Raw genomic sequence first — 56,658 nt, forward strand, 5'->3', positions numbered from 1 at the left:
AGATTTCCCATAGCGTAAGCTAGTAAGATCCCTGAAAGATGATCAGGTTGATAGGTTCGAGGTGGAAGCATGGTGACATGTGGAGCTGACGAATACTAATAGATCGAGGACTTAACCATATAATATGTAGCAAATGTTATCTAGTTTTGAAAGAATATAAAAAACTTATTGACTTTCGAGGTCAAATGAGTTAAAATGATTCTTGTCTTAAATGAATACAGTCTGGTAATGATGGCAGAGAGGTCACACCCGTTCCCATACCGAACACGGAAGTTAAGCTCTCTAGCGCCGATGGTAGTTGGGACCTTGTCCCTGTGAGAGTAGGACGTTGCCAGGCAAAATGGAGGATTAGCTCAGCTGGGAGAGCACCTGCCTTACAAGCAGGGGGTCGGCGGTTCGATCCCGTCATCCTCCACCATATATGTCGGAGGGGTAGCGAAGTGGCTAAACGCGGCGGACTGTAAATCCGCTCCTTCGGGTTCGGCAGTTCGAATCTGCCCCCCTCCACCATTCTTAATTAATGGGCTATAGCCAAGCGGTAAGGCAACGGACTTTGACTCCGTCATGCGCTGGTTCGAATCCAGCTAGCCCAGCCATTAAGAGCCATTAGCTCAGTTGGTAGAGCATCTGACTTTTAATCAGAGGGTCGAAGGTTCGAGTCCTTCATGGCTCACCATTTTAATGAAATATGCGGGTGTGGCGGAATTGGCAGACGCACTAGACTTAGGATCTAGCGCCTTTGGCGTGGGGGTTCGACTCCCTTCACCCGCACTTTTAATAAAATAACTCATACATGTCTTGCGGAAGTAGTTCAGTGGTAGAATACAACCTTGCCAAGGTTGGGGTCGCGGGTTCGAATCCCGTCTTCCGCTCCAATTTTCAATATGACATGCCGGGGTGGCGGAACAGGCAGACGCACAGGACTTAAAATCCTGCGGTGGGTGACCACCGTGCGGGTTCGACCCCCGCCCTCGGCACCATATGCGCCCGTAGCTCAATTGGATAGAGCGTTTGACTACGGATCAAGAGGTTAGGGGTTCGACTCCTCTCGGGCGCGCTTTTATTAACGGGAAGTGGCTCAGCTTGGTAGAGCACCTGGTTTGGGACCAGGGGGTCGCAGGTTCAAATCCTGTCTTCCCGATATTCCCAAAAAACATGGGGCCTTAGCTCAGCTGGGAGAGCGCCTGCCTTGCACGCAGGAGGTCAGCGGTTCGATCCCGCTAGGCTCCACTTTATTTAATATATGTCTCGGAGGTATACCCAAGTTCGGCTGAAGGGATCGGTCTTGAAAACCGACAGGCGGTGAGAATCGCGCGGGGGTTCGAATCCCTCTACCTCCTCCATTTTTTCTTTAATGGTTTAGACATATAATAATAAAATATTTATTTTTTTCCTTCATGGAGGTATACCCAAGTTCGGCTGAAGGGATCGGTCTTGAAAACCGACAGGCGGCGAGAGTCGCGCGGGGGTTCGAATCCCTCTACCTCCTCCATTTTTTAAAACTTTATATTGTCGCGGGGTGGAGCAGCACGGTAGCTCGTCGGGCTCATAACCCGAAGGTCGCAGGTTCAAATCCTGTCCCCGCAACCAAATGGTCCCGTGGTGTAGTGGTTAACATGCCTGCCTGTCACGCAGGAGATCGCCGGTTCGACCCCGGTCGGGACCGCCATTTATGTTGGCTCGGTAGCTCAGTCGGTAGAGCAGAGGACTGAAAATCCTCGTGTCGGCGGTTCGATTCCGTCCCGAGCCACCATTTTTTTATGCCGGCTTAGCTCAATTGGTAGAGCAACTGACTTGTAATCAGTAGGTTGGGGGTTCAAGTCCTCTAGCCGGCATCATTTAGGGGCATAGTTTAAAGGTAGAACTGAGGTCTCCAAAACCTCCAGTGTGGGTTCGATTCCTACTGCCCCTGTAAAGTATATGGGCCTATAGCTCAGCTGGTTAGAGCGCACGCCTGATAAGCGTGAGGTCGATGGTTCGAGTCCATTTAGGCCCACCATATATTATTCCGCAGTAGCTCAGTGGTAGAGCTATCGGCTGTTAACCGATCGGTCGTAGGTTCGAGTCCTACCTGCGGAGCCATGGCCCGTTGGTCAAGTGGTTAAGACACCGCCCTTTCACGGCGGTAACACGGGTTCGAATCCCGTACGGGTCATACAAAAAAGAGTCAGCATTATGCTGACTCTTTTTTATTTTGTTAATCCTTTTTATTACGTTACTTTCCAGAAATAAATAAAGGAATTTTGGAAAAGCTATGGTATGTATAAAAAGGAGGAAATCATAATGACACGAGTTAGAGACTTAATGAGTACCCATATTGTACATTGTACACCGCTAGACAATGTATATGAGGCAGCTGTTAAAATGAAGGAAGAATCAGTTGGATTAATTCCTGTTGTTGAAAATGAGCAAGTTGTTGGGCTTGTTACTGATCGTGATTTAGTCGTTCGAGGGATTGCTGAAAAACATCCTGGATCTAATAAAATTACAAATGTAATGACAACAAATATTATCTCAGTTTCTCCAAATGATTCTATTGAAAAAGCTACAGAGCTAATGGCACAGCATCAAATTAGACGATTACCAGTAGTTGATAGTGGTCAACTTATTGGCATGTTAGCACTAGGAGATTTAGCTATAAGGGAATCAGCAGATGATCAAGCTGGATTTGCCTTGAGCGAAATCTCAGAGCATACAGAGTAAATTGAAACTTTAATTAACCGAGAGTCTAATGGTCACTCATAAAGAGCTAAATTATATATAAAGTTCAGATACATTATTCTAGCATATATGGATTAAACTAATATGTTAGCGTGATGTATCTGAGACATTATATAATAAGGATACGGTTAATAATTTCGACAGTTTTTTTTAATTTGTTATTCTTCATTTTTAATAAGAGAAAAGATGATATACTGATAGATATAAGTATTATGAGGGATTTTGAATATAACAATATTAATTTTTAGTGGTGCGATAATAAATTAATATTTCCTACATAGATGAAAAGGGAAGGGGAATTATATGAAGGCTGTACAGGGCGATCCAAATTGGAATTTGGTTACAGATACATATATAGAACCAAATAATTTCGCTGAATTATTTTCTTTGCTTGTACCTTGTCACCCAAAAGGTGAGGGGAAAGAACGAACTATATTAGTATGGAAAGAAAAAGAATTTTATAAAGAAGAAAATTTAGCGGCATTTATCGTATATGGCATGAATAAAGCAAAGAAATTACCGCAGTTTCATAAAGATGAAATTCCAACTTTAGTGCGTATTCTTCGCTTATGCCAAGAGATTGGTTGGTATGAAGAGGCAAATGATTTTATGATAGCGCAAGGATTAGCTGAGTTTGTTCATACTTCATTGGAATATGAAACATGGGATCTTTTGACACAATCAGTTGCTTTAAATTATTTAATTATTAAATATCGTATAGGTGAATTGATAGATAGGGATATTGAAATTTGGGATAGAGTTAAATTTAATGAGAAGTGTATAACCGATTGTAAACATTTATTATCTCATAAAGAAGTATTGGAATTTACATTCTTTTATATGTGCAAGAGAGCGAAATCATTATCAAAAGAGCAATTAAATAGTGATATGATGAGTTTAGCAATGTATTGTAATACTTTTGTATATGATTTGTATACACATGATTTATTACGGAAATATCGTAAGTGTACAGATTTCCTATCATATTATGGACCTAGTCAGGCAGTTTTAGCATGTCAAAGAGCTGTATTATCTCAAATTTCCGATCGCTTAGACCCATTAAAGACAACGCATGTAGATGATTATTTATATGTGATGAAAGAAATGATGGAGCATATGACGATAGGAGTAATGGATCGATACGGTCATTTTATTGGAAAGCTACTATCTTATGTGCCATTTTTCGAAATGATACAAGTTCCACAGCATGCATATTATTGTGAAGAATTACTGTATATTTGTAAGGGCATTGAATATAAAGAAGAAATACTACGCAATTATATATTTATACAATTACATGATTGTTTACCATCATTCTTTAGGCTATTTCTTAAAAATAAGCGTTACGCAACGATTCATGATATTCTTTTCTATTGGTGCGATGACGAACAAAGAATGAGCTTAGAGAAAAAATATAATCTGAGCTTTATTTATGAAAAATATGCTTGTGGATAAACAATATTTCCGATATGAAAAATTAATATAAATTAAAAAGGATCTCCAGTTTATGTGAGATCCTTTTTTGTTAGTAAAACAAGGAGAAAGTGATTAAGACAAGAAACAACATTCCATATAGGAGAAGTTGTTCAGTATAACTTCCTTGTATACCAAAAAAAGTATTGGCTTTCTTATACAAATTCAATATGTATTTTATTGGAGTATCTTTGAAAGATTGGTACACAGTGTCTCCTCTTTCTAAGCTTCTTGTTCTTGTTTTTGTTTATAAGGGACATTAATATATCTAGCTACAAATAATAAAACAGCCATAAAGAATACTGGAAATACAGTAGATAAATAAAAGCCATTACTAATTATATTTGTTATGAGAGCACTCAAAAGAAAAATAGCATTATAAATATGGGCAATTTTTTGTTTTAGTTGCACTTGAAATGATTCCATCATAATTTCTAATGCAACAAAAGCAATAATAATAGATAAAAATACAATGTTTGTATTGTAAATGATTAAACAGCAGATTAAACCTAAAAAGGCTACGTATTCAATTATAAGAGGTATATTGCGTGGCATACAATTTACCTAACTAAATATGGCAGTGGATTTACTGCATTTGTTTTTTCAAAATTCCATTCTCCATTATGTAATTCAAAATGAAGATGTTGCCCGTATGAATGACCTGTGTTTCCCATATGACCTATTAATTGTCCAGTTTGTACTTGATCACCAGCTTGTACAGTGCGATCCTTCATATGAGCATAAACAGTTGTATATAATTTCCCATTGATTTGATGCGCAATGAAAACAACATTGCCATAGCTAGCTGAATAATAAGATTTCACAACTTTACCTGCAGCAGCAGCTTGGATAGAGACGTTTCCTGGAGCGGCAATATCTATACCATAATGCATTTGTTCCCAGCGTATATCAAAGGTTGAGCTAATTCTTCCTTGAGCAGGGAATTTGAAAGCAGCTGGAATTGATGAAGGTTGATCTGTTTTAGCTTGTGGTTGATTTTGTACTACATAGTGTTTTGCTACATATCCGTATCCTGTGCCAAAACGAATTTTATACCAAGTTCCTACAGTTTCTACTACTTGTACTTGTGTACCGTTTTGTAATGAACCGAGTAGAGCGCTACTTGTACTAGCGTTGCTACGTACATTTAGATTAGGTGTTGCAACAGTATATTTTGTATTATTTTGAACGGTGATTCCTTTTACTAAGGGTTGTGAACCATTAGAGATGAATGCTTTTTGTACGTAACCTGTTTGGCCATTATGCGATATTTTATACCATTCGCCTTGATCTTCTTGAACGGTAATAAACTTGCCATTTGGTAATACATCTAAAATGGAAGATTCTAAATTAGGTTCAGAGCGAACGTTTAATGCATTAGCATTAACGATGTATTGATCATTAGAATGAAGTTTGCTTTTTAGTAAAATAGCATCTTTTTGTACATAACCTACTTTATTATGAACAGATACTTTATACCACTCATTAGTTGTTTCAAGGATGTTCACTTTTGTATTAAAGCGAATTGTATCAATTGATGTGCTTTTTACGTTATCTTCTGTATGTAATGCTACTTGATCGACTTTGACATACCCAGTTTTAATATTAGATAATTGTTCAGCGTTTGCTTTTTGTACATTTGTTTCACCCATAGAAGGAAGTAAAGAAGCAATCGCTACAGTAGTTGCTGTTAAAGCAGCAGCTTTCATATTCATGGAATAGAGACCTCCTCTAGTTGTATAGTTGTAATTTTATTATAGTATAAAGATATAATATAGTGGGTGTATTCACATAAATGTAATATGAAATCAATATAAAAATAAATTTTTTGAGGATAATGATTCCTTTTTATACAATTAATTGGGGTTTTATTTTCTAAAATAGAATGTATGTATTGTATAACTTTGATATTTTGTTAATAATTAAGAAAATTAAAAAAGTTGATGATGTCTTATTAGGGTGTTATACTGACAGTGATAATTTTATAGTTTGCTAGGAGAGCTGGTGTTGCCAGCTGAGAGTAGGCCGTAAGCCTTTGATCCTTTTTATTACCTGATCTAGATTATGCTAGCGTAGGGAAGCAATTCGGACACTAACAATGAGTCCCCGTTTCTTTGCGTATAGAAACGGGGCTTTTTTATTTGAAAATTTCATATTGAAACCACTAGGGGTGCTTGATTTGCTGAGAGAGGAATAATCCTTAACCCTTACAACACCTGATCTAGGTAATACTAGCGAAGGGAAGTGGAACATCGAATAAATGTATAACTTTATTTGCTGTAACCACTTCTTATATATAGAAGTGGTTTTTTATTTAGATACATATATTGAAAGGGGATAGAGAAATGAAATTTTGCGATAGATTATTAGAAACTGTGCAACCGGTTTGGGAGATGAGTCATAATCATCCGTTTGTAGTGGGTATGGGAGATGGCACGTTAGAAAAAGATAAATTCCAGTATTATATTATTCAAGATTATTTATATCTGCTAGATTATGCAAAGTTATATGCGATTGGAGTTGTAAAAGCAACGAATCCACAAGTAATGGGAAAGTTCGCTGAACAAATTGATGGAATATTAAATGGCGAAATGACAATCCATAAACAATATGCAAAAAGACTTGGAATTTCTATAGAGGAGATAGAGTCTGCGAAACCATCTGCTAAAAATTTAGCTTATACAAATTACATGATGTCTGTATCTCAAAATGGCACACTTGCGGAATTAATAGCAGCGCTTCTTCCATGTATGTGGAGCTATTGGGAAATTGGAAAGCGTTTAAATGATATTCCTGGAGCAAGAGATCATGAGTTTTTTGGTGAGTGGATTCAAGGATATAGTTCGGAAGAATACGGTAATCTTTGTATTTGGTTAATAGATTTATTAAATAAAATGGCAGTTGGAAAGTCTGAGACAGAACTAGAAAGATTAGAGGAGATTTTCTTATATTCCAGTCGATTTGAATATTTATTCTGGGATATGTCCTATCGTAAGGAGATGTGGGGATTTGAGGAGCAAGAACATACTACAGTTTCATAATGTTTCTTTTCATTACGATGAGAAACCAATCATCCATGAATTAAATGCTTCTATACATGAGAAAGAGTTTGTCAGTATTATCGGACCGAGTGGATGTGGGAAAAGTACTTTATTTCGCCTTATTACAGGTCTAGAAAAGGTAAGTACTGGACAGATAGAACTGACAGAAACAAAGCACCATCCTGTAGGATATATGCCGCAAAAAGATATGCTTTTGCCGTGGAGAACAATTATTGAGAATGCTGCCCTGCCGCTAGAGTGCCAAGGTGTACAGAAGAAAGAAGCACAAGTAAAGGCAAAGGAACTGTTACATAAATTTGGTTTGCAAGGGTATGAGAAAAAATATCCGAAAGATTTATCTGGTGGTATGAGACAACGTGTATCTTTTATTCGAACTTTATTAACAGGCGGGGAAATATTGCTGTTAGATGAACCATTTAGTGCGTTGGATGCTTTAACGAAGACCTCTTTGCAAGAATGGTTGTTTGAACAATGGCAAGAGTGGGAAAAAACAATTTTATTCATTACTCATGATGTTGAAGAAGCGTTATTTCTTTCAAACCGAGTTTTAGTAGTGGAACAGCAGCCGATAACGACTTTGACTGAGCGGACTGTACCGCTTGATCATAACAGAACACGAAAAGATTTATATAAACCGGAAGTATTAGCGCTGAAAGATGAGCTTCTTAGTATGTTACAAAGGCAGGTACTTGTGTGATGAACCGATTGAAAGAATTAGTTCCTGCTATTACACTTTCTAGTATTTTACTAGCTGTGTGGGAAATAGGAGCAAGAATTGTAGATGAGATGTACATTTTACCGTCACCTTCTGCGATTGTAATGAAGATATGGAAACTAAAAGACATATTATTTACAGTTCATTTACCTGCAACGTTATACGTCGTTTTAATAGGTGTTGTTATCTCTATCGTATTAGGTGTAGGGCTAGCGATGTTAATGAATGCGAGTACATGGATGGAGAGAGCATTTTATCCATTATTAGTTGCTTCACAAACGATTCCGATTACTGCGCTTGCTCCGCTATTTGTTTTATGGTTTGGATACACAATTTGGAGTAAGGTTGTTGTCACAGTTTTAATTACGTTTTTCCCAATTGCGGTCAATACGTATGATGGACTGCGTAGTACGAAAAAAGAATGGGAGGAGCTCTTAGTTACATATGGAGCAACAAAAAGAGATATTTTTCTTAAATTAAAGTTGCCGTCTGCTCTTCCTTATTTTTTCTCAGCTTTAAAAATTGCAGTTCCGCTTAGTGTTATCGGAGCAGCAATTGGAGAATGGCTCGGTGCACAAGCTGGGCTTGGATATTTCAGTAAGAGAATGATGACGCAGTTAGATGGAGCTGGCGTATTTGCACCTATTGTATTGTTATCATTATTAGCTATTTTCTTCGTCGTAATTATTTCCATATTAGAAAAGAAATTCATTAGTTGGAGGAAGTATTCATGAAATTTTTAAAGCGCATCTTTGTGTTTACATTATTAATTGCAATAATTGCAGGATGTTCGAGTAATTCAGCATCAGACAAAAGTAAAAAAGAGAAAGAAATAACAGTCATGTTAGATTGGTATCCAAATGCGGTACATAGCTTTATCTATGCAGCAATTGAAAAAGGATACTTTAAAGAAGAAGGTGTAAAGGTAAATATTAAATTCCCTTCTAATCCGACTGATCCATTAACGCTGGCAGCAGCAGGGAAGGTGACAGTTGGCTTGTATTATCAGCCAGATGTTGTTATGGCGAGAGCGAATGAGCAAATTCCAGTGAAATCAATTGGAGCTGTCGTACGTTCACCATTAAATCATGTTGTATCACTGAAATCAGCGGGCATTCAATCACCGAAAGATTTAGAAGGAAAAACAGTAGGATACTCTGGAACACCTTTAAGTGAGATGTATTTAAAAACGATGGTAAAAGAAGCTGGTGGTAATCCTGATACAGTGAAAGTAGTTGATGTTGGCTTTGATTTAGTACCAGCATTAATTACGAAGAAAGTAGATGCGGTGACAGGGGCATATATTAACCATGAAGTACCTGTTATGCGTCATGAAGGCCATGAACCAGCGTACTTTAATCCAGCTGATTACGGAGTACCAAACTACCATGAGCTTGTGTTTGTAACAGGTGATAAAACGTTGAAAAAAGATAAAGAAGCGTTGCAAGCTTTCTTACGTGGTACGAAAAAAGGCTATGATTTCATGAAGAAAAACCCAGATGAAGCATTGAATATTTTATTAAATCATCAAGAAAAAGAAAACTTCCCACTTGTGCCAGAAGTTGAAAAGGAAAGTATGAAAATTTTATTAGAGAAGATGGAAACGAAAGATGAGCCATTTTTATCAGATTCAAAAGAATCTTGGGAGAAACAAAATAAGTGGCTGAAGGACAAAGGAATGACGAAAGAAACCGTCCCAGCCGATGAACTATTCGAAAATATTTTAAAGTAGGCGAATGAATATGAAAAATGAGCTCCACGTAATCTCAAATGGCCATATGCCATTCGAAGAGTTAGTGAATGTAGCGATGCAAATTGAGAGTGAGATTGATTATTTGCATATTCGTGAGCGTGAGAAGAGTACGAAGGAATTATATGAAGGTGTGGAAAGTCTATTAATGGAGGGCTTTCCGGCTTCTAAAATTGTCATAAACGATCGAATTGATATTGCAATTTTATTAAATATTCCTCGTGTTCAACTAGGATATCGAAGTACAGATGTAAAGTCAGTGAAAGAAAAGTTTTCGTATTTGCATGTCGGTTATTCTGTGCATTCGCTAGATGAAGCAATAGTAGCTTTTAAAAATGGAGCGGATTCACTCGTTTATGGCCATGTATTTCCGACAGATTGTAAAAAAGGTGTGCCAGCGAGAGGGCTTGAAGAAATTTCAGACATTGCAAGGTGTTTATCTATACCGATTACAGCAATTGGAGGAATTACCCCAGAAAACACAGTGGATGTTCTTACTAACGGTGTAAGCGGTATAGCAGTTATGTCTGGAATTGTAAGTAGTAGTAACCCGTATAGCAAAGCGAAATCTTATAAGGAATCAATAAGAAAGTGGGCGGAAAAACATGTGTGAGAAGTATGATGTAGCGATTATTGGTGGTGGTGTAATTGGTAGTTCAATTGCACATTTTCTAGCAGAAAGAGGACATAAAGTAGCGATTGTGGAGAAGCAAAGTATTGCATCGGAAGCTTCAAAAGCAGCTGCTGGTTTACTTGGTGTTCAGGCAGAATGGGATGCGTATGATCCGCTATTTGAACTTGCTAGAGAAAGCCGAGCTATATTTCCACAACTTGCAGCAGTTTTACGTGAAAAGACGGGTGTTGATATTGGATATGAAGAAAAAGGAATTTATCGTATTGCTCAAAATGAAGATGAGAAGGAAAGAATTCTTCACATTATGGATTGGCAGCAGAAAACAGGTGAAGATTCTTATTTTCTAACGGGAGACCATGTGCGGGAAAAAGAGCCATATCTATCCGAATCTATTATAGGAGCAGTATATTATCCGAAAGACGGTCATGTTATTGCACCAGAGCTTACGAAAGCATTCGCACATTCTGCAGCGATTTCCGGTGCTGATATATATGAACAGACAGAAGTATTTGATATCCGTATTGAAAATAATAAAGTGACTGGAGTTATTACAAGTGAAGGTATTGTCACATGTGAGAAAGTCGTTATTGCAGGAGGTTCATGGAGCACGAAGTTACTCAGTTATTTTCACCGCGATTGGGGTACATATCCAGTTAAAGGAGAAGTGGTTGCGGTAAGAAGTAGAAAACAACTTTTAAAAGCACCTATTTTTCAAGAAAGATTTTACATTACTCCAAAGCGCGGTGGACGTTACGTAATTGGGGCAACAATGAAGCCACATACGTTCAATAAAACTGTGCAGCCAGAAAGTATAACTTCTATATTAGAGCGTGCTTATACAATATTGCCAGCTTTAAAAGAAGCAGAATGGGAAAGCACGTGGGCAGGATTAAGACCACAATCGAATCATGAAGCTCCTTATATGGGAGAGCATGAAGAAATAAAAGGTTTATATGCTTGCACGGGCCATTATCGAAACGGTATTTTATTAAGTCCTATTTCTGGCCAATATATGGCTGATTTAATAGAAGGAAAGCAAGAGAATCATTTGCTAGATTCATTGCTTTCTAGAAGAGTTTAGAAAGGGGATGGAAGTTTGAATTTAAAAATTAATGGTAACCAAATTGAAGTGCCAGCGAGTGTAAAAACAGTAGCTGAGCTACTTACACATTTAGAGCTAGATAACAGAATTGTTGTAGTAGAGCGTAATAAAGATATTTTACAAAAAGATGATCATACAGATACATCTGTTTTTGATGGAGACCAAATTGAGATTGTAACTTTCGTAGGAGGCGGTTGATTATGTTAAACATTGGACCATTTTCATTTCATTCTAGACTTTTATTAGGAACAGGTAAATTCCCTGATTTTGACGTACAGCAAAAGGCAATTGACGTTTCTGAAGCTGAAATTTTAACGTTTGCAGTACGTCGTATGGATATCTTTGATGCAAAGCAACCTAATTTATTAGAGAAACTTGATGTGAAAAAATATACGTTATTACCAAATACAGCAGGAGCAAAAAACGCTGAAGAGGCTGTTCGTATTGCAAAATTAGCAAAAGCTTCTGGGCTTTGTGACATGATAAAGGTAGAAGTTATTGGTGATGATAGAACGTTATTACCTGATCCGGTAGAAACATTAAAGGCATCTGAAATGTTACTGGAAGAAGGATTTATCGTACTTCCGTATACATCTGATGATGTTGTATTAGCACGTAAATTACAAGAGCTTGGCGTGCATGCGATTATGCCAGGATCATCTCCAATCGGATCAGGACTTGGTATTGTAAATCCATTAAATTTGAGCTTCATTATTGAACAAGCGACAGTACCAGTTATCGTTGATGCCGGTATTGGTAGCCCAGCTGATGCGGCATTTGCAATGGAATTAGGAGCAGATGGCGTGTTATTAAATACAGCTGTATCAGGAGCAAAAGATCCTATTAAAATGGCACAAGCAATGAAATTAAGTATTGAAGCAGGCCGTTTAGGATTTGAAGCAGGTCGCATTGCACGTAAGCGTTGTGCAACTGCAAGTAGTCCTTTAGAAGGAATGAGCGTAGTTGAATAATCGATATTCTCGCCAAGAACTATTTTCTCCAATTGGAGAAGAAGGACAGCAAAAGATAAGAGAAAAGCATGTGCTTATTATCGGTGCAGGTGCATTAGGTAGTGCAAATGCAGAGATGTTTGTAAGAGCAGGTGTTGGCAAGATAACAATTGTTGACCGTGATTATGTAGATTGGAGTAATTTACAAAGACAACAATTGTATGCAGAGAGCGACGTAAAGAATAATCTTCCAAAAGCTATAGCGGCTAAAAAACGTTTAGAAGAGATTAATAGTGATGTAACAATAGAAGCTCTCGTTCAAGATGTAACAGCTGAAGAGCTAGAAGAACTTGTTATAAATGTTGATGTAATTATTGATGCGACTGATAATTTCGAAACGCGCTTTATTGTAAATGATATATCACAAAAATATTCTATTCCATGGATTTACGGTGCATGTGTAGGTAGTTACGGTCTTTCTTACACAATCCTTCCTAGTAAAACACCATGTTTATCATGTTTATTACAGTCGATTCCGCTTGGCGGGGCAACATGTGATACAGCGGGTATTATATCACCTGCTGTATCTCTTGTCGTTTCTCATCAAGTAACAGAAGCTCTTAAACTGTTAGTAGAAGATTACGAATCACTTCGAGATGGGCTTGTATCGTTTGATATGTGGAAGAATGAGTATTCATGTATGAATGTGCAAAAACTTCGCCAGCATAATTGTCCTTCATGCGGAGAGAATGCATTATATCCGTATTTAAATAAAGAAAACACATCAAAAACAGCAGTTTTATGCGGGCGAAATACAGTTCAAATTAGACCACCTCATAAAGATGAAATGAATTTTGAACAATATAAAGAGTTGTTGGAAGGTCGTGTAAATGATTTAAATATAAATCCATATTTACTATCATTTTCTGTTGAAGACAAGAGGTTAGTAGCCTTTAAAGATGGCCGTGTGCTCGTACATGGAACGAAAGATATAAGCGAAGCAAAAACGATTTATCATCGCTATTTTGGATAGAAAAGGATGAGTGGGATGAAAGTGAATAAAGCTTTAACAATTGCAGGGTCTGATAGCGGCGGCGGTGCTGGAATTCAGGCAGATTTAAAAACATTCCAAGAGCTTGGTGTATACGGAATGACGGCTATTACGGCAATTACTGCTCAAAACACGCTTGGCGTTCAAGGGGTATATCCTGTTCCATTAGAAGGTATTACAGAACAGCTGAATTCAATTGGTACGGATGTAACACCAGATGCAGTGAAACTAGGAATGTTATTTAGTAGTGAAATAATTCAAATTGTTGCAGAACAAATTAAAAAGTTTGGCTGGAATAATATTGTGCTAGATCCCGTTATGATTGCAAAAGGCGGTGCATCATTATTACAGCAAGAAGCAGTTCAAGCATTAAAAGAATATTTATTACCAGTAGCAACTGTTATAACACCGAATGTCCCAGAAGCAGAAGTGTTAACTGGGATGGAGATTCATAATGTTGAAGATAGTAAGGAAGCTGCAAAAATATTGCATGAATTAGGTGCTAAATATGTGCTTATGAAGGGCGGACATGCAGAATATCAAGGGAATGAAGTAATTGATTTCCTCTTTGATGGAGAAAAATTTATTGAGTTTAGAAGCGAGCGAATTCCTTCAAAGCAAACGCATGGAAGTGGGTGTACATTTGCTTCAGCGGTTACAGCAGGACTTGCGAAAGGATACTCAATTGAAGATGCTGTTCAAGAAGCAAAACGATTTATTAGTATAGCAATTGAAGAGCCATTGAATATTGGTAGTGGTCATGGACCGACGAATCATTTTGCGTATAAAGTGAATAGAACGCGTGTATAGATAAGTGAAAAGCCAGTTTTATAACTGGCTTTTTTTCTGTTTACTTTTTCAAAATACAGGAGTAATATATCAGCCAGAATACATTTTTTTGTAAACGCTGAGTCCAATTATATGGAGCGGAGGAACCAATTTGTGCAGTGTCACTAGGGGTGAATCTTTCAAGTTTGAAAGTAGGGCTACTCTCAAAGTCCGAATCCGACAGCTAACTTCGTAAGCGTCTTGAGAGAGGACGGTGCCATGATGGATACATCACTTCATCGATCTGATTAGTATAGGGGAATATCAATCTATGTTTGATTTCTTTTATACTAAGGAGGATGAGGTACATGGAACTAACACTTATTTGTGTTGGAGAAGAAAGTAAGGTAAATAGTTTAAGAGATTTAGTATCATTTCAACATGAGTTAATTATTTTTACAGCAAATGAAGAGATAGCGGCTGAAGTTAGGAATTGTGGGTTTGATTGGACTTATAGCTGCAGTAAGGAGCAGGACTTTACTAGTATTTGTGAGTGTATTAAGAAGGTGATTCTACTAGGGGATGAGCTTCCAATCGTTAGTTTTTTCACAGAACACATTCGCTTTTCTTTTCAAGCACCTATTACTGTTGTTACAAGGAATAAACGATATCCAGCGAGGCTCTATGAAACAATTGGAGCTAAGTTTGTCGTGTTTACAAATTGTGATAATATTTCTTTTTTATTTTTTGAATAGGGCGGGGGAAGAAATGATGAAGGTACTATTACTTGGAGATATAGCAAATCGTTGGGCAGTATCGGTAGAGCGAGTTCAAGAATTGGTTCAGATCGATCCCCTTTTTCCAGGGCCGTATATTATATTACCATCAAAAGATGCTTTGTATTTAGAGGTAGATATTACCGAGTATGAGCAGCTACATGCAGAATTGACACAAGTTTATATTCGCGGGAGAAATTTACGTGCATTTTTACGAGGAGAATAAAGGTTGAATAAAAAAGAGCGAATGCTGAGTGCAACAAGCTATGCACTTCATGTCATTCGCTCTTTTTATTTCATATTTAAAAGGTCATTTTTAAGAAAAGAGAAGAGAAATAAAGAAAATAGATGAAATAATAGTAATAATCTTCAATGTAAGCGTTTAAATGAATGTAAATATTATTATTTTCAGTAATTTACTCCTTTACAAGTGAAATATAGAGGAGTATATTTACTCTCATAAATCATTCATAAAATTTCCAAAAAAACCTAAAATCGCTGAGTTCCAGAAATGGAGCGGGGGAACCAATTTTGTGCATCGTCACTTGGGGTGAATCTTTCAGTTTTGAAAGTAGGGCTACTCTTTAGGCCCGAATCCGACAGCTAACCTCGTAAGCGTTTAGAGAGGAGGTTTACTTTTTGTTGTTCATTTTTTGAACACTGAGTAGAGCTCAGTGTTCTTTTTTAATATTTAAATGGTAAATTTTAACAAAAATCAAAGCGAGGGATAGCTATGTTAGATGTTGTAATGGTCGGGATTTTTATTTTATTAGTTGCATCAATGGCAAGTCTTGCAAGTTGGTCAGATAAAGTTGTGAAAGAAGGAAAGCAATCATGATGATTGTCTTATCGGTTATTGTCGCAGCAATTACAGTGTATTTAGTGTATGCATTATTAAATCCAGAGAAGTTTTAATTAGGGGGAATCATTCATTATGATTTGGGTTGCAGTCATTATTACAATGCTCTTGTTTATTTTAGTAGCAAAGCCAACGGGGGTTTATTTAGAAAAAGCTTTTCAAGGTAGCAAAACGCTAGATAAAGTATTTGGGCCTTTTGAAAAACTTATTTTTAAAATTACGGGTGTAAAAGAATACAATCAAACGTGGAAACAGTACGCATTATCATTAGTTTTACTCAACGGATTTATGATTGTTGTTGTATATTTCATTTTCAGATTACAAGGTGTGCTGCCGCTAAATCCAGCGCATATTGAAGGGATGGAGCCTACGCTCGCTTTTAATACAGCGATTAGTTTTATGGCTGATACAAATTTACAGCATTATAGCGGTGAAAATGGTTTATCCTATTTATCACAATTAATCGGGATTACATTTTTAATGTTTGCGGCACCAGCAACGACATTAGCGCTCGTTATGGCTTTTATAAGAGGACTTGCTGGAAAAGAACTTGGTAACTTTTTCGTTGATTTTACGAGAGCGTTAACGAGAGTGTTTCTTCCTATTGCATTTATTGCGGCACTAGTTTTTGTCGCACTTGGCGTACCGCAAACGTTAGATGGGGCGGTTACAGCACAAACGATTGATGGGGCAAAGCAAAGTATATTACGTGGACCTGTTGCATCATTTGTTTCCATAAAGGAACTTGGAAATAACGGCGGTGGATTTTTCGGAGCGAACTCTACGCATCCTTTTGAAAATCCAGGACAAATGAGTAATATTTTGCAAATGATGCTTATGATGTTATTACCAACAGCACTTCCATTTACGTACGGACGAATGGTAGGAAATAAAAAACAAGGTCGCATCCTTTTCGTATCACTTTTTATGGTGTTTTTACTAGGATTTATAACGATTACGACATCTGAACTAAATGGGAATCCGGCATTAAATGGAATGGGTATCGAACATGTACAAGGAAGTACAGAAGGGAAAGAAGTACGATTTGGAACAGTATTTTCTTCACTATACGCAACGGTAACGACAGCTGCTGAAACAGGCGCTGTTAATACGATGCATGATACGTTAACACCAATTGGCGGTTTAGTTCCGCTTGTAAATATGATGTTAAATACTGTGTATGGCGGCGTTGGAGCAGGTTTTGTAAACATTATTATGTATGCAATTATCGCGGTGTTTATATCTGGGTTAATGGTTGGACGGACACCAGAGTTTTTAGGTAAAAAGATTGAAGGTAAGGAAATGAAATTAATCGCGGTCACGATTTTATTTCATCCATTGCTCATTTTAGGATTTTCGGCATTAGCTCTTTCAACAAATTTAGGGACGGATGCTATTTCTCATTCCGGTTTCCACGGTTTGACGCAAGTGGTATATGAATATACATCGTCAGCTGCGAATAACGGATCTGGATTTGAAGGATTAGGAGATAATACACCGTTTTGGAATATTACGACTGGTTTAGTTATGTTTTTAGGACGTTACTTCAGTTTAATTACGATGCTAGCTGTGGCAGCTTCATTGAAAGAAAAAACGGTAGTGCCAGAAACAGTCGGAACGTTCCGTACAGATAATAGTTTATTTGGTGGCATCTTCATCGGAACAATTGTAATTGTCGGTGCATTAACATTCTTCCCAATGTTAGTACTCGGTCCAATTGCAGAATTTCTTACATTGAAGTAATGGAGGGTAAATGATGAGACCGGTAGTAGTAAAAGAAAAACAATTAAATGAGTCCCAAATACATGCTGTAGAAGATGAAGTTAGACAAGCGAAAACGATGGATCGTGATATCGTAACACATGCGATGAAGCAATCCGTTGCGAAATTGAATCCGAAGGTCATGATAAAGAATCCGATTATGTTCGTTGTGGAAATTGGATTTATCATTACGTTCATTTTATCTTTTCTTCCAAGCAGTTCTAGTAGTATACCAGGATGGTTTAATATAACAGTTTCTCTCATTCTATTATTTACAGTTTTATTTGCGAATTTTGCAGAAGCATTAGCAGAAGGTCGTGGTAAAGCGCAAGCCGATTCTTTAAAGCAGTCGAAGAAAGATGTGTTTGCAAATGTAGTAAAAGAAAATGGAGACATTGTCCAAGTTTCAGCAACTGATCTTAGAAAAGGTGACGTTGTTATCGTAAAACAAGGAGAAATGATTCCAAGTGATGGCGAAGTAATCAAAGGATTAGCATCTGTAGATGAATCTGCAATTACAGGTGAATCAGCTCCTGTTATAAAAGAAGCAGGCGGTGATTTTTGTTCCGTAACAGGTGGAACGATGGTCGTAAGTGATGAAATTACAATTGTCATTACGAGTAATCCTGGTGAATCATTTATCGATAAAATGATTTCTTTAGTAGAAGGAGCTGCTCGTCAAAAAACGCCGAATGAGATTGCTTTAAATACAGTATTAACGAGCTTAACTCTTATTTTCTTGATCGTCGTTGTGACGTTGCCGATTTTTACAAATTATTTAGGTTTTCAAATTGATACTGCTGTACTTGTAGCGTTGTTAGTATGTTTAATTCCAACGACAATTGGTGGTTTGCTATCAGCGATTGGTATTGCTGGGATGGACCGGGTAACAAAATTTAACGTGTTAGCGATGTCAGGGAAAGCAGTAGAAGCTGCTGGCGATATTAATACAATTATTTTAGATAAAACAGGTACAATTACTTTTGGGAACCGAATGGCTCATACATTATTACCTGTAGGAAATGAAACGATTGAGCAAGTTGGAAAGTGGGCCGCTATTAGTTCTGTTTTAGATGAAACACCAGAAGGTCGATCTGTTATCGAGTATGTGCAGGGAAAATCTATATCATATAATAGAGAACTTGCAGAACAAGGTGAGTTTGTTCCGTTTAAAGCAGAAACGAGAATGAGTGGTGTTGATTTACAAGACGGAACGAAAGTGAGAAAAGGTGCTGTAGGTGCCGTTATTGAATGGGTTGAGTCACAAGGCGGAACAATTCCGAAAGATGTAAATCAAAAAGCTGACTTAATTTCAAAAGAGGGCGGAACACCACTTGTAGTTGCAGTAGATAATCGTATTTATGGCTTAATTTATTTAAAGGATACAGTAAAACCGGGTATGCGTAATCGTTTTGAACAGTTGCGCCAAATGGGGATTAAAACGGTTATGTGTACAGGTGATAATCCGTTAACAGCAGCAACGATTGCAAAAGAAGCTGGAGTAGATGAATTCGTTGCCGAGTGTAAACCGGAAGATAAAATTGCTGTTATTAAAGCAGAGCAAGATAAAGGGAAACTTGTAGCGATGACAGGTGATGGTACAAATGATGCTCCAGCATTAGCACAGGCGGACGTTGGATTAGCGATGAACAGTGGTACGACAGCAGCGAAAGAAGCGGCGAACATGATTGATCTAGACTCAAATCCAACGAAAATTATTGAGGTTGTAGGAATCGGTAAGCAATTGTTAATGACGCGAGGTGCTTTAACGACGTTTAGTATTGCGAATGATATAGCGAAATATTTTGCAATCATTCCAGCAATGTTTACACTTGCGATTCCGCAAATGGAAGCATTAAACATTATGAAACTAACATCACCACTGTCAGCAATTTTATCAGCATTAATATTTAACGCTGTTATTATTCCATTACTCATTCCGTTAGCGATGAAAGGTATTGCATATAAACCGATGAGTTCTAATGCATTGCTTAGCCGAAACTTACTTATTTATGGGCTTGGCGGAGTTATCGTTCCGTTCATTGGAATTAAGGTAATTGATATGATTGTCGGCTTGTTTATATAAGGAAGAGGGGAAAAAGATGGAGAAGAAACAAAGTATACTATCACCAATTATCCGTATTACTTTTACATTTCTAGTGTTGTGTGGACTTGTATACCCACTTATTGTTACTGGTATTGCACAAGCAGTAATGAAGGATAACGCGGATGGAAGTCTAATATATAATGATAAAAATGAAGTGATTGGTTCTAAATTAATTGGTCAAAACTTCACGGATCCACGTTATTTTCAAGGGCGTGTTTCTAGTATTGAATATAAGGCTGAAGCATCTGGTTCAAATAACTATGCACCATCTAATCCAGATTTAGCAAAGCGAGTAGAGAAAAGTATTGCGGACTGGAAGGAAAAAAATCCAGCTGTTCCGGTTACAGAAATACCAATAGATTTAGTGACAAATTCAGGTTCAGGGCTTGATCCTGATATTAGTCCAAAGGCGGCCTCGGTGCAGGTGGATCGCATCTCGAAATTAACGAATATTCCGAAAGAAAAACTTAATCAATTGATTAAAGATCAAACAGAAGGTGCTGCGCTTGGTTTATTTGGAGAGACCCGCGTAAACGTCTTAAAGCTAAATTTGGCGTTACAGAAATTAATGAAATAGTAACAGTGCTACCTCAATCTAATGGATTGAGGTAGCGTTGTTTCGAATGAAAGGTAGTGTTTATTTTGTATGCAGATGATTATGAACCGAAGTTTCAAAGGCGAACGCCAGAGGAATATTTAGAATATATTCGGCAACAAAATCGGGGAAAGTTAAAGTTATATGTAGGAGCAGCTCCAGGCGTAGGAAAAAGTTATAAAATGCTCTTTGATGCAAGGGAAATGAAAAAAGATGGAATTGATATTGTAATTGGTTTAATTGAAACGCATGGAAGAAAAGAGACGGAAGAAGCAATTGCTGATTTAGAAAAAGTTCCTTTGAAAGAAATACAGTATAAAGGAAAGGTATTTTATGAGCTTGATGTGGAAGGAATAAAAAAACGCGCGCCGCAAGTAGTTGTAGTGGATGAACTTGCGCATAGTAATGTTCCTGGTTCTAAACATAAGAAACGTTATATGGATGTGCAGGAATTGTTAGAGGCTGGTATATCGGTATTATCAGCTTTTAATATTCAACATTTAGAAAGTGTTCATGATATTGTAGCTCAAATTACGAATGTAAAAGTAAGAGAACGAATTCCAGATTTTATTTTACAAAAAGCAAATGAAATTCAGCTCGTTGATGCAACGCCCGAGGTATTAAGGAAGAGACTAATAGACGGAAAGATATATAAAGAAGAAAAAATTCAGCAAAGCTTACAAAACTTCTTTACACTTAATAATTTAGGAGCACTTAGGGAATTATCACTTCGAGAAGTTGCGGATGATATGGACGAGAAAATTAGCCAAACAGTAATAGAACCGATTGGCGTAAAAGAAAAAATTCTCGTTTGTGTACAATACAGTTCAACAGCGGAGAAATTAATACGACGGGGATGGCGCATGGCTGATCGGTTAAATGCTGAATTGTACGTATTAAACGTTGAGAGGGAAAATATAGATTCTATTTCAGCTGGAAAAAAGCAGACGATCGAAGAGTGGAAGGCGCTCACGAATCAATTTGATGCAAGTTTTGTATTAGAAGAAGCAAAGGGAAGGAAGCCAGCGGATGTTATTATTGAAGTCGCGAAAAGATTGCAAGTAACACAAATTTTACTTGGACAATCGGCTAGAACAAGGTGGGAAGAAATACGAAAAGGCTCTATTGTAAATGAAATTATGAGACAAACAAAGTATATTGATATTCATATTGTTGCGGATCAAAGAGGATAAATAGAGCCGACCTTTTTTGGGGGCTCTATTTTGCTTTTTGTACAGAATGAAAACTTAGCATTTTCATTGTATATAAGATTACAAGTAAAAACATAATTGCGCCTAGGAAGAAAATCCAAAAGTAATTTTGGTTAAATAAAAGAAATCCACCTATAAGTGGCCCTGTGCCCATACCAAGATAGCGGATGAAGTTGTACATACCGATAGCTGTTGCGCGTTCTTGTACGAATTCTTCTGTTAATAAAGTAGTGTGAGTTGGCATAGAAAGTCCCATACTAAAACCGTACAAAGATGTAACGATAATGATGAATGGGATATTGATGTTATATGTGAAAGAGAATAAAACGACACATATAATATTGAAGAAACTCGTAATAAATAAAGCTTGCTTTGTTGTGAGGCGTTTTTGCAAAAATTTGTAGCAAAAACTTCCTAGCATGATAGAAAGAGACATTGGTACAAACATAAGACCAATTTTATTTACAGTTAAATGAAATGAATTTGTTAAAATACTCGGTAAAAAAACGAGAAAGCAAAAGTAAATACAAAATTGAATGAAGCCAATAAGAGTAATAGAAAATCCAGTTTTATTTTTTAAGATAAGAGAGTAATTCTTTTGTGCTTTAGATTGTTTAATTATATTTGGCTTTGTTTCTGGGAGTAGTGAAATGTTTATAATTAATAAGATAATGCCAAGTGTAGATAAAAAGAGAAATACAGATAAGTGACCATGTATACTGCCAAGATAACCACCTATGAGAGGAGCCATTGCAGGTGCGAGGGCAAGTAACATTTGGTATAGGCTCATCGCTTCTCCGCGTTCTTTTCCTTCAAATAAATCGCCGATAATCGTTGCTGAAACTACAGGTATAGCCGCTATTCCTATAGCTTGAACAGCTCTAAAAAAGAGAAATAAATAAATGTTTGTCGAAAAAGCACATCCGATTGAACCAATTGTACTAATGACTAAACTAGGAATAAGGACAGATTTTCTTCCTTTTGTATCAATTAAAGGTCCATATACGAGCTGCATAATTGCAAGAACGAATGTGAAAAGTGAAACGGTTATATTTACAAGATAAAGAGAAGTGTGAAAAGAATTTTGAATCATCGGTAAGATAGGTGTGTAAATATTTTGCGCGAAGGAACCGAGTAAGGCACTAATACAGACAACATATAAAATAAAAGTTAGTTTAGAGTTTTTCATCATGTTAACCTCCTTGTGATTTAGTTTCCTCGGAAACTAAATTTATTTTAACATGATTTTCTTACTTGTAAAGATGAAAAAATGGTTTTAAAATGGTATATAGTTAAATTGTTTCTTTGGAAACTGAGGAGGCGAACGGATTGAAGCATGCAACGAAGCAAATGGAAATACTTTCGGACATTCGTACACTTTTGCATAAAAAAGAAGAACATTTAAAACGACAAAATGAGAAGTTTCTTCGTGAGACAGGCGTAAGTAGTATGTCTTTATCTGAGTTACATGTAATCGAATGTATCGGAAAAAATGGTTTGATGAATGTAACGGCAATTACGACAGAAATGGGCATGACGAAGGGAGCAATCTCTAAAATTTGTACAAAGTTGTTTCAAAAGCAATTCGTTGAGAAGATGCAAATGTTAGATAATCAAAAAGAAATCTTCTTCAGCTTAACGGAGAGTGGGAATGAAATATATAAAGCTCATGAAAAATTGCATAAGCAAGCTGAAGAAAAGTGGTTGTTACTTTTAGATGGATATACGAAAGAAGAGCAAGACTTTATTCAAAGGTTTATAAAGGATGTCTCCGGTCATTTGGAAATATAATTGGAAGAAAAAACTCCTTTTTCTCAAGGCTTTTAAATATAATTTCTGAAAGAACTCATATATAATAGAAAAAGATACTTAACATGGTGAATAATTAAAGAGTCAATATATATAGAGGAGAGAGTAACATGCTTGAAAATACGGGGTTAGTATTAGAAGGCGGCGGTATGCGTGGTGTATACACGGGCGGGATATTAGAATACTTTATGGAACAAGATTTATATTTTCCATATGTAATCGGTGTATCAGCTGGTGCTTGTCATGCAGCGTCGTATCTTTCCAGACAAAGAAATAGAAATAAAACGGTCAATATTGATTATGCATCACATCCGAAATATTTATCGTATAAAAATTTATGGAGAAAACGTCAGCTATTTGATATGGATTTCATTTTTCATGAAATTCCAGAAAAGCATGTGCCGTTTGATTTTGAAACATACTTTAATAGCCCAGAACGTTTCCTTGTAGGAACGACGGATTGTGAAACAGGACAGTCTGTTTATTTTGAAAAAGAAGGAACGAATGATGATGCACTAAATTTATTACAAGCGTCTAGTTCATTGCCTTTCATTGCACCAGTAGTAAATTATCGTGGTAAGCAACTGTTAGATGGCGGGATTTCTGATCCAATTCCAGTTCGTAAAGCACAGGAAGATGGATTTAAAAAATCAGTCGTAATTTTAACGAGAAATCATGGTTACGCAAAGAAAAAATCAAGATTTGGGTGGATTGCTGCGAAAGCTTATAAAAAATATCCGAACCTTGTGAACACGATGCTAAATCGTTATGAAGTGTATAATGAAACACTTCACTATATTGAAAAAGAAGAACAAGCTGGGAATTTATTTGTTATTCGTCCAGAAGTACCGCTTCAAGTAGATCGTATGGAAAAAGATACAGCAAAACTACAAAATCTATATGAGCAAGGCTATGAAGATGCAAAGAGACAGTTTGCAGATTTGCAGGCGTTCTTGCAAAAATAAATATTAGGCTGCGGAGAAGAATTTCTCTGTAGCCTTTTTATATTGCTTTTAAAAAAGGAAAATAGAGCATCGAATTTCGATGCTCTCTACTTTTTATGTATAAAAAAATCCCTCTTTATGAGGGATTTTAATGTGGTAAGAATATCAATTGATAAGCAAACAAAATTCCAAATACATACACAAGTGGGTGAACAGCACGGAATTTACCTTTTGCCACTTTCATAAGTGGGTATGAAATAAATCCAAGTGCGATACCTGTTGCGATACTTGATGTAAGTGGCATGCTTAAGATTACTAAAAATGCTGGGAATGCTTCATCAAATGCGTCCCAATCGATGTGGCGAACTGAGCCCATCATAAGACTACCAACGATAATTAATGATGGAGCAGTAATAGCTGATACACCAGAAACAGCACTTACTAATGGTCCGAAGAATGCTGCTAATGCGAATAGAACAGCTACTGTAACAGTTGTTAAACCAGTACGACCACCAGCTGCAACACCAGCAGATGATTCAATGTAAGCTGTTGATGGTGTCGTTCCGAACATAGAACCAATAGTTGCTGAGAATGAGTCAGATAGAAGAGCTCGTCCTGCTTTTGGAAGCTTTCCGTCTTTCATAAATCCACCTTGTTGTGCAACGCCAAGTAATGTACCTGTTGTATCGAATAGTGTAACAAGGAAGAATGAGAATACAACGCCGTATAATCCGTAGTTAATTACGTCAGATACAGCTGTAATTGGATTTGAAACGATAATTCCTTCTGGTAAACCAGGCATTGATGTAACACCGTTTGAGAATGATAATTGTCCCGTGAAAAAAGCGATAATACCAGTTAATAGCATCCCGATAAATAGTGCGCCATTTACATTTAAAGACATAAGGACAATTGTAATTCCAAGTCCAGCTAATGCTAGTAGTACTGGAGCAGAGTGAAGATCACCAAGTCCAACTAAGTTTGCATCATTTTTTGTAACGATACCTGTTAAACGTAAACCGATAAAGGCGATAAATAGCCCGATACCAGCAGTAATTGCATGTTTTAAGTTTTCAGGAATTGCTTCCATTAATTTTGTACGGAAAGATGTAAATGATAGCAAAATTAAAATCATACCTGCTACGAATACAGCAGAGAATGCAATTGCGAAAGTCATGCCTTCATGCGCTTTTACAACAGAGTAAGAGAAGTAAGCATTTAATCCCATACCTGGCGCGATTGCGATTGGTAAGTTTGTAAAGATTGCCATAAATAATGTTCCGACAACAGCAGCAATAATTGTTGCTGTAAATGCTTGTTCAAATGGAACACCTGCATCTCCAAGGATAACAGGGTTTACGACAATGATATATGCCATTGTTAAGAAGGTAATAATACCTGCCATAATTTCAGTTTTAATAGAAGTTTTATGTTTTGAAAGGTTAAACATATAAACATCCTTTCTGTTTACGAATAATTTTCACAACAGTTATATATAATATTCGTTTTTTATCTATTTTGCAATAGTTTTGCATAAAAAGTTTATAACAATTCATATTTTGTGTCTTAAATTCGAATATTAATCGTAAAACGATGTGTGAATTTCAGCTTTTTATTGTGCACATGCTAAGGAAAAGGAGTTGAAAGAAGCTATGCCACAGCAAAAAAACTTTATAACAATGCCTGCGCAACATCAAAATAAGCAGCCAGGTATTGAATCATTAATGAGCCCCCTTCCGCAGTTTGAAGATGCAAACTATAAAGGAAGTGAAAAGTTAAAAGGGAAGAATGTGTTAATTACGGGAGGGGATAGCGGAATTGGACGAGCAGTTTCCATCGCTTTTGCAAAAGAGGGAGCAAATGTTGCGATTGCTTATTTAGATGAGGAAGAAGATGCAAATGAGACGAAACAACGTGTTGAAAAAGAAGGTGTAAAGTGTGTATTGTTGCCGGGGGATTTGAGTAATGAACAGCATTGTAAAGATATTGTGGAAGAGACCGCCCGGCAGTTAGGTAGTTTAAATATTTTAGTGAATAACGTTGCACAGCAATATCCGCAGCAAGGGCTAGAGTATATTACAGCAGAACAGCTAGAAAAAACATTTCGTATTAATATTTTTTCTTATTTTCACGTTACGAAAGCAGCCCTTTCTCATTTGAAGAAAGGGGATGTCATTATAAATACGGCATCTATCGTTGCATATGAAGGAAATGAAACGTTAATTGATTATTCCGCAACGAAAGGAGCAATCGTAGCTTTTACAAGATCACTTTCTCAATCGTTAGTGCAAAAAGGGATTCGGGTAAATGGTGTTGCACCAGGCCCGATTTGGACACCGCTTATTCCATCGAGCTTTGATGAGAAGAAAGTCTCTCAGTTTGGGAGCAATGTTCCGATGCAAAGACCTGGTCAACCATATGAATTAGCGCCGGCATACGTATACTTGGCATCTGGTGATTCATCCTATGTTACTGGGCAAATGATACATGTAAATGGGGGCGTTATTGTAAATGGATAGTTTTCATTTATAAGAGCAAAGTAATGTTAATTCCACTTATTATAGGGAGCGCTAGGGGGGATATAGCTGAAAAAGTTATGTTTCATCATACTATTATTTTTCATCCTACCGGTTAGTGCTTTTGCTAATACAGATCATTTAATATTAGTAAATCTTACGACGAACCAGTTGTCTTTTTTTGAAAATGGAAATTACACAAAAACATTTCCAGTAACGACTGGAAGAGATCGTACACCTACGCCTGAAGGTAATTTTTGTATTATAACTAAATTTAAAAATAAAGAATACCATCGAAAAAAAATACCTGGGGGTGCACCGAATAACCCTCTTGGTACGAGGTGGCTTGGACTAGATAAGAATGAATATGCAATTCACGGGACGAACCGGGAATGGACGATTGGAAGTAGGGAATCAAATGGCTGCATTCGTATGCATGACAGGGATATACAATGGTTATATGACCGAGTACAATTACAAACAAAAGTAATCATTTCTCGTTTTCATACGAGCCCCGAATATGAAGCGAATAAGCTTGGTTATCGCGTTGTGAGCTGGAATGGTCGAAAAATAGAAGAAGAACAAATTGGAGTACTTACGCTAGTAGACCGCGCGGATATATATTGGCAAGAACCAAATGGACAGTTAACGAAAGTGAAAACGGTATTGCCAAATGAAAGATATCCAGTGTACTCAAAACGAAAAGATGGAATATATTATATAGGAAACAATTCGTATATTATAGATGAAACAGGAGAGAAAGTTCGTTACGAGCAAATTCCTTCTTCGATTTTAAGTAATATATATAAACGGAAATACAATGTTCCGTAATGGCTACCGTATTATAGACGGTAGCTTATTTATACTTGGAGTTTAACTGCAACTATTGTATTTTGCTGAATATAATACAGTACAGATAGGGGGCGGTTATATTATGAAAAGTGAATTTGCGTTTAAAGTTTTCTTAGTAACGACCTGTTTATTTATCGTGTATTTATATGCGTTTCTCGTCTTTTCTTTTTATGTTCCATATGTTGATTTAATATTGTTCTTCGGATTTATTTGGGCGTTTGTGAAAGCGAGGGAAGGAGAGAAGAGTATATATCGGCGCATTACCCTATGCGGGACGGCCGTTCTCGTTATTTTGTACTTTTTTATTATGCATGATTTTTGGAGAGGAATGTAAAAAAAGCATACGATTAATCGTATGCTTTTATATCTGTTAATGATGGAAGAGAGGCAATTGCACCGTAATTTGTACATGTGATAGCGCCTACTTTATTGGCAAAGGAGATAAATGCTGTTAAGTCTTTGAAATGATACGAAAGTGTATGTTCACTTTGGGCAATCTGATATAACATTGCTCCAACGAAAGCATCACCAGCACCAGTTGTATCGACTTGTTGAATGGAAATAGAAGAGACAATAGTTTGACCTTCATTTGTCGCAAGAAGGGTACCGTCTTTTCCAAGTGTAATAGCTACTACTTTTGCGCCATAATTTAATAATTTGAGTGCAGCTTGTTGTAAATCACTCTCTTTAGAGAGCATAGTAGCTTCCTCTTGACTTACTTTTACGAAGTGTGCATGTTTTATAAAGGTTAGACAATCTTGAGAGAATTGTTCTGTATTTGTAATGAGTGCACTTCGATAATTTGGATCAAAAGAAATAAAATGGCCTTTATCTTTCGCATATTGTAACAACTGAAAATACGTTTCTTTTAATGGGCTTGATAGTAAAGCTGTCGCTGAACCGAAATGTATTAAATCATTCGTTTGTATTTTTGATAAATCAATGCTATTGAATTGATATTCACCATCTGCACCACGCATAAAAGTAAAATCACGTTCGCCATCTTGATCGATGGATACGAATGCAAGTGTTGTTTGTTTATCTTTTATGAGCATGGATGTATCGACTTGCGCACGCTGTAAAGTTTGTTCAAGAAACTCACCAAATGGGTCGTTTCCTACTTGCCCCATAAATGTAGCGTGTCCACCTAATTTTGTAATCGCAGCAGCAACGTTAGCGGGTGCTCCACCAGCTTTTTTTTCGAAATCTGAACCGTTTACTAAAGAAACGTTAGTATTTCGGCACACAAAATCAATTAATAGTTCACCTATACAAAAGACATTTCTCATACAATCCCTCTTTTCAGCTTATATTGTGTGATGGTAAAGCTTAGTTTTGCATCTGAAAAGATTGCGATATGATGTTTCATGTCTTTTCGGGGAAAAACTCGGGACGTAAAGACTGTTGAACCATCGTATAAGAAAATTTCCACGATGCTTTTATCTACAAATATTTGTAGTTCTATCGTATCTTGAATATTGATTTTTTTACAGCGTTCAAATCCATATTCTCCGCCAAATTGATGGTAGAAGTTGCCCCTGTCTATAGAAATAGTACCTTGTTCCCGATTAAATGTAATGGGGAAACATTCCTCCTCATTGTGGAAGAGAGAAAGACCAAAACGCTTTGCATCTTCTGTTTTAAGTGTAACAATTAATTCATAGGAGTCTTCATCATCAAGCGTTGATAATACATTTAATCCAGCTGTTATATCTCCTGAAATGTCTTTTTTTGTTGTTCGTAGTTTTGTTAATTCTGAAACTGGTTTTTGTTTTAAGATGTTATCTTCTAATGTTAATTCACGTGGAAGTGTTAGGCAATGAGCCCACATATAATCATCAGAAGGATATGTGATTTCACTTGATCCTGCCCAAGCAAACAATAGGCGACGACTAGTAGAGTCTTCTAAAGTTTGAGGGGCATAAAAATCGAATCCTTTATCAGCTTCGTAATAGGAATCAACATGGAAATATAAATTTTTAATATCGAAATAGCCTATAGCATAAACGACATTGTATACATTGTGAAAGTTTTCTCCGTCTTTTTCAATTCCTTGCGGTGAAAAGAGAAGTACATCTTTCCCTGATAATTGGAAGTAATCGGGGCATTCCCACATAAATCCGAATTCTTTTAAGTTTGTTGTAATTTCGCCTTGGAAATGCCAATTGTATAGGTCTTGTGATTTGTATAGTAATAGAGTTCCTGTTTTATTTTCACGTTGGGCACCGAGTAACATATAGTACATATCATTATGTTTCCAGACTTTTGGATCACGTACATGTTTTGTATATCCGTCAGGAATTATATCAATAACAGGATTATTACTATATTTCGTCATCGTATATTGTGAATCCATTGTTGCCATACATTGTTTTGCATCACGGGAATCATCAGGCTTTTTTATATTCCCTGTATAAAGTAGATGAAGAAGGCCATCTTTCACGATAGCACTACCAGAATATGCACCGTGTGATTCATAGCTTTCAGTAGGGATGATGGCTACAGGCATACGCTCCCAGTTAATAAGGTCTTTTGACCTCACATGCCCCCAATGCTTCATTCCATGAATGGGACCAAATGGATACCACTGATAAAAAACGTGATATTCATCATTGTAGTATGATACACCGTTAGGATCATTCATTAATCCAAATGGTGGGTGGATATGATAAATTGGTTTCCATGAATCTTGGTTTGCAATTTCATATAAAGAATGTAATTCGTCTTTATTAGATTGCAGTATTGTTTTATATTTTGACATAGGTTTTCACCCCGTTATTATTTACTTTCTTTATATAAAATGAATGTGGCAACAAAAGCAGTGATAACTGCAATAGCGAAACCAATTATATAGTGAATCATGTTCATCATGCCAAGAGGTGCAACAATTGTAAGCATCGGAATACCTGTTAAACCGTATGCATTAGCCGCTACTTGCATCCAAACAACGTAAGCGCCTCCAATTGCGCCGCCAATAGCTGCTGCAATAAATGGTTTACCAAGTTTTAAATTGACACCAAAGATAGCTGGTTCTGTAATTCCTAAAAATGCTGAAGCTGCTGCTGGAATTGCAATTTCTTTTGTTTTTTTGTTTTTTGTTTTGAAATAGACAGCTAAAGTAGCGCCGCCCTGTGCAACGTTCGCCATTGACCAAATAGGGAGTAAGAAATTGACACCGATATCTTTATTTGCGAGTAAGCCCGCTTCAATAGCGTGGAAGCTATGATGTAAGCCAGTAAGAACGATTGTTGAATACAATCCACCGAATATAAGTCCAGCTACTGGTCCTGCAAATTGATAAATTGTATTTAAAAGGTACGTAATGCCGTCACCGATTTTATATCCAATTGGTCCGATAATAATAAGTGATAAAAAGCCAGTTATAATAATTGTTAAGAATGGTGTAACTAATAAATCTAAAGAGTTCGGAACACGTTTTCGAAGTTCTTTTTCAATTGTACTCATAACATATACACATAATAAAATAGGTAAAACAGTACCTTGATAGCCAATCATATCAATATCCATACCAAGGAAATGTAAAACAGTGGGTTTTGCATTTGAAAGAGTCCAAGGATTTGTTAAGTTTGGGTGAGTTAATATACCACCAACAACTGCACCTAAGAAAATGTTTCCACCAAATTCTTTAGCGGCACTAACTCCAATTAAAATAGGTAAAATGATGAAAGCTGCACTTGAGAACATATCAAGTAATTGGATAAGTGAGTGATCTCCAGGAACTAATTTAAACGCTTTCAACATTCCGAGTAGACCCATAAGTAAACCGCTTGCGACGATAGCTGGAATAATTGGAACAAAAATATTAGATAGTGTCTTTGCTAGGCGGGCGATAGGATTCATTTTTTTCTTAGGTATATCGTTTGATGTTGTAGAATCTAGTTCGGCTATTCCAATTAGTTTTGAGAATTCATCATATACTTTGTTTACTATGCCAGTTCCAAAAATAATTTGATATTGCTCGGTCGTTGCAAAAGCACCTTTTACTCCATCGATGTTTTCGATTTCTGCAGCGTTTATTTTCGTATCATCCTTTAATATAAGACGAAGGCGAGTCGCGCAATGTGTGGCACGAACAATGTTTTCCTTTCCACCAATATTCTGTATTACTTGAGTTGCAATTTGTTTCATATCCATAAAAATTCCCCCTTACTATAAATTTTCTTTTGTGGAACCGGTTCCGCAAAAAGTTAAAATAAAAAACAGGGAAATGATGTTGAAAATCCTGTTTTTAAAATGTGGAACCGGTTTTAATTTTATTATAGAGCGCCTTTATATTTTGTCAACGCTTTCTTGGATTTTTAATGTATAACGAGAGTGTAATATTTTTGGTATAGTTTTGTTTTCAACAAGCTGTGAAAGAGAAGTGGCAGCAAGCTTTCCAGCATACTCATAGTCAAACGCAATTGTCGTTAAACTAGGGTGTACCATTTCTGAAATATCATATCCACCGAATCCTGTTACAGAAATATCACCTGGTACAGAAAGAGAGTGGGAGTGAATGACTTTCATTGCGCCAAGAGCGATGTTATCTGTAGCACATACGATAAGAGTTGGGCGATTATTATCTAAAATATGTTGTACTTGTTTCATGGCATCTTCTATGCGGAAAGTTGTTTCGTAATATGAAACGTTGCAAGTCGGTTCTAAATTTTCAATTGCTTTTTGAAAACCATTTTTTCGATTTATTCCAACAGAAATATCATCTTTTTCTATCCCTAAATAGGCAATATGTCGATGGCCTTGCGATAAAACGTATGCCCCTAACTCATAAGCTGCATCATAATCATCGTGAACGAGGCAATATTGATCTTTATATTCTTGCCCGACGAATAAAATAGGGATGTTTGAATTAGCCATAATTTTTTGATGTTCATTCGTTAATGTTTTTGTTAATAAAATAATGCCAGCTACCTTTTGTTTTATAAAGTTTTCAATTGCTTGTATTTCAGTTCCGGTTGTTTGATTTGCATTTGCTACAAGCATTTGATAGTTATTTTCCTGTAATGTTTTATCGATCCCGATAAGTGTTTTCATTGTAGCGAAGGAGTCTAATCGGGGGATGATGACACCAATTAAATTTGTTGTTTTTGCTTTTAAACTTTGAGCAAATGTATTGGGAGAGAAATTTGTTTCTTGAATAATACCTTCGATTTTAAGTTTTGTTTTATCACTTACATATCCGCCGTTTAAGTAACGAGAGACTGTGCTTTTTGCAACTCCAGCCAATTTGGCGATATCTGCAATTGTTTTAGCCATAGTATTTCACCTTCGCATTCATAAAAATGTTAACTTTATTATAGGGAGAATTAGAGATGACGTAAACAAGAAGAGAGAAAGAAAAAACCACCTCACGTATATGAGGTGGAATAATTGTTAATATCTAGGCTTAAATGTATGACAACAAGTCTCTACACTCGTTGCTACAGAACTTTCTAGCGTTTCGTTTGTTAAAACAGCAGCTGTATATGAATCATTTTCAGTTTGACCAGTTTCATCTGCATCAGGCTGAACGATGATCGCACTTGCTTGACAAAAGTTACCTTGTCCCCAAAAAGAACAGTTGGAAACAGAACATCTTACTTCTGGCATAAAACCCCCTCCTTATACATTAGTGTGGGATTTTACGCCCATTTCATGTGTAGAAGGAGTTTCCTTTTCTCGTTACTTTTTCGTTTGCTCAAGCCATTCTTTTAATTTGTCTTTCGGCTGTTCACCGCTAATACGGCTCACTTCTTTGCCATCTTTAAAATGAATGATTGTTGGTGTACCTTGAATTTTATATTCATCCCAAGGAGCATCTAATTTTTCAATATCCATAACTTTCATATCAACGTTTAAGTCTTTAGCCATTGGCACTAGGACAGGAGATAATTTTTGGCAATGAACGCAAGATGTTTGATAAAAGTATACTGTTTCTTCTTTTTTCTCTTTTAAGTTCTTTTGAAGATCTGAAAGAGAAATTTTATTTGTGTAGTAGTCAGGACCGTTTGTCTTACTTTCAGTAGGATTATCAATCTTTTGACTAGTAGCATTTTTTTCTTCCATTTGTGTTACAGCGAAAATTGCCACGAACAAGGCGATAATAATACCACCAAATATAAGCATTTTTTTCATTCTTTCATCTCCTTATTTGTTTTTGATGACAATAAAGCTACAAACAGCGATTGTAATAAAGCCGATAAGTGCTAAAAACGGGATTGTCACAAAGCCGAACCAGTTTATGTATTCTCCCGTACATGGTACACGTCCACAAGCTGCCCCAGCAGCTGAAAATGCTGCGACTTTTTGAATTGCATAGTGATATAAAGAAATACAAGCACCAATACTTGCAATTGGTAAAGAATAACTTGCAATGCGATAATCTTTCTTTGCTACAGCGATACCAAGCCATAAAACGAATGGATACATAAAAATACGTTGATACCAACAAAGAACACAAGGCTCAAATTTCATGATTTCGGAAAAGTACAGACTTCCTAGTGTAGCGATAAAAGAAGCTCCCCATGCGGTAAGTAAAGCATATTCTTGCTTTTTTTCTCGTCCCATATTTTATACCTCTCTTATAATAGTTACATACTAAATTATAGTATGAAGTGGTATGGAAAAGAAAGAAAAAATATGTTTATCAATAAAAGTTTTATAAGGAGAAACTTTTATTGATATAAACATTTTAAAAAAGCGCCATTCTCCGGAAGAGAATAGCGCTATATTTTACATTTGAATTTGTTCTACTTCTTCTACATGCGACTTTTGGGATGCATGGTCAATATATTGAAATAGGAGCTGCAATTGTTTATCAACTTCTGGTAGTTCCTTGCTGTATTGATAAGCGTGTAAAAAATGCTCAATACGCTTAGAAAATAATTGATCGTTCGTTTGAACCATGAGAACGAGTAATTTATCCCAATTACAGCAATACGTGTAATAGAGAGCTTTATCATAGTCGTTATATGTTTGCACTGTGTACCCTCCTTACCGAGAGTTATATATAGTGTGTGATAAGTAAGGAGAAATACACTTGAAAGAATTTGTTAAGAAAAAAAGTGAATGAAAAGAAAAAACGAGGAGTTTCCTCGTTTTTTAAGCTTTTGGCATTGGCGTAGGTGTTGGTTTGCCATAGCCTTCTTTATATTTATTATCGATATAGTTACGAATTTCTAGCGTTGATTTTCCTTTTTGTTTCATGGAAGCAGATTCAACTGCGATTTCTAGGCAATTGACGCAAGTCGTTGCGTGGGAATCCCAAACAACTTCACCATTCTTTTTAATTTCACGGATAAAGCAGTTTTTATTATTTTTATGTCCTACACTTTCGCCGCAACCACAATAGCATGGAATCCAATCTAATAGCTCTGCATTTTGTCCAGCGACGGTGTAGATATCTTTCATTTGTGGATCAAGCTTATCTAGGAAGGTCGGAAGTGTGTCGACTCCTTTTGTTTTCTCTTGAATGTCAGCTTGCTGAGTGTGCGATGCGTGGTCATGTTCTTCTTTTTTTGATTCAGAAGATTTTTGGTCATTTGTACCAGTACTTCCGCATCCAGCAAGAATTAAGCTTAGTACTGCAAGTAAAGAAAATACATACTTTTTCATTCGCTTGTCCCCTTTACAAATGTATTAATCAAATTGTATCAGAGATTACGGTGTATCGGTTGAAGATTTTTTTGACTGATTTTTGAAGCGCCACCTTAGCGAATGAACTAGAAATAAAATTGGGATATAAGCGTATACAATATACAATCCCGCTTGAGATAGTACAGTATTTAATGCGTTGATACTTTCCCGATTTTTAAAAAATAAAGAAGCTGTAAAAACGATGAAAATAAAAAATGGTAGTGTAAATTTAAATGAAATATGAAAGGAACGCTTCATCGTTTGACATGATGACCAAATAGTTAAACAAAGATTCGGCAAAATTATTAAAAACCAAACAAAAATAATAATATATTCGAACCGTTGAATAAAAGGAACTTTAATTATTTTTAACATCGTTAAAGTAGGCCAAATAGTGTGATTTAATTGTCCTTCACTATAATACATAAATGATACAATAGCTAAAACTACATAAATTAGAGTGCTAAAAACAATCCCTGCGTGAGCCCATCTTTTTAAAGATTTTCCTTTTTCAATAAAGGGATAGAAGATAAGAATTGTTTCAAATCCGAGAAATTCTAATGCAGATTGTTTTGCTGACACAAGTATGTCGAAAGGGGAATGCGTAAAAATAGGTAAAATATTACGAAAATGTGCATACTTCATCGGATAGACTAAAAAGAATACAACGAACATAGGAAGAACAATACCCCAAAAACATATCCCTGTCACAGAACGGAAGCCACCTTTTATAATGTAGTAAGTGACCAATAAAAACATTAGGGTAAGTTTCCATAACTTAATGGTAGGAAAGATCCAAACTTGTATTACTTCCATATATGTACGAAGAACAGTAAGGCAAAATAATAAGCAATAGAGAGTGAAAATTACAGAAAATATAGAGCCAATCCATTTTCCAAAGGTTGTTGTATGAATGCTAATTAAATCTCCGTCTTTTTCAAGCATTTTTAACATACAAAACAGTACAATATGAGTTGCAATACCTGCAATAATAAGAGAAATCCAAGCATCATAACCTGCATTTTTCAAAATTACACGTTGATATCCGAGAATTCCTATTCCGATTTGGAGAGAATGCAATAAAATAAATGCAAAATATGGAGAGACAGTTTTTGTTTTATTCATTGTATTCATTGCTCATTTCACCTCACTATTCCCCGATTCCAGATTGTACAATATTAAGATCTAAATTTATATCCACCGCTACATTTTGATACATATTTCGAATTTGTTTTATATTCCATTTTCTCGTATGGCTTCTAATTTCATCTCGTATTCCTAAAGGATCAATTTTCTTTTCTTGAAATTGTTTTATTAAATCTTCACAGTCTTTTTCAACATTTCTTTCAATTTGTTTTTTTATATAGTTGATATTTGTTTTTTTTCTTAGATCAATCCAATTTGGAGAGTTTTTAATTAATCCATTTAATTTTAAATGGATTTTTACTTTTGGTATGTCGCCAGTTTGATCTATATCATACTTATTTTCCCCAGCTAAGTTTTGTATAACAACCATACCTTTATGTTTATCCTTTGTTATCGCTGCTTCGTAACGTCCATTTTTCGTAGGGTTAATAAGTAATTTTGCTAAAACAGAATGTCTTTTATCCGTATACATAACGACTTTATCGCCTTTTAAAAAAGCAAGTCCTTTGACAGCGACGGAATGATTATCGTCCATTTTAAGATAAGGGACATAGGCATCACATACAGAAGAGTAGTAATTATATAAAAAAATGTCTAATGCGGTTTGTGGAATGTTCTCATTTCGGATATTTTGTTCAAGTAAATCAGCAATGTATAAAGATCCATTTTTTTTTCCGTAATTTAAAAGTTCCTCAGCTGATCCATCTACAATTGCTAGTTGTACATCGCGCCCGATATTTGGGTCACGTTGTAAGTTAGTAATAATCTCTCCCATTCCGCGTTCTCCTAGAGCCTTTCCAAATAGGACGACACGCATTTGACCTACAACGACATTGTGAGGTGATTTTGCATTTAATCGTGAAGCGATTGTCTCAAGTGAACGGGCAGATGTTGATTGAGTTTCTGGTTTAGACTTTACACCATGTGTGTACTCTGGGAAGAGAATAGTTCCTTGGAATCTTTTGTTTTTTGTGATGTCAAATCCAGCGACATGAATAATACGCTGCGTATCCACTATATACGTTTGTGTACAGCCAGTTTGTAACATGAAGAAGATAATGATAATAAGGTGCAATAAAATTTTCTTCATTCATTCTCACCATCACGTTTTTGCTTCGATTTGTTTGGATTGTAGCGCCATTTTGATTTTGGTCTAAGAAAAGAAGGTCTTTGTGCCGTTTGACTAAATGGTAATCGAAGAAAACCTTCTGCTGTACCTAAACCACGAAATGGATATAAAGGTAACAAATAAGGTGATCCAAGCGATTTTAATTTAATTAAATGAGCTAAAATAAATACAAATCCGACAGCGAGGCCTAATCCTCCGAATGCACCGGCTAAAAGAATAAGCGGAAAGCGTAACAACCGGATAGTAGAAGACATCTTTACTGTTGGTGTTGTGAAAGATGCAAGAGCGGATAAAGCAACTGCAATTAATAAAATTGTACTTGTCAAAGCTGCCTCCACGGATGCTTGGCCAATTACAATCCCCCCAACAATCCCGATCGTTTGTCCGACTTTTGTCGGTAAACGCGCTCCCGCTTCACGAAGCAATTCAATTGTAATTTCTAAAAAGAGTGCTTCTAGAATAGGAGGGAAAGGTACGTTAGCTCTCGAGAAAATAATAGGACCTAGTAAATCGGCAGGGATCATTTGATAATGATATGTTAAAGCCGCTGTATAAATAGCGGAGGAAAAAAGAGAAAATATAGCTCCGAAAAAACGAATAATACGAAAGAACGATCCAATCATCCACGGTAAATAATAATCTTCTGGTGAAATGAAAAAATCCAGTAACGTTGTTGGTCCTGATAAAGCATATGGAGAGCCATCTGTTAAGATTAAAACTTCCCCATTAATTAATGCAAATACAGCTCGATCTAATCGTTCTGTAGGTAATAGAACAGGAAAAGGTGAATTGCTATTATCACTAATAAATTGCTCAATCATAGTTGAATCAAATGGGACATCAAAGTCAATGTCTTCTAGCCGTTGAATTGCGGTGTTGACAAATTGTTCATTTGTAATTCCTTCTATATAAGCAACTGCTACTGTCGTTTTTGATATAGATCCGACGGTAACTTCTTTAAAAATGAGTTGCTCCGTTACGATATTTCGGCGTAATAAGTGGATATTTGTATCAAGGTTTTCAACGAAACCGATTTTAGGCCCGATTACGCTATACTCATTTTCTGTATCGTTATATAATCGTTTTCCTAAAACAGTACTTTCGGCACGAATTAAAGCATATTGATCAGGATTCGAATTGTTTTTTAAGCGTATTAAAATATATCCACCTAATAATTTTTCACGAATATCATCAATAGAAGGGGAGGTAATGATGTCTTCAATAGAGATGATATTACATAAATCAGAGATGTTTTGAATTTGTTCCGATTCCTTTTTTATAGGAGTTAAAATGAATTGTTTAATAATAAGTGCTTCCACGACAGATTTATAATAAAACAAGCACAACGTTTCATCTTTAAGTATGTTATAGGAGACAAAATCGCTTGATTCTTTCATGGTTTGTATAAATTCTGGAATAGAACAAAGTGTTTTTGTATTAGTCTTTTTTGATTTCTTAGATGATAAACCGAACATTTCCTCACCCCTAACTTACATCATTTACTTGTGTTAGTTTTTGGGAAAGACGGGAATTTATACTTGAAAATTGAAAGTTCATAAAGAAAAGGAAGAGTATTGAAAATCTCTTCCTTTTTGGTATATTAATTTGTTTTCTTTTCCTTAATCGACTTCACTAATTTCATCATTTCCGCTCGTATATCTTCTCTTTTTACATTTAATTTTTCGGCAATTTGTTTAATGTCCATTCCATCTTTTTTCATCTTTAATACATCATCAAGAGGAGTATTGCTTTTTTGAGAGATGATTGTTAACACAGTAAGATGACGCAATTTGATGTTATATTCTTTCATTTTTTGCTTTAGCTGATCCGGTGTGGATTTTTGCATAGTTGCTAACTGTTGTAGCAGTGCTTGCTTTGTTTCTTTATTCATATGATGCTTTTTCAGCTTACTTGGATCTATACCGAAATGCTCGGCTGTTTTCTCCCAAGATTTATTTTGCTTATAGTAAGCTAAAACATCTTTTATTTCTTTATTACTAATTCTTGCAATATGAGCAGCTTTCCAAATTTCATGTTTGTTATAGCCGAGTTTTTCTAGCGATTGCATTTCTTCTTCTGAAATTGGGTTATGGTGATGCAGTGTTACTTCTTTTGGCGTGGCAGCGGATATAGGGAAGGTGGATATCCCGCATAATAATGCTGCCATAGTCATACAAACAGCGATTTTTTTGTACATGTAAACTCCTCCTAGATGGATAATGTAGAAAACTGTACACATATCATTTCCATAAAATGTGAAATACTTGTGAACAAGTTAAGTTTTTTTATTCACAGCATGGAATGACGTTTTTAGAAGTTTTCCAACATAAAACATTGATTAATAGTAAAAAACTAAGGTATAATCGAAATTGAAAATCAATATCAATACTAATGATAAGCTTATACATATAGATAAAAATAAGGGAGAGATAAATATGACTACATATACTTCCATCGCTAATGTGATTAAAGAAAGACGCTCTGTTCGTACATTTACAGACAAAGCAGTAGAAAAAGATTTATTAATTGAACTATTAAACGATGCAACATGGGCACCAAATCATAAGCACCGTGAACCATGGAATTGTAAACTATACATCGGAGAAGGCCGCAAGAAATTAGTAGATGCGGTATTAAACTCTTTCACAGAAGAAGAAAGAGCGAAACGCGGTAAAATTTTATCAGATCGTTTCTTAAGCACGCCTGCACAAATCGTTGTATATATGAATGAAGATCCACGTCAAATTCAGCGTGACGAAGATTACGCTGCAACATGTGCATTTATGCAAAACTTCCAACTTCTTGCTTGGGAACGTGGACTAGGTTGTGTTTGGAAATCAGGCGGATTAAACTACAATCCATTATTTATAGAAGGAATCGGTTTAACAAGAGGCCAACGTATCGTTGGAATTCTTCATATCGGCTATTTCGATAAAGCACCAGAAGGAAAAGCTCGTACTCCGATTACGGAGAAGATGGAGATTATTGAGGGTTAATAGATAAGACATTCTCGTTTTTGCGGGGGTGTCTTTTTATTATGCAATCAATCCTCATGAAAGCTTGTTTTTCATCATACACTTTCTTAAGGGAAAGTGTAAGGAGGGAAAATAATGAGAGCAAGTGACGATAAAGCACTGCAATATGCGATTGCGGAAATTACGGAAATTGCGACTGGATTTGGGCTTGATTTTTATCCGATGCGTTATGAAATATGTCCAGCGGAAATTATTTATACATTTGGTGCATATGGGATGCCGACAAGGTTTTCACATTGGAGTTTTGGAAAACAATTTTTCAGAATGAAATTACAATACGATTTAGGACTTAGTAAAATATACGAACTCGTTATTAACTCTGATCCATGTTATGCCTTTTTATTAGATACGAACTCGTTAATTCAAAATAAATTAATTGTAGCGCACGTTTTAGCGCACTGTGATTTCTTTAAAAATAATATTCGTTTTTCAAATACGAAGCGAGATATGGTAGAAAGTATGTCAGCGACAGCTGAACGGGTGAAAGCATATGAGCATAAGTACGGAAAAGAAGAAGTAGAAACATTTTTAGATGCCGTACTTGCCATTCAAGAGCACATTGACCCGTCGCTCATGCGTCCCAAACTTGCGTGGAGTATTGATGATTTAGAAGAAGTAGAAAAGAAAAAGGTATCACAATACGATGATCTATGGAATTTAGATGATCGAAACAAAAAGAGAGAACGATCCAATATACGCAAAAAGAAGAAGATCCCACCGCAACCAGAGAAAGACTTGCTCCTCTTTATTGAAGAATATAGCCGTGAGCTAGAAGATTGGCAGCGTGATATATTAACGATGATGCGTGAAGAAATGTTATATTTCTGGCCGCAGCTTGAAACGAAGATTATGAACGAAGGCTGGGCGTCCTATTGGCATCAACGCATACTTCGTGAAATGGACTTAACATCTGATGAAGCAATTGAATTTGCGAAATTAAATGCGGGTGTTGTACAGCCATCAAAAACAAGCATTAATCCATACTACCTCGGTATTAAAATGTTTGAAGATATTGAAGAACGGTACAACAATCCAACAGAAGAAATGAAACGACGAGGCGTAAAACCAGGATCTGGCCGTGATAAAATGTTTGAAGTACGCGAAATTGAATGGGACGTATCGTTCCTAAGAAACTACTTAAATAAAGATCTTGTTATGCGAGAAGATATGTACTTATTCCAGCGCCAAGGAAAAGAATATAAAGTAATAGATAAAGAATGGGAGAATGTGCGTGATCAACTCGTAAATATGCGGACAAATGGTGGGTTCCCGTACTTAGTAGTAGAAGATGGAGACTACTTAAAGAACGGAGAATTATACATTAAACATAGTTACGAAGGAATCGAGCTCGATTTAAAATACTTAGAAAAAGTATTACCATATCTTCATCAGCTATGGGGAAGAACGGTGCATATGGAGTCCATTGTGGAGAGTAAGGGCGTTGTGTTTTCTTATGATGGGAAGATGGTGCATCGGAAGTATGTGTGAGGGGAAGAACGGACATAGGATACTGTGTCCGTTCTTTTTATTTGGAACCAAGTTAAATATGCTATTCTTGAAAAAAGGGAGTTACATAGAGAAATGGAGTGATTTAAATGAGCAAAGTAGGGGTATATAAGGTTGATATTACACCGCCTGTAGGTATTGATTTTGTCGGATATCATAGAGAGACAGGAATAAATAATATTGAAGAGCGTATTTATGGGACAGTTTTTGTATTTGAAAAAGATGAACTGAAAACTGTGTTTATAAGTATTGATAATATTGGGATGTTAGTAGAAGATACGAATATGATTCGTGAGCGAGTAGCAAGTAGGCTTCATGTGCCATTTGAGCGAATAACGGTTGTTTATACTCATACGCATTCCGGTCCAGAGACAGTCGGTGATGATCCGCTAGTGCAGTCGTATAAAATGATTTTAGTAAATAATGTAGTACATGGTGCTGTTACTGCGAATAACAATTTGAAGCTATGTGAAGTTGGCTGGGGTGTTACGACAGGTGATATTGGGGTAAATCGAAGAGAGAGAACATCTGATGGAAGAGCGAAGATGGGAACAAATATAGATGGTGTTGTAGATAAGCGAATTGGTATGTTAGCAATAAGAGATGCTGAAACGAAGGAGTTATCTGGGATTTTAGTATTTTGTACTGCGCATCCGAATGTTTTAAAAGGAAATAGTGATGAATTATCAGCGGATTATCCTGGAATGACGAGAGAGATTTTAGAGCAGATAGTGAACTGCCCTGTTATTATCGTTCAAGGTGCCGCTGGAAATGTGAATGCGAAGTACCGCGGTTCAAGTGAAGCGTTAAAACAAATGGCCTATTTACTTAGTGGACATGTATTAATGATGTTGCCAACAGTTACATATAGCTCAATTGTAAATTTAAGGACAGTTTCGAGTATGATGCAAATGAAGTTGAAGGATATTCCTGAAATTGATGAGATACGAAGCATGGCTCGATTAGCCGAGAAGCAGTGGGGCGTGAATACGGATGAATGGCTTGCTATCGTTTTAGAGAAATATGAGCAAGGTATTCGGCGGTTAAGTATTGATTTAGAAGTGCAGTTGTTTCAAGTTAATGATGGTATGTTTTCAGGTTTACCGATGGAACCTTTTTCGGAAACGGCATTAGAAGTGAAAGAGAATCTTCAAAATGAATTAGCTTTCTTTGGTGGATATACGAATGGATATATTGGTTATTTACCAACGAAGGAAGAATTCTCATATGGTGGGTATGAAGTGGAATTAAGCCCTGTTGTGTATGGACCGGTTACGAATTTATTGATACCACCGGAGGAGAATACTGCGGAGTTGGTTGTGAAGAGAGTTATGGAATTATATAACGCGTAAAAAATATATTCAGTAGAATAAAATTTAAAGAAATTAATGATTTTTAATACATCTGTAGAAAATGAATCCATTTTGAAAAATATGAATCAAAATGGATTCGTTTTTTGTTTACCAGACAGGTCGTATATTTGATGATAATTTCTCTGTATTTTCTTTAGTAACGAATGTTGTTAAATCTTCTTTTAGCATTTGCATTCGTTCTGTGCCTATGTTTTCAATCCATCGCTGTTCTATTTCAGCTACTATTTCTTCTTTTGCTTTCATTACTGACAAACCACGTTCGGTTAAAACGATGATTTTACCTCTTTTATCAGTAGGATGTGTTTTGCGTGTAACGTAGCCATTACTCTCAAGAGAATCCACCATTTTACTTACAGCTTGTTTGGAAATCCCCAAATACTCAGCTAGCTCTATACCAGTTGCCCCATTAGGAAGGATGCGTTTGAACATAAAACCATGTGCTGGCCTAATATCTTCAAATCCTAATTCACTTAATTTGTCATGTAGCTCAGTGATTAATGTGCTAAATGATAATGATAAAAGCGATGTAAGATCTAACTCGTTGAATGTTTGGTCCATGTATATAACCTCCGCGCTTGTAGTCAATTAAGTTGACTATATGTAATACCTATTGTACTATACATAATATAGTCAATCAAATTGACTATATTATGTCGGTAGAACAAATAATGATTTATATAATATAGAATCAATGGAGGTTTCACATGGTTAATATCGTGAAAATTAGAGGGAGTGTATTTGCACCGTATGCATCGCTGGAACCTATTAAGGACCCTGCAACAGGAAGAGTGTTTGAATATGCTGGAGATGCACGTGAGTTTACACCACAAGCTGTGAACACAAAGCGTTCAAGGTTAGAACAAGAAGTGAATATTGATTTTTATAAAAGAGAAATTTTCACATATGCAGATGCTTGTATCGTCACCGTGAAGATTACAAATTCAGATGGCTCAATTGAGTATCAAAAGGGAGAAACAAGTACAGAAAACATTGTATGTACAAATATTGTATGGAGTGAAGATGAAGTTTCATTTGAAATGAGAGCAAGTGCAAGTAATCCTTTAAACGCAGCAGCACCTGCAGCTGATTATTTTTTGACTATACGAGCTAATGAAAGTGGTACTGTGAATATTGAAGGTGTACATGATGGTTTCCCTTGCTATGAATTTTATAAACAAGTAGATTTTGGTTCGTTTGAATTGATATACAAACATGATTTCAGAAAAACGGATGATACCCCAGCAGCACTAGCTGGAGAGATGGAATATAGCTTTAAAACGACAGTCTAAACATAAATATAGCGCTATTTTTTAGAAGGAAATAGAAAAGTAAAATAGAAATCTATTGGTTTTAGGATTGAAATTATGGTCTGTTTTATTTAATAAGCATTCAGCATCTAAAATAAAATTATAGAGGTGTTTCTTATGACTAATATCGTGAAAATTAGAGCCAGTGTATTTATTCCAATGTCTTGGACTGAGGCTAAGAAGGATATGGAAACAGGAAAAGTAATTCAATTCGAAGGTGATTCACGTGAATTCACACCGTATGCGGTAAATGCGATGCGCTCTAGAGTTGAGCAAGAGGTAGTAGTTGATTTCTATAAAGAAGAAGTGTTTTCATATGCGAACACGGGTATTACGACCGAGAAGATTACAAGTCCAGATGGTTCTGTGAGTAAAAGAACAGGGAAAGCAAGTACAGAAAATATTGTGTGCACTGATATCACATGGAATTCTGAAGGTGTGCAATTCAAAATGAGTGCGAGTGCAAGTAATCCATTAAATGTATACGCACCTCCTGTGGATTATGTATTAAATGTATGTGTGAAACAAGATGGTAGTATTGATATTCAAGGGGAGCATGATGGATTCCCTTGTTTTGAATTTTATAAGCAAGTAGATTTCGGTTCATTTGAAAAAATATATACACATGATTTTAGAGAAACTGGTGATACAGCGGCAGCCCTAGGCGGGAACATGGAGTATAGTTTTACAAAGAGATTATAGGAAGTATGACAATAGAACGATGGATTGATTCATTCGTAAAGAACTTGGAAATATCTAAGTTCTTTTTTTGTTTCAAATTTGTGAAAGAAAGACATATTGATTGAAATTAAATTTTTCATACTCTATCATATACCCATACAGGTATAGGTTTTTCTGTGTGATGCATGAGAAAATTAAATAATATGGAGGTTCGAAATATGTCTAGAAAAATTGTTGTAGTAGGCGGAGTTGCTGGCGGGGCATCAGTAGCTGCAAGGCTTCGTCGTTTAAGTGAGGAAGATGAAATTATTATGGTTGAACGCGGTGAATACATTTCGTTCGCAAACTGTGGATTGCCATATTATATTGGCGGTGTCATTACAGAAAGACAAAAGTTATTAGTACAAACTGTTGAAAGGATGTCAAAACGTTTTAATTTAGATATACGTGTATTGAGTGAAGTTGTAAAGATTAATAAAGAAGAGAAAACAATTACGATAAAGAATGTAACTACAAATGAAACATATAACGAGGAATATGATGTTTTGATTCTTTCACCAGGGGCGAAACCAATTGTTCCACCTATTCCGGGCATTGAAGAAGCGAAGGCGTTGTTTACGTTACGAAATGTACCTGATACAGATCGTATAAAAGCGTATATTGATGAGAAGAAACCACGTCATGCGACGGTTATTGGTGGAGGATTTATTGGAGTGGAAATGGTTGAGAATTTAAGAGAACGCGGGATTGAGGTTACTCTTGTAGAGATGGCAAATCAAGTGATGCCACCAATTGATTACGAAATGGCGGCATATGTACATGAGCATATGAAGGTGCACAATGTTGAGCTTGTTTTTGAAGATGGTGTAGATGCGTTAGAAGAGAATGGGACTGTTGTACGTTTAAAAAGTGGCTCAGTTATAAAAACAGATATGATTATTTTAGCAATTGGTGTACAACCAGAGAGTAGTTTAGCGAAAGATGCAGGATTAGCATTGGGAGTTAGAGGAACGATAAAGGTAAATGAGAAATTTCAAACATCTGACCCATATGTATATGCAATTGGTGATGCGATTGAAGTGAAAGATTTTGTTACAGAAACAGAAACGATGATTCCTTTAGCGTGGCCCGCTAATCGTCAAGGTCGCATGTTAGCAGATATTATTCATGGCCATACAGATTCTTTATATAAAGGTACAATGGGAACTTCTGTGGCTAAAGTTTTTGATTTAACAGTTGCTTCGACTGGGGTAAATGAGAAAATATTAAAACGATTAAATATACCCTATGAGGTAGTACATGTACAGGCAAATTCGCATGCAGGATACTATCCGAATGCTACGCCAGTACTAATAAAATTAATCTTTAATAAAGAAAGCGGAAAAATTTACGGAGCACAGGCTTTAGGGCGTGACGGGGTAGATAAGCGTATAGATGTTATCGCGACGGCAATGAAGGCAAACTTAACTGTAATCGATTTACCGGATTTAGAATTATCATATGCCCCGCCGTATTCTTCTGCAAAAGATCCAGTAAACATGGTGGGGTATGCCGCAAGTAATATAGTAGATGGTTTTGTGGAAACGGTACAATGGCATGAAATAGATCACATTGTTGACAATGGTGGATATCTTATAGATGTTCGGGAGCCCAATGAACTAAAACAAGGAATGATTAAAGGCTCTATTAATATTCCGTTAGATGAATTACGTGATCGATTGGATGAAGTGCCAATGGACAAAGAAATATATATCAATTGTCAACTTGGTATGAGAGGGTATGTTGCAGCGCGCATGTTAATGGAAAAAGGATATAAGGTAAAGAATGTAGATGGTGGTTTTAAATTGTATGGGCCAGTACTGCCAGAACGTGTTGTATATTGATATTTTTCATCTGCTACTTCAAGATTTAGTGGAAGATAAAAACTTATAGATTAAGGTTTTATTTTTTGTTTTGCGAACATATAAGGTGAAAATTTAAAATAGGGGTTTACAAAATACCCTATAGGGTATAATATATTGTCATAGGTTATAAATAGTGACATAATGGTAATGAGGTGATTATAGGATGGAATATAATCAAGATATGAAAAATAGATTGAAACGTATTGAAGGTCAAGTTCGTGGTGTGCTTCGTATGATGGAAGAAGGAAAGGATTGCCGAGAAGTTATTACACAGTTAACGGCATCTCGTTCTGCCCTTGATCGTACAATTGGGCTCGTTGTTGGAACGAATTTAGAGCAATGTTTGCGTGAACAGTTTGAAAGTGGTAATGGTTCAAATGAAGAGTTAATTAAAGAAGCTGTTCAATTACTTGTAAAAAGCCGATAATCTGTCAAACATAATTGTTGACAGATTTTCAAAAACATTTTAATATACCCCTACAGGTATATGTATATGAATTGTGGAGGAATCGATTATGAGTATAAAAGTGGATATGAGTTTAGATTGTAAAGGGTTGGCTTGTCCGATGCCGATTGTGAAAACGAAGAAGGCGATAGAAGGATTAGCACCAGGGCAAGTGATTGAAGTTAAGGCAACAGATAAAGGATCTACGGTAGATATAAAAAGTTGGGCGGATAAAGTAGGACATCAATATATAGGGACGAAACACGAGGGTGATGTATTGGTGCATTATGTTAGGAAAGCAAACGAGCATGAAGTGAATGAAGTTGTGAAATATCCTCATACAATTACGAATGCAGAATTACAGTCTATATTGTCTCATGGAGAAGAGAGCATTGTATTAGATGTTCGCGAAGCAGCGGAATTTGCTTTTGGCCATATTCCATCCGCCATTTCGATGCCATTAGGTGAATTAGACAGCGCAGTATTAGATAAGACGAAGCAAATTTATGTTGTTTGTCGAACTGGTAACCGTAGTGATGTAGCTTGCCACATGTTGAAAGAGAAAGGTTATGCAAATGTGAAAAATGTCATTCCAGGCATGTTAGAGTGGCAAGGGAATATAGAGAAATAAATTTTTTTGAATAAAAATATACCTACGGGGGTAATAAGATGAATGTTAAACCGTTACAAGCAAAAGATGTTGCAGAGAAAGTTTTATTCGGAGAGTTATTCATTTTAGATGTTCGTAATGAGGCGGATTATGAAGATTGGAAAATTGAAGGGAAACAAGTTTCTTCTATTAATAGACCTTATTTTGACTTGTTAGATGGTGTAGATCATATTGTAAGTGAATTACCTAAAGATAAAGATGTTTTAGTAGTATGTGCAAAAGAAGGGTCTTCTATATTTGTGGCAGAGCAATTAACAGAGGCTGGATTAGAAAATATTTATTATTTAGCTGGTGGCATGAAAGCTTGGAGTGAATATGTGAAGCCGTTAAAAGTAGGGGATGTACAGGGCGGAGGAAGTATATATCAATTTAATCGTCTTGGAAAAGGCTGTTTATCTTATATGGTCGTTTCAAACGGTGAAGCAGCAGTTATTGATGCGGTAAGGACAGTCGAGGCATATGAAGAGTTTGCGAAAGAGCATGCTGTTACGATTACGAATGTAATGGATACACATTTACATGCAGACCATATTTCTGGTGGGCGTAAGTTAGCGGAAAAGGTAGGTGGTACGTATTGGTTACCGCCAAAAGATGCCGAGGAAGTCGTTTTCTCATATGAACCACTTGTAGAAGGATCTGTTATTACGGTGGGGGGTACAAAAATTGAAATTGACGCGTTATACTCACCAGGGCATACGATTGGAAGTACGTCATTCATTGTAGATGATTCTTATTTATTATCAGGCGATATTTTATTTGTAGATTCAATCGGGCGTCCAGATCTTGCTGGTAAGGCTGAAGATTGGGTAAGTGATTTACGTAATACTTTGTATAGCCGATATAAAGAGCTATCTCAAAATTTAGTTGTGTTACCGGCTCATTATTCAAAAATAAGTGAAATGAACGAAAGTGGTATTGTTAGTGCAAAATTAAAAGATTTATTTGAGCATAATGCAGGATTAAATATTGAGGATGAGGGAGAGTTCCGTAAAGTTGTAACAGAAAACTTACCACCTCAGCCAAATGCATATGAAGAAATTCGTCAAACCAATATGGGTAAAATTCACCCAAGTGTGGATAAAGAGCGTGAAATGGAGATTGGTCCAAATCGTTGTGCAGTGCACGAATAATGAAATAAATAAAAAATGGAGGAATTGATGATGAATATAAAACAAGTGTTAGATGCGAAAGGTTTAGCATGTCCAATGCCGATTGTAAGAACAAAGAGAGCAATGGATGCTCTACAAACTGGAGAAGTGTTAGAAATACATGTAACGGATAAAGGGTCAGTTAAGGATATTCCAGCGTGGGCAAATAAATGTGGTCATGACATCGTAAAGCTTGAAGAAGAAGGCGATGTGCTGAAGTTTTGGATTAGGAAGGCGTAGTGAAGCAATAGTTTTGTAAATATAGAGAGGTTGGTTATATGAACACAATATTAAGTACACTTTTCATTGTACTTGCTGCATGGTTTGTTATTTCACGATTTTTACCAGTGAAAGGTGTTCAAAATATAAATGGCAAAGAATTGAAAAGTATAGTGGGGAAAAAGGGAAAGTATTTTATTGATGTCCGTACAGTAGGTGAATATAGAGGGAATCATATGAAAGGCTTTCAAAATATCCCCCTAAATGATCTAGCAAGTAAGGCGAATCAATTAGATAAGAATAAGGAAGTAATCATTATTTGCCAAAGTGGAATGAGAAGTAAGCAAGCAGCAAAGGTATTGAAAAAACTAGGGTTTCAGCAAGTAATAAACGTTTCAGGTGGTATGAATGGTTTGTGAGGAGGAAATTTAAAATGAAAGAAATGACTACAAAAGAATTAGAAGAAAAATTGTTGCGTAAAGAAGCGGTAAATATTGTGGATGTACGTGAAGTAGAAGAAGTAGCTGAAGGGAAAATTCCAGAAGCATGTAATATTCCACTAGGACTATTAGAGTTTCGTATGAATGAATTAAATAAAAATCAGGAATATATTATCGTTTGTCGTTCAGGCGGGAGAAGTGCAAGAGCTGTTCAATTTTTAGAAAGTTACGGTTTTCAAGTAATCAATGTGGTAGGTGGTATGTTAGCCTGGGAAGGAAAAGTAGAATAGGGAGAAACAATTTTTACAAATGAAAATACCCCTATAGGTAATTGGAGGGAGAACAATATGGAACAACAGAAGAAAACAACAATCGTTTTATTTAGCGGAGATTACGATAAAGCAATGGCTGCTTATATTATTGCAAATGGTGCAGCGGCGTATGATCAAGAGGTAACTATTTTTCATACTTTCTGGGGATTAAATGCTTTAAGGAAAGATGAATATGTGAATGTAAAGAAAACATTTATAGAAAAAGTATTTGGAAGAATGATGCCACGCGGTGCTGATAAGATGGGGTTATCCAAAATGAATTTTGCTGGTATGGGACCAAAGATGATTAAAGGCATTATGAAAAAACATAATGCAATGCCTTTGCCAGATTTAATTGATTTGGCAAAAGAACAGGGGATTAAACTTGTAGCTTGTCAAATGACAGTAGATTTATTAGGGTTAAAAGAGGAAGAGATTATGGAAGGCGTAGAGTTTGCAGGTGTAGGGGCATATTTAGCAGATGCTTCGGATGGGAATGTAAACTTATTCATTTAATCACCTTCTTTTTAGAAGGAGGGGGATGTAAGGTGAGTGGAGTATTATTACTTTTTATAATTGGGTTTATAGGATCGTTTATATCAGGAATGGTTGGAATTGGCGGTGCAATTATTAATTATCCGATGATCTTATATATTCCGGTATTGTTAGGATTTACTGGCTATACGTCACATGAAGTGAGCGGTATTACAGCAGTACAAGTATTCTTTGCAACTTTTGCAGGTGCCTGGGCATATCGGAAAAGTACTGATATGAATAAAATGTTAGTTGTGTATATGGGAGCTAGTATATTAATAGGAAGTTTTATAGGAAGTTTTAGTGCAAATCTATTAGATGAACACGCTGTAAATGTTGTTTATACAGTATTGGCGACCATTGCAGCTATGATGATGTTTGTACCGAAGAAAAATAATAGTGGAGCAGTTAAGTATAATAAATGGTTAGCAAGTGTGTTAGCGTTTATTGTAGGAGGTGTTTCGGGCATTATTGGAGCTGGAGGTGCGTTTCTTTTAGTTCCTATTATGCTAGTTGTTTTAAAATTACCATTGCGCATGACGATAGCAACATCTATCGCTATTACGTTTATTTCCTCAGTAGGGATTACGACTGGAAAAGTGATTACTGGACAAGTAGTTATCATTCCAGCTCTAATTATTGCGGTTGCAAGTATATTTGCTGCGCCACTTGGAGCGCGAGTCGGGAAGAGGATAAATCAAAAAGTACTACAATATATGTTATCGATTTTAATTGTCGGCACTGCTGTTAAGATGTGGATTGATATGATATCGAAATAAAAGGATGGGCTGCTTGCAGCCCATCCTTTTATTTATGCCCAAATAACTTTCATTAAGTTTTTATATTCGTCATTCGCTAATTTATATAGCATTCTCGTATGTTCAAAGACAAGTGCTGGATTAAAGTTTGGTTCTGAGAATGCAAGAGATGTTGAAATATCAATTGCATTTTGCTTATTTAATGTGAATTTTGCAAAGCGATAAGATGTATTTAATTCATTGATGACATGTAAAATATCATTTGTTGATGTTGCATCAGGTACGTGAGCAACATTGAAGCAGTATATATCCACCGTAGGATGTTCGTTTTGGAAAGCAGCGATAAGTTGAATCTTTGCGCCAGCTTCAGTCTCTAATCCTACTGAAAAATGAACAGAGCCATCATTTTCATCTATATTTTCTTCCATGTATATATCGTTGGATTTTAAGTAGTCTTTAAAATCTGAGATGTTATGTTTTACTGCAGCTTTCATATGTATAAGCCCCCTGATAATTGGAATAGATTGCTACTATTTATTATAATTTAAAAATATTAAAAAAGATAGTTAGAAAGTTCTGATTTTTAATTCTGAAGAAATAAAAAGAAGCCGTACTCTACCTCCATAGAGTACGGCTTCTTTACTATTCATTGTCGTTAGACGATGTTTTTGTATCTTCACTGCTATTTTTGTTCTTATTTTTCACTTCATTGTTACTTGATTCGCGTTCACTTGAATTTTCAGACTTAGATTCTTTTGTCTTTTTCGAATCAGAGTCTGAGTCAGACTTTGTATATGCAGGTAGCCCAAGATGAGTACGAAGTTCATTTGTAACATTAGCTAATTCTTTTTTATCTGGATTGTAGTAGTAAGTTCGACCACCACCAGCAGATTTGCTACAAGTATCGTCACCTTTTGCCATATAGCAATCATCACCTTGGATTTGTAATTTCTCAATTTCCGAATCCGATCCATATTTATAGAATGAAAGCATATCATCAAATGTTAAGTTTGTAACGAATTGGCCGTTAATATCATCAATGATGTTGCCAACTTTTGTTACAGAACCAACACTTGTTAGTTTCTTTAAAATAGCCTCGATAACGAGTTGTTGACGTTGTCCACGCATTGCATCACTATCGATGTGTCTTGTTCTAGCAAGAGCAAGAGCTTCTTCGCCATTTAGCTTTTGAACACCTTTTTCTAGGTGAATAGCCTCAGCATTATCATTGCTATCTTGCTCAGTAAATTCAACTGGTACATCAACTTCAACACCGCCCAAGTCATCGACGATTTTTATAAATGATTTAAAGTTGAATTTTACAAAATAATCGACAGGAACATTCATTAATTTTTCAACTGCATCAATGCTTGCTTGTGGTCCACCATTTTTTCCGTTTTTAGCAGAACCGAATGCATGAGCGTGTGTAATTTTATCTTTTTTCTTTTCTATTGGAATATAAGTATATGTGTCACGTGGGATACTTAATAGTTTAACAGTTTTGCTATCTTTATTAAATGTTGCAAGTAAAAGCGCGTCTGTTCTTATAGCTTCACCATATTCTTTTCCACGGACATCGCTTTCATCAACACCCATTATTAAAACAGAGACATTGTTTGTAATAGGTTTTACAGCCTTATCACGTAAATCAGATTTATCACCGCGTGCTAAATCGTGTGCGGCATTTCGAACAGCAGAAGATGCTTTATTTACTAAAAACCAAGTATAACCGCCGCCTATTAATAAAACGAATAGTATAGCGCTTATAATAATTTTTATTTTTTTCTTATTTTTTTTCGGTTTATTGCGTGTATTTTCTTGCAAAGATGGGTTTTGCTCCATTTCCTGTACTCCTTCATTTGGATTGAAATACGACACTCATATCCACTTATTATAATGAAATTTAGCGAAAAAAAACATTACAAAACATTTACATTTCGTAAAAATTCAATATATTTATAAAAAGTCAGATTTTCTATATTATATTTTTGAGATGTAGAATAAGTATAAGTTGTTTTAGTAGAAATGAAAATATGTATTGTGAGAAAGTGATAGAGAAGTAAGATTTGTTGAAATATAGCCAAGAAGAAACGAGTAGGTTTACTAAGTTTTTCTATATAATAAAGAAGAACTTTACGGATAAAGGAGAGAGCATAATGAATCATACATCATTCCGAGCAATCGTTGTGAACGAAAAGGAAAATCATCAGTTTGTAAGAAAAGTTGTTGAGAGAGAAGTAAGTAGTTTACCTGAAGGAGACGTATTCATACAAGTTCATTATTCTTCATTAAATTATAAAGATGCTCTTTCAGCTACTGGTAATAAGGGTGTTACGAGAACATATCCTCATACGCCAGGAATTGATGCTGCAGGAGTAGTTGTGAGTAGTGAAGATGCTACCATTAAAGCAGGAGATCAAGTTATTGTAACGGGATATGACTTAGGTATGAATACCTCTGGTGGTTTCGGAGAATATATTCGCGTGCCATCATCTTGGATCGTGCCTTTACCGGAAGGAATGTCATTAAAGGAAAGTATGATGTATGGGACAGCAGGTTTTACTGCGGCTTTGTCGGTATATAAGCTTATTGGGGCAGGAATCAAGCCTAGTATGGGAGATGTTTTAGTAACGGGTGCTACAGGCGGCGTAGGCAGTGTAGCTGTTAGTATATTAAGTAAGTTAGGGTTTAACGTAGTAGGAGCGACAGGAAAAATGGAAGAGAAAGATATGCTACTACGTCTAGGAGCGAAAAAAGTGATTCATCGCGCGGAATTGAATGATGAATCAGGAAGACCGATGTTAAAAGGGATATACGCCGGAGTTATTGATACTGTAGGTGGACGTATGTTAGAAACAGCTTTAAAAACAGTAAAGTATGGTGGTTGTGTAACGACATGCGGTAATGTGGCAGGCCAGGAACTACAAACAACAGTATATCCATTTATTTTACGAGGCCTAAGCCTTTTAGGGGTAGATTCCGTGCAATGTCCAGTGGATGTGAGAAGAGATGTGTGGACGCTTTTAGCGAATGAATGGGGAAATAAAGAGTTACTATCTTATACAGAAGAATGTACATTAGAAGAATTAGAGGAGAAGTTTACACTTATATTGCAAGGAAAGTTAAAAGGAAGAACAGTTGTTAAAATATAATAAGAAAGAGACGCTTACGTTAGCGTCTCTTTCTTATTATAATGATTGTTTTAAATTGATTTTTCCTTGTTCACCTAAAACACCGTCAGCGATATTTACAGCGTGATCGCCAATGCGCTCTAAGTTACTTACCATATCGACGAAGATGATACTTGCATCACCTGAACAGCTGCGTTCGTTTAGACGTAATACGTGACGTTTACGAAGAACACGTTCCATTTGGTCGATTTTGCGTTCTTTTGCAATAACAGTTTGAGCTAGTTCAGTATCGAAGTTTGTTAAAGCTTCAACTGAGTCTTGTAGTGTTGAAATTGTTAATTCCAGCATTTCATTTAATTCAGCTAATGCTTCGTCTGATAGTGAAACACGGTTTGAAATTTGGAAATCTACAAGTTCTACAAGGTTTTCTACATGATCACCGACACGTTCAATATCTCCAACAACACCTGCTAAAACGGAATGTTTTTCAGAATCCGTAGGCGAAAGCGGCTTTTCTGATAGTAAAACTAAATACTCGGTAATTTTTTTATCTAAATTGTTAATAGCTCCTTCTAATTGAGTAGCCATGTCAGCGTGTTTTTTGTCTTGTGTATTTAAAAATTGATTTGCTTCTTTTAATCCATGTAATGAGAACTCAGCCATACGGATAATCTCTTTTTGAGCTTCAGTTAAAGCGATGGCTGGAGATTGTTCAATAAAGATTGGATTTAAATGTTGTGGTTTGAAGTCAATCGCTGCATCTTCACCACGAATAATTTTTGTTACAATCCATGCTAACACTGCAATGAACGGGAATTGAATGATTGTATTTGTTACGTTAAATGTTCCGTGTGCAAATGCAATAGTCATTTCTGGATTCAAGTTTAATGATGTTTGGAAATATTGAATTAAGCTTGTAAATGGTACTAATAAAATCGTAAATATAATTGTACCGACGATATTAAAGATAACGTGAACTAATGCTGCACGTCTTGCGGCAATAGAAGTACCGATTGCTGCTAATACAGCTGTAATTGTTGTACCGATGTTATCACCGAATAATACAGGAAGGGCAGCTTGTAAATCGATTGCACCTTGACCGAATAGTTCTTGTAAAATACCGATAGTTGCACTTGAACTTTGTACAATTAACGTAAAAACTGTACCGACAACAATACCTAAAATTGGATTATCACTCATGCTAACTGTTAATTCTTGGAACGATTCTAAAGAGCGAAGAGGCTTCATACCTGTGCTCATTAACTCTAAACCGAAGAATAACATACCAAAACCGAATATAACTTGACCTAAAGAATGTACTTTTTTATTTTTAAAGAAGAATAATAAGATAGCTCCAACTGCCATAATTGGGAGAGCGTATTCTCCGATTTTAATTCCGATAATAAATGCAGTAACTGTCGTACCGATGTTTGCACCCATAATAACACCGATTGCTTGTCTTAATGTCATAAATCCGGCACTTACAAGTCCGACTGTTAAAGCGGTTGTTCCTGAACTGGATTGGATTAATACAGTAACTAACATACCTGCTAGTACACCCATAAGTGGGTTTGTTGTAAAACGATCTAGAATATCGCGAAGACGATCTCCAGCTGCTTGTTGCAGTCCA

At 36.2% G+C, this 56,658-nt stretch carries 62 protein-coding genes, 20 tRNA genes, 2 rRNA genes and 4 riboswitches (1 of these 88 only partly in view); of the genes, 63 read left to right on the top strand and 21 right to left on the bottom strand.

Annotation, left to right across the window (positions count from 1 at the left end; all coding sequences use genetic code 11):
• From GBN91_RS20185 to GBN91_RS20300, 24 genes are all read left to right on the top strand, one after another.
• Positions 1-119: ribosomal RNA gene (locus tag GBN91_RS20185) — 23S ribosomal RNA — on the top strand; the annotation flags it as partial.
• Between the two features lie 102 nt (positions 120-221).
• A 5S ribosomal RNA gene (gene rrf, locus GBN91_RS20190) occupies positions 222-337 on the top strand.
• A gap of 5 nt (positions 338-342) precedes the next feature.
• Positions 343-418 (top strand) — tRNA-Val (locus tag GBN91_RS20195).
• 8 nt (positions 419-426) lie between these two features.
• Positions 427-510 (top strand) — tRNA-Tyr (locus tag GBN91_RS20200).
• 11 nt (positions 511-521) lie between these two features.
• Positions 522-596 (top strand) — tRNA-Gln (locus tag GBN91_RS20205).
• A 4-nt stretch (positions 597-600) separates the two neighbouring features.
• Positions 601-676, top strand: a tRNA-Lys gene (locus tag GBN91_RS20210).
• 14 nt (positions 677-690) lie between these two features.
• Positions 691-771 (top strand) — tRNA-Leu (locus GBN91_RS20215).
• 29 nt (positions 772-800) lie between these two features.
• Positions 801-875 (top strand) — tRNA-Gly (locus GBN91_RS20220).
• A gap of 16 nt (positions 876-891) precedes the next feature.
• A tRNA-Leu gene (locus GBN91_RS20225) sits at positions 892-980 on the top strand.
• Positions 981-983: 3 nt separating this feature from the next.
• Positions 984-1,057: transfer RNA gene (locus tag GBN91_RS20230), tRNA-Arg, on the top strand.
• A gap of 10 nt (positions 1,058-1,067) precedes the next feature.
• A tRNA-Pro gene (locus GBN91_RS20235) sits at positions 1,068-1,141 on the top strand.
• 16 nt (positions 1,142-1,157) lie between these two features.
• Positions 1,158-1,230, top strand: a tRNA-Ala gene (locus GBN91_RS20240).
• Between the two features lie 20 nt (positions 1,231-1,250).
• A tRNA-Ser gene (locus GBN91_RS20245) sits at positions 1,251-1,343 on the top strand.
• A gap of 56 nt (positions 1,344-1,399) precedes the next feature.
• Positions 1,400-1,492, top strand: a tRNA-Ser gene (locus GBN91_RS20250).
• Between the two features lie 21 nt (positions 1,493-1,513).
• Positions 1,514-1,590, top strand: a tRNA-Met gene (locus tag GBN91_RS20255).
• 3 nt (positions 1,591-1,593) lie between these two features.
• A tRNA-Asp gene (locus GBN91_RS20260) sits at positions 1,594-1,669 on the top strand.
• A gap of 8 nt (positions 1,670-1,677) precedes the next feature.
• Positions 1,678-1,753 (top strand) — tRNA-Phe (locus GBN91_RS20265).
• 9 nt (positions 1,754-1,762) lie between these two features.
• Positions 1,763-1,835 (top strand) — tRNA-Thr (locus GBN91_RS20270).
• A 6-nt stretch (positions 1,836-1,841) separates the two neighbouring features.
• Positions 1,842-1,912 (top strand) — tRNA-Trp (locus GBN91_RS20275).
• A gap of 10 nt (positions 1,913-1,922) precedes the next feature.
• Positions 1,923-1,999, top strand: a tRNA-Ile gene (locus GBN91_RS20280).
• Positions 2,000-2,007: 8 nt separating this feature from the next.
• A tRNA-Asn gene (locus GBN91_RS20285) sits at positions 2,008-2,082 on the top strand.
• A gap of 1 nt (position 2,083) precedes the next feature.
• Positions 2,084-2,155, top strand: a tRNA-Glu gene (locus tag GBN91_RS20290).
• A gap of 128 nt (positions 2,156-2,283) precedes the next feature.
• Positions 2,284-2,703, top strand: a complete 420-nt coding sequence (locus tag GBN91_RS20295) for a CBS domain-containing protein (protein WP_000199010.1) — start codon at positions 2,284-2,286, stop codon at positions 2,701-2,703.
• Between the two features lie 321 nt (positions 2,704-3,024).
• A complete protein-coding gene (locus GBN91_RS20300) occupies positions 3,025-4,176 on the top strand; it encodes a DUF3965 domain-containing protein (protein WP_044796297.1) in 1,152 nt (383 codons plus the stop codon).
• A 240-nt stretch (positions 4,177-4,416) separates the two neighbouring features.
• On the opposite strand, the gene GBN91_RS20305 is transcribed toward GBN91_RS20300, so the two are convergent.
• Positions 4,417-4,749 carry a hypothetical protein gene (locus tag GBN91_RS20305; protein WP_001137821.1) on the bottom strand — a complete coding sequence of 111 codons (333 nt, stop codon included), beginning with the start codon at positions 4,747-4,749 and terminating at the stop codon, positions 4,417-4,419.
• Between the two features lie 5 nt (positions 4,750-4,754).
• The gene (locus tag GBN91_RS20310) at positions 4,755-5,909 is read right to left on the bottom strand and encodes an SH3 domain-containing protein (protein ID WP_152122111.1); all 1,155 of its coding nucleotides are present in this window, start codon (positions 5,907-5,909) and stop codon (positions 4,755-4,757) included.
• Positions 5,910-6,178: 269 nt separating this feature from the next.
• Positions 6,179-6,290, top strand: a riboswitch (TPP riboswitch).
• A gap of 60 nt (positions 6,291-6,350) precedes the next feature.
• Positions 6,351-6,454, top strand: a riboswitch (TPP riboswitch).
• A gap of 85 nt (positions 6,455-6,539) precedes the next feature.
• On the opposite strand from GBN91_RS20310, the gene tenA reads away from it, so the two are divergent.
• The 19 genes from tenA to kdpDN all read left to right on the top strand — a co-directional run bounded on the left by tenA (position 6,540) and on the right by kdpDN (position 21,517).
• Positions 6,540-7,235 carry a thiaminase II gene (gene tenA, locus GBN91_RS20315; RefSeq protein ID WP_000666830.1) on the top strand — a complete coding sequence of 232 codons (696 nt, stop codon included), beginning with the start codon at positions 6,540-6,542 and terminating at the stop codon, positions 7,233-7,235.
• The gene (locus GBN91_RS20320; protein WP_001256793.1) at positions 7,204-7,953 is read left to right on the top strand and encodes an ABC transporter ATP-binding protein; all 750 of its coding nucleotides are present in this window, start codon (positions 7,204-7,206) and stop codon (positions 7,951-7,953) included. The genes tenA and GBN91_RS20320 overlap by 32 nt, the downstream gene beginning before the upstream one ends.
• Entirely contained in the window at positions 7,953-8,705 is a 753-nt protein-coding gene (locus GBN91_RS20325; RefSeq protein ID WP_001080856.1) for an ABC transporter permease, read from the top strand. Before GBN91_RS20320 ends, GBN91_RS20325 begins: the two co-directional genes overlap by 1 nt.
• Complete coding sequence (locus GBN91_RS20330; RefSeq protein WP_000670416.1) at positions 8,702-9,703, top strand: ABC transporter substrate-binding protein; 1,002 nt, start codon at positions 8,702-8,704, stop codon at positions 9,701-9,703. The genes GBN91_RS20325 and GBN91_RS20330 overlap by 4 nt, the downstream gene beginning before the upstream one ends.
• Positions 9,704-9,713: 10 nt before the next feature.
• Positions 9,714-10,334, top strand: a complete 621-nt coding sequence (gene tenI, locus GBN91_RS20335; RefSeq protein WP_000787170.1) for a thiazole tautomerase TenI — start codon at positions 9,714-9,716, stop codon at positions 10,332-10,334.
• A complete protein-coding gene (gene thiO / locus GBN91_RS20340; protein ID WP_000333287.1) occupies positions 10,327-11,436 on the top strand; it encodes a glycine oxidase ThiO in 1,110 nt (369 codons plus the stop codon). Before tenI ends, thiO begins: the two co-directional genes overlap by 8 nt.
• A 15-nt stretch (positions 11,437-11,451) precedes the next feature.
• Positions 11,452-11,655 carry a sulfur carrier protein ThiS gene (gene thiS, locus GBN91_RS20345; RefSeq protein WP_001049502.1) on the top strand — a complete coding sequence of 68 codons (204 nt, stop codon included), beginning with the start codon at positions 11,452-11,454 and terminating at the stop codon, positions 11,653-11,655.
• Between the two features lie 2 nt (positions 11,656-11,657).
• Positions 11,658-12,428, top strand: a complete 771-nt coding sequence (gene thiG, locus GBN91_RS20350; protein WP_152122113.1) for a thiazole synthase — start codon at positions 11,658-11,660, stop codon at positions 12,426-12,428.
• Entirely contained in the window at positions 12,421-13,440 is a 1,020-nt protein-coding gene (gene thiF, locus GBN91_RS20355) for a thiazole biosynthesis adenylyltransferase ThiF (RefSeq protein ID WP_001065417.1), read from the top strand. Before thiG ends, thiF begins: the two co-directional genes overlap by 8 nt.
• 15 nt (positions 13,441-13,455) lie before the next feature.
• On the top strand, positions 13,456-14,268 hold the full coding sequence (thiD, locus tag GBN91_RS20360; protein WP_000867387.1) for a bifunctional hydroxymethylpyrimidine kinase/phosphomethylpyrimidine kinase: 813 nt from the start codon (positions 13,456-13,458) through the stop codon (positions 14,266-14,268).
• An 85-nt stretch (positions 14,269-14,353) separates the two neighbouring features.
• A riboswitch (cyclic di-AMP (ydaO/yuaA leader) is annotated at positions 14,354-14,501 on the top strand.
• 93 nt (positions 14,502-14,594) lie between these two features.
• Positions 14,595-14,981 carry a hypothetical protein gene (locus tag GBN91_RS20365; RefSeq protein WP_000424090.1) on the top strand — a complete coding sequence of 129 codons (387 nt, stop codon included), beginning with the start codon at positions 14,595-14,597 and terminating at the stop codon, positions 14,979-14,981.
• Between the two features lie 13 nt (positions 14,982-14,994).
• A complete protein-coding gene (locus GBN91_RS20370) occupies positions 14,995-15,228 on the top strand; it encodes a hypothetical protein (RefSeq protein ID WP_001985933.1) in 234 nt (77 codons plus the stop codon).
• Positions 15,229-15,231: 3 nt separating this feature from the next.
• Positions 15,232-15,354 carry a hypothetical protein gene (locus tag GBN91_RS29485; protein WP_001034421.1) on the top strand — a complete coding sequence of 41 codons (123 nt, stop codon included), beginning with the start codon at positions 15,232-15,234 and terminating at the stop codon, positions 15,352-15,354.
• A gap of 134 nt (positions 15,355-15,488) precedes the next feature.
• Positions 15,489-15,634, top strand: a riboswitch (cyclic di-AMP (ydaO/yuaA leader).
• Positions 15,635-15,735: 101 nt separating this feature from the next.
• A complete protein-coding gene (locus GBN91_RS20375; protein WP_000887894.1) occupies positions 15,736-15,840 on the top strand; it encodes a SipW-dependent-type signal peptide-containing protein in 105 nt (34 codons plus the stop codon).
• Complete coding sequence (gene kdpF / locus GBN91_RS20380; protein WP_223153441.1) at positions 15,840-15,917, top strand: K(+)-transporting ATPase subunit F; 78 nt, start codon at positions 15,840-15,842, stop codon at positions 15,915-15,917. Before GBN91_RS20375 ends, kdpF begins: the two co-directional genes overlap by 1 nt.
• A gap of 19 nt (positions 15,918-15,936) precedes the next feature.
• Complete coding sequence (gene kdpA / locus GBN91_RS20385; RefSeq protein WP_006914749.1) at positions 15,937-17,604, top strand: potassium-transporting ATPase subunit KdpA; 1,668 nt, start codon at positions 15,937-15,939, stop codon at positions 17,602-17,604.
• Positions 17,605-17,617: 13 nt separating this feature from the next.
• Positions 17,618-19,708: a potassium-transporting ATPase subunit KdpB gene (gene kdpB, locus GBN91_RS20390; protein ID WP_152122115.1), complete on the top strand. Its 2,091-nt coding sequence runs from the start codon at positions 17,618-17,620 to the stop codon at positions 19,706-19,708.
• A gap of 16 nt (positions 19,709-19,724) precedes the next feature.
• On the top strand, positions 19,725-20,306 hold the full coding sequence (gene kdpC, locus GBN91_RS20395) for a K(+)-transporting ATPase subunit C (RefSeq protein WP_000412594.1): 582 nt from the start codon (positions 19,725-19,727) through the stop codon (positions 20,304-20,306).
• A gap of 56 nt (positions 20,307-20,362) precedes the next feature.
• Positions 20,363-21,517, top strand: a complete 1,155-nt coding sequence (gene kdpDN, locus GBN91_RS20400) for a KdpD-like non-kinase potassium sensor (protein WP_074619043.1) — start codon at positions 20,363-20,365, stop codon at positions 21,515-21,517.
• Positions 21,518-21,542: 25 nt separating this feature from the next.
• Here kdpDN and GBN91_RS20405 read toward each other — a convergent pair whose 3' ends face one another.
• Complete coding sequence (locus GBN91_RS20405; protein WP_152122117.1) at positions 21,543-22,724, bottom strand: MFS transporter; 1,182 nt, start codon at positions 22,722-22,724, stop codon at positions 21,543-21,545.
• Between the two features lie 140 nt (positions 22,725-22,864).
• Between GBN91_RS20405 and GBN91_RS20410 the strand changes: the two genes are divergently transcribed.
• Complete coding sequence (locus tag GBN91_RS20410) at positions 22,865-23,326, top strand: MarR family transcriptional regulator (RefSeq protein ID WP_000679681.1); 462 nt, start codon at positions 22,865-22,867, stop codon at positions 23,324-23,326.
• A 128-nt stretch (positions 23,327-23,454) separates the two neighbouring features.
• Positions 23,455-24,309 carry a patatin-like phospholipase family protein gene (locus GBN91_RS20415; RefSeq protein WP_000892679.1) on the top strand — a complete coding sequence of 285 codons (855 nt, stop codon included), beginning with the start codon at positions 23,455-23,457 and terminating at the stop codon, positions 24,307-24,309.
• 127 nt (positions 24,310-24,436) lie between these two features.
• On the opposite strand, the gene GBN91_RS20420 is transcribed toward GBN91_RS20415, so the two are convergent.
• On the bottom strand, positions 24,437-25,738 hold the full coding sequence (locus tag GBN91_RS20420; protein ID WP_000482713.1) for an NCS2 family permease: 1,302 nt from the start codon (positions 25,736-25,738) through the stop codon (positions 24,437-24,439).
• Between the two features lie 202 nt (positions 25,739-25,940).
• Here GBN91_RS20420 and GBN91_RS20425 point away from each other — a divergent pair, with 202 nt between their 5' ends.
• From GBN91_RS20425 to GBN91_RS20435, 3 genes are all read left to right on the top strand, one after another.
• The gene (locus GBN91_RS20425) at positions 25,941-26,807 is read left to right on the top strand and encodes an SDR family oxidoreductase (protein WP_001136261.1); all 867 of its coding nucleotides are present in this window, start codon (positions 25,941-25,943) and stop codon (positions 26,805-26,807) included.
• Positions 26,808-26,873: 66 nt separating this feature from the next.
• Positions 26,874-27,635 (top strand): L,D-transpeptidase, encoded by a 762-nt coding sequence (locus GBN91_RS20430; protein WP_025709928.1) that lies wholly within the window; start codon positions 26,874-26,876, stop codon positions 27,633-27,635.
• Between the two features lie 103 nt (positions 27,636-27,738).
• Positions 27,739-27,990: a hypothetical protein gene (locus GBN91_RS20435; protein ID WP_000834195.1), complete on the top strand. Its 252-nt coding sequence runs from the start codon at positions 27,739-27,741 to the stop codon at positions 27,988-27,990.
• 13 nt (positions 27,991-28,003) lie between these two features.
• On the opposite strand, the gene GBN91_RS20440 is transcribed toward GBN91_RS20435, so the two are convergent.
• The 13 genes from GBN91_RS20440 to GBN91_RS20500 all read right to left on the bottom strand — a co-directional run bounded on the left by GBN91_RS20440 (position 28,004) and on the right by GBN91_RS20500 (position 39,763).
• Positions 28,004-28,945, bottom strand: coding sequence for a carbohydrate kinase family protein (locus GBN91_RS20440; RefSeq protein WP_001246640.1), 942 nt, complete (start codon positions 28,943-28,945; stop codon positions 28,004-28,006).
• A complete protein-coding gene (gene scrB / locus GBN91_RS20445) occupies positions 28,942-30,417 on the bottom strand; it encodes a beta-fructofuranosidase (RefSeq protein WP_152122119.1) in 1,476 nt (491 codons plus the stop codon). The genes GBN91_RS20440 and scrB overlap by 4 nt, the downstream gene beginning before the upstream one ends.
• Positions 30,418-30,434: 17 nt before the next feature.
• Positions 30,435-31,811: a sucrose-specific PTS transporter subunit IIBC gene (locus tag GBN91_RS20450; RefSeq protein WP_000367318.1), complete on the bottom strand. Its 1,377-nt coding sequence runs from the start codon at positions 31,809-31,811 to the stop codon at positions 30,435-30,437.
• Between the two features lie 135 nt (positions 31,812-31,946).
• A complete protein-coding gene (locus GBN91_RS20455) occupies positions 31,947-32,933 on the bottom strand; it encodes a LacI family DNA-binding transcriptional regulator (protein WP_001140402.1) in 987 nt (328 codons plus the stop codon).
• A gap of 117 nt (positions 32,934-33,050) precedes the next feature.
• The gene (locus tag GBN91_RS20460) at positions 33,051-33,266 is read right to left on the bottom strand and encodes a DUF1540 domain-containing protein (protein WP_001115482.1); all 216 of its coding nucleotides are present in this window, start codon (positions 33,264-33,266) and stop codon (positions 33,051-33,053) included.
• Positions 33,267-33,338: 72 nt separating this feature from the next.
• Positions 33,339-33,791 (bottom strand): thioredoxin family protein, encoded by a 453-nt coding sequence (locus tag GBN91_RS20465; RefSeq protein ID WP_000738450.1) that lies wholly within the window; start codon positions 33,789-33,791, stop codon positions 33,339-33,341.
• 12 nt (positions 33,792-33,803) lie between these two features.
• Entirely contained in the window at positions 33,804-34,223 is a 420-nt protein-coding gene (locus GBN91_RS20470; protein WP_000532263.1) for a disulfide formation protein C, read from the bottom strand.
• Between the two features lie 165 nt (positions 34,224-34,388).
• Positions 34,389-34,637: a YhdB family protein gene (locus tag GBN91_RS20475; protein WP_001195459.1), complete on the bottom strand. Its 249-nt coding sequence runs from the start codon at positions 34,635-34,637 to the stop codon at positions 34,389-34,391.
• 120 nt (positions 34,638-34,757) lie between these two features.
• Entirely contained in the window at positions 34,758-35,270 is a 513-nt protein-coding gene (locus tag GBN91_RS20480) for a PCYCGC domain-containing protein (RefSeq protein ID WP_000761026.1), read from the bottom strand.
• Between the two features lie 45 nt (positions 35,271-35,315).
• Entirely contained in the window at positions 35,316-36,425 is a 1,110-nt protein-coding gene (locus GBN91_RS20485) for a GerAB/ArcD/ProY family transporter (RefSeq protein WP_001095034.1), read from the bottom strand.
• Positions 36,426-36,441: 16 nt separating this feature from the next.
• Positions 36,442-37,527 (bottom strand): Ger(x)C family spore germination protein, encoded by a 1,086-nt coding sequence (locus GBN91_RS20490; RefSeq protein ID WP_152122121.1) that lies wholly within the window; start codon positions 37,525-37,527, stop codon positions 36,442-36,444.
• Positions 37,524-39,041 carry a spore germination protein gene (locus tag GBN91_RS20495; protein ID WP_152122123.1) on the bottom strand — a complete coding sequence of 506 codons (1,518 nt, stop codon included), beginning with the start codon at positions 39,039-39,041 and terminating at the stop codon, positions 37,524-37,526. Before GBN91_RS20495 ends, GBN91_RS20490 begins: the two co-directional genes overlap by 4 nt.
• Positions 39,042-39,166: 125 nt before the next feature.
• On the bottom strand, positions 39,167-39,763 hold the full coding sequence (locus tag GBN91_RS20500; RefSeq protein ID WP_069604139.1) for a hypothetical protein: 597 nt from the start codon (positions 39,761-39,763) through the stop codon (positions 39,167-39,169).
• A gap of 238 nt (positions 39,764-40,001) precedes the next feature.
• On the opposite strand from GBN91_RS20500, the gene GBN91_RS20505 reads away from it, so the two are divergent.
• From GBN91_RS20505 to GBN91_RS20515, 3 genes are all read left to right on the top strand, one after another.
• The gene (locus GBN91_RS20505; protein WP_000214821.1) at positions 40,002-40,562 is read left to right on the top strand and encodes a nitroreductase family protein; all 561 of its coding nucleotides are present in this window, start codon (positions 40,002-40,004) and stop codon (positions 40,560-40,562) included.
• Positions 40,563-40,676: 114 nt separating this feature from the next.
• Entirely contained in the window at positions 40,677-42,089 is a 1,413-nt protein-coding gene (spoVR, locus tag GBN91_RS20510) for a stage V sporulation protein SpoVR (protein ID WP_001202719.1), read from the top strand.
• A 107-nt stretch (positions 42,090-42,196) separates the two neighbouring features.
• Positions 42,197-43,459, top strand: coding sequence for a neutral/alkaline non-lysosomal ceramidase N-terminal domain-containing protein (locus GBN91_RS20515; RefSeq protein ID WP_063535697.1), 1,263 nt, complete (start codon positions 42,197-42,199; stop codon positions 43,457-43,459).
• Positions 43,460-43,567: 108 nt separating this feature from the next.
• Here GBN91_RS20515 and GBN91_RS20520 read toward each other — a convergent pair whose 3' ends face one another.
• Positions 43,568-44,038, bottom strand: a complete 471-nt coding sequence (locus GBN91_RS20520) for a MarR family winged helix-turn-helix transcriptional regulator (RefSeq protein ID WP_065224725.1) — start codon at positions 44,036-44,038, stop codon at positions 43,568-43,570.
• Between the two features lie 146 nt (positions 44,039-44,184).
• Between GBN91_RS20520 and GBN91_RS20525 the strand changes: the two genes are divergently transcribed.
• The 11 genes from GBN91_RS20525 to GBN91_RS20575 all read left to right on the top strand — a co-directional run bounded on the left by GBN91_RS20525 (position 44,185) and on the right by GBN91_RS20575 (position 51,918).
• A complete protein-coding gene (locus tag GBN91_RS20525; RefSeq protein ID WP_152122125.1) occupies positions 44,185-44,769 on the top strand; it encodes a DUF3238 domain-containing protein in 585 nt (194 codons plus the stop codon).
• Between the two features lie 135 nt (positions 44,770-44,904).
• Positions 44,905-45,489: a DUF3238 domain-containing protein gene (locus tag GBN91_RS20530; RefSeq protein ID WP_006914827.1), complete on the top strand. Its 585-nt coding sequence runs from the start codon at positions 44,905-44,907 to the stop codon at positions 45,487-45,489.
• Positions 45,490-45,686: 197 nt separating this feature from the next.
• The gene (gene cdr, locus GBN91_RS20535; protein ID WP_152122127.1) at positions 45,687-47,351 is read left to right on the top strand and encodes a CoA-disulfide reductase; all 1,665 of its coding nucleotides are present in this window, start codon (positions 45,687-45,689) and stop codon (positions 47,349-47,351) included.
• A 184-nt stretch (positions 47,352-47,535) separates the two neighbouring features.
• Positions 47,536-47,799 (top strand): metal-sensitive transcriptional regulator, encoded by a 264-nt coding sequence (locus GBN91_RS20540; RefSeq protein ID WP_000456206.1) that lies wholly within the window; start codon positions 47,536-47,538, stop codon positions 47,797-47,799.
• An 88-nt stretch (positions 47,800-47,887) separates the two neighbouring features.
• Complete coding sequence (locus GBN91_RS20545) at positions 47,888-48,448, top strand: sulfurtransferase TusA family protein (RefSeq protein WP_152122129.1); 561 nt, start codon at positions 47,888-47,890, stop codon at positions 48,446-48,448.
• A 38-nt stretch (positions 48,449-48,486) separates the two neighbouring features.
• Positions 48,487-49,617: an MBL fold metallo-hydrolase gene (locus GBN91_RS20550; protein WP_113303567.1), complete on the top strand. Its 1,131-nt coding sequence runs from the start codon at positions 48,487-48,489 to the stop codon at positions 49,615-49,617.
• 27 nt (positions 49,618-49,644) lie between these two features.
• Positions 49,645-49,875 (top strand): sulfurtransferase TusA family protein, encoded by a 231-nt coding sequence (locus tag GBN91_RS20555; RefSeq protein WP_002093886.1) that lies wholly within the window; start codon positions 49,645-49,647, stop codon positions 49,873-49,875.
• Positions 49,876-49,913: 38 nt separating this feature from the next.
• Positions 49,914-50,273, top strand: a complete 360-nt coding sequence (locus tag GBN91_RS20560) for a rhodanese-like domain-containing protein (protein WP_113303568.1) — start codon at positions 49,914-49,916, stop codon at positions 50,271-50,273.
• A gap of 14 nt (positions 50,274-50,287) precedes the next feature.
• Positions 50,288-50,584 carry a rhodanese-like domain-containing protein gene (locus tag GBN91_RS20565; RefSeq protein ID WP_113303569.1) on the top strand — a complete coding sequence of 99 codons (297 nt, stop codon included), beginning with the start codon at positions 50,288-50,290 and terminating at the stop codon, positions 50,582-50,584.
• A gap of 57 nt (positions 50,585-50,641) precedes the next feature.
• A complete protein-coding gene (locus tag GBN91_RS20570) occupies positions 50,642-51,121 on the top strand; it encodes a DsrE/DsrF/DrsH-like family protein (protein ID WP_000437746.1) in 480 nt (159 codons plus the stop codon).
• 32 nt (positions 51,122-51,153) lie between these two features.
• Positions 51,154-51,918 (top strand): sulfite exporter TauE/SafE family protein, encoded by a 765-nt coding sequence (locus tag GBN91_RS20575; RefSeq protein WP_152122132.1) that lies wholly within the window; start codon positions 51,154-51,156, stop codon positions 51,916-51,918.
• 32 nt (positions 51,919-51,950) lie between these two features.
• On the opposite strand, the gene GBN91_RS20580 is transcribed toward GBN91_RS20575, so the two are convergent.
• Both GBN91_RS20580 and GBN91_RS20585 read right to left on the bottom strand, forming a co-directional pair.
• Complete coding sequence (locus tag GBN91_RS20580) at positions 51,951-52,391, bottom strand: hypothetical protein (RefSeq protein ID WP_000642362.1); 441 nt, start codon at positions 52,389-52,391, stop codon at positions 51,951-51,953.
• Positions 52,392-52,539: 148 nt separating this feature from the next.
• Entirely contained in the window at positions 52,540-53,739 is a 1,200-nt protein-coding gene (locus GBN91_RS20585; RefSeq protein ID WP_113303571.1) for an LCP family protein, read from the bottom strand.
• A gap of 314 nt (positions 53,740-54,053) precedes the next feature.
• On the opposite strand from GBN91_RS20585, the gene GBN91_RS20590 reads away from it, so the two are divergent.
• Complete coding sequence (locus GBN91_RS20590; protein WP_152122134.1) at positions 54,054-55,049, top strand: YhdH/YhfP family quinone oxidoreductase; 996 nt, start codon at positions 54,054-54,056, stop codon at positions 55,047-55,049.
• Positions 55,050-55,085: 36 nt separating this feature from the next.
• Here GBN91_RS20590 and GBN91_RS20595 read toward each other — a convergent pair whose 3' ends face one another.
• Positions 55,086-56,658 carry the 3' portion of a Na/Pi cotransporter family protein gene (locus GBN91_RS20595; RefSeq protein WP_152122136.1) on the bottom strand. The gene runs 83 nt beyond the window's last position, so 1,573 of the gene's 1,656 nt are visible here — the last part of the coding sequence; its start codon lies off the right edge, out of view — the gene reads right to left on this strand; its stop codon occupies positions 55,086-55,088.

Origin of the sequence: Bacillus sp. B1-WWTP-T-0.5-Post-4 (genome assembly GCF_009183795.1) — a bacterium.
GTDB lineage: Bacteria > Bacillota > Bacilli > Bacillales > Bacillaceae_G > Bacillus_A > Bacillus_A cereus.

Coding starts and splice junctions, on each gene's coding strand:
- GBN91_RS20440 (WP_001246640.1), bottom strand. CDS start 28,945: ATGAGAAATGTCTTTTGTATAGGTGAACTATTAATTGATTTTGTGTGC.
- GBN91_RS20295 (WP_000199010.1), top strand. CDS start 2,284: ATGACACGAGTTAGAGACTTAATGAGTACCCATATTGTACATTGTACA.
- GBN91_RS20495 (WP_152122123.1), bottom strand. CDS start 39,041: ATGTTCGGTTTATCATCTAAGAAATCAAAAAAGACTAATACAAAAACA.
- GBN91_RS20515 (WP_063535697.1), top strand. CDS start 42,197: ATGAGCAAAGTAGGGGTATATAAGGTTGATATTACACCGCCTGTAGGT.
- GBN91_RS20550 (WP_113303567.1), top strand. CDS start 48,487: ATGAATGTTAAACCGTTACAAGCAAAAGATGTTGCAGAGAAAGTTTTA.
- thiG (WP_152122113.1), top strand. CDS start 11,658: ATGTTAAACATTGGACCATTTTCATTTCATTCTAGACTTTTATTAGGA.
- kdpA (WP_006914749.1), top strand. CDS start 15,937: ATGATTTGGGTTGCAGTCATTATTACAATGCTCTTGTTTATTTTAGTA.
- GBN91_RS20455 (WP_001140402.1), bottom strand. CDS start 32,933: ATGGCTAAAACAATTGCAGATATCGCCAAATTGGCTGGAGTTGCAAAA.
- GBN91_RS20405 (WP_152122117.1), bottom strand. CDS start 22,724: ATGAAAAACTCTAAACTAACTTTTATTTTATATGTTGTCTGTATTAGT.
- GBN91_RS20500 (WP_069604139.1), bottom strand. CDS start 39,763: ATGTACAAAAAAATCGCTGTTTGTATGACTATGGCAGCATTATTATGC.
- GBN91_RS20540 (WP_000456206.1), top strand. CDS start 47,536: ATGGAATATAATCAAGATATGAAAAATAGATTGAAACGTATTGAAGGT.
- GBN91_RS20560 (WP_113303568.1), top strand. CDS start 49,914: ATGAACACAATATTAAGTACACTTTTCATTGTACTTGCTGCATGGTTT.
- GBN91_RS20375 (WP_000887894.1), top strand. CDS start 15,736: ATGTTAGATGTTGTAATGGTCGGGATTTTTATTTTATTAGTTGCATCA.
- GBN91_RS20465 (WP_000738450.1), bottom strand. CDS start 33,791: ATGAAAAAAATGCTTATATTTGGTGGTATTATTATCGCCTTGTTCGTG.
- GBN91_RS20485 (WP_001095034.1), bottom strand. CDS start 36,425: ATGAATACAATGAATAAAACAAAAACTGTCTCTCCATATTTTGCATTT.
- cdr (WP_152122127.1), top strand. CDS start 45,687: ATGTCTAGAAAAATTGTTGTAGTAGGCGGAGTTGCTGGCGGGGCATCA.
- GBN91_RS20300 (WP_044796297.1), top strand. CDS start 3,025: ATGAAGGCTGTACAGGGCGATCCAAATTGGAATTTGGTTACAGATACA.
- GBN91_RS20470 (WP_000532263.1), bottom strand. CDS start 34,223: ATGGGACGAGAAAAAAAGCAAGAATATGCTTTACTTACCGCATGGGGA.
- GBN91_RS20435 (WP_000834195.1), top strand. CDS start 27,739: ATGAAAAGTGAATTTGCGTTTAAAGTTTTCTTAGTAACGACCTGTTTA.
- GBN91_RS20590 (WP_152122134.1), top strand. CDS start 54,054: ATGAATCATACATCATTCCGAGCAATCGTTGTGAACGAAAAGGAAAAT.
- GBN91_RS20420 (WP_000482713.1), bottom strand. CDS start 25,738: ATGTTTAACCTTTCAAAACATAAAACTTCTATTAAAACTGAAATTATG.
- GBN91_RS20305 (WP_001137821.1), bottom strand. CDS start 4,749: ATGCCACGCAATATACCTCTTATAATTGAATACGTAGCCTTTTTAGGT.
- GBN91_RS20330 (WP_000670416.1), top strand. CDS start 8,702: ATGAAATTTTTAAAGCGCATCTTTGTGTTTACATTATTAATTGCAATA.
- kdpF (WP_223153441.1), top strand. CDS start 15,840: ATGATTGTCTTATCGGTTATTGTCGCAGCAATTACAGTGTATTTAGTG.
- kdpC (WP_000412594.1), top strand. CDS start 19,725: ATGGAGAAGAAACAAAGTATACTATCACCAATTATCCGTATTACTTTT.
- GBN91_RS20370 (WP_001985933.1), top strand. CDS start 14,995: ATGATGAAGGTACTATTACTTGGAGATATAGCAAATCGTTGGGCAGTA.
- GBN91_RS20325 (WP_001080856.1), top strand. CDS start 7,953: ATGAACCGATTGAAAGAATTAGTTCCTGCTATTACACTTTCTAGTATT.
- GBN91_RS20565 (WP_113303569.1), top strand. CDS start 50,288: ATGAAAGAAATGACTACAAAAGAATTAGAAGAAAAATTGTTGCGTAAA.
- GBN91_RS20310 (WP_152122111.1), bottom strand. CDS start 5,909: ATGAATATGAAAGCTGCTGCTTTAACAGCAACTACTGTAGCGATTGCT.
- kdpB (WP_152122115.1), top strand. CDS start 17,618: ATGAGACCGGTAGTAGTAAAAGAAAAACAATTAAATGAGTCCCAAATA.
- GBN91_RS20365 (WP_000424090.1), top strand. CDS start 14,595: ATGGAACTAACACTTATTTGTGTTGGAGAAGAAAGTAAGGTAAATAGT.
- scrB (WP_152122119.1), bottom strand. CDS start 30,417: ATGTCAAAATATAAAACAATACTGCAATCTAATAAAGACGAATTACAT.
- GBN91_RS20530 (WP_006914827.1), top strand. CDS start 44,905: ATGACTAATATCGTGAAAATTAGAGCCAGTGTATTTATTCCAATGTCT.
- GBN91_RS20505 (WP_000214821.1), top strand. CDS start 40,002: ATGACTACATATACTTCCATCGCTAATGTGATTAAAGAAAGACGCTCT.
- GBN91_RS20545 (WP_152122129.1), top strand. CDS start 47,888: ATGAGTATAAAAGTGGATATGAGTTTAGATTGTAAAGGGTTGGCTTGT.
- thiD (WP_000867387.1), top strand. CDS start 13,456: ATGAAAGTGAATAAAGCTTTAACAATTGCAGGGTCTGATAGCGGCGGC.
- GBN91_RS20415 (WP_000892679.1), top strand. CDS start 23,455: ATGCTTGAAAATACGGGGTTAGTATTAGAAGGCGGCGGTATGCGTGGT.
- GBN91_RS20490 (WP_152122121.1), bottom strand. CDS start 37,527: ATGAAGAAAATTTTATTGCACCTTATTATCATTATCTTCTTCATGTTA.
- spoVR (WP_001202719.1), top strand. CDS start 40,677: ATGAGAGCAAGTGACGATAAAGCACTGCAATATGCGATTGCGGAAATT.
- GBN91_RS20555 (WP_002093886.1), top strand. CDS start 49,645: ATGATGAATATAAAACAAGTGTTAGATGCGAAAGGTTTAGCATGTCCA.
- GBN91_RS20525 (WP_152122125.1), top strand. CDS start 44,185: ATGGTTAATATCGTGAAAATTAGAGGGAGTGTATTTGCACCGTATGCA.
- GBN91_RS20585 (WP_113303571.1), bottom strand. CDS start 53,739: ATGGAGCAAAACCCATCTTTGCAAGAAAATACACGCAATAAACCGAAA.
- GBN91_RS20460 (WP_001115482.1), bottom strand. CDS start 33,266: ATGCCAGAAGTAAGATGTTCTGTTTCCAACTGTTCTTTTTGGGGACAA.
- tenA (WP_000666830.1), top strand. CDS start 6,540: ATGAAATTTTGCGATAGATTATTAGAAACTGTGCAACCGGTTTGGGAG.
- GBN91_RS20580 (WP_000642362.1), bottom strand. CDS start 52,391: ATGAAAGCTGCAGTAAAACATAACATCTCAGATTTTAAAGACTACTTA.
- GBN91_RS20450 (WP_000367318.1), bottom strand. CDS start 31,811: ATGGATATGAAACAAATTGCAACTCAAGTAATACAGAATATTGGTGGA.
- tenI (WP_000787170.1), top strand. CDS start 9,714: ATGAAAAATGAGCTCCACGTAATCTCAAATGGCCATATGCCATTCGAA.
- GBN91_RS20570 (WP_000437746.1), top strand. CDS start 50,642: ATGGAACAACAGAAGAAAACAACAATCGTTTTATTTAGCGGAGATTAC.
- thiO (WP_000333287.1), top strand. CDS start 10,327: ATGTGTGAGAAGTATGATGTAGCGATTATTGGTGGTGGTGTAATTGGT.
- GBN91_RS20480 (WP_000761026.1), bottom strand. CDS start 35,270: ATGAAAAAGTATGTATTTTCTTTACTTGCAGTACTAAGCTTAATTCTT.
- GBN91_RS20520 (WP_065224725.1), bottom strand. CDS start 44,038: ATGGACCAAACATTCAACGAGTTAGATCTTACATCGCTTTTATCATTA.
- GBN91_RS20425 (WP_001136261.1), top strand. CDS start 25,941: ATGCCACAGCAAAAAAACTTTATAACAATGCCTGCGCAACATCAAAAT.